This is a genomic window from Plantactinospora sonchi (assembly GCF_036422035.1).
In the GTDB taxonomy this organism is placed as follows: Bacteria; Actinomycetota; Actinomycetes; order Mycobacteriales; family Micromonosporaceae; genus Plantactinospora; species Plantactinospora sonchi.
Genome location: NZ_JAZGQK010000002.1, coordinates 113,955 through 169,429 on the forward strand (window position 1 = coordinate 113,955; position 55,475 = coordinate 169,429).

A 55,475-nucleotide genomic window follows, 5' to 3' on the forward strand; every position below is an offset into this window, starting at 1 on the left:
CACCACGGCGAACCCGACAGTGGAGACGGTGACCGCGAGCCACATCACCGGAGGTTGCCGCCACCGGTCGGCGAACCGGCCGAACAGCGGTTGACCGACCGCCATCCCGGCCGTGTAGGCCCCGACCAGCAGCCCGGCCAGGGTCAGGCTCATCGTCTCCCGGGCGAAGACCAGCAGGGCGAGAGGTGCCGCGCCGAGCGGTACCCGCCCGAGCAGGCTGGCCGCCAGCACGCGGGCGGTCTGTGGGGTTCTCAGGACGGTACGGGCAGAGGTGTCGAGGGTGGCAGACATGACGGAACGCTCCCGAGGCGTACGGAGGGACGGGCCGGGTGGTGGGGTGGCACCGGGCCGGTCAGGGAGCGAAGTCGGCGCGCTCGTGGTCGTTGCCGTAGAGCGGCAGGTCGGGAGTGAGCCACTGGTGGTACGCGGCGGCGAGCGCGTCCAGTGGGGTCATTCGAGGAGGGTACTGCGTCGGACGCGGAAACCGTAGGGCCTCGGCCGGTCGATCAGGGGTCCGACCGGTCAGCGGGCCGAGACGAAACGCAGGTGCGCGCGTCGCCGCAGCCGGATCGTGGCGGCGAGCGCGACCAGTGCGGTGAGCGCGACGGCGGTCAGCACCCCGTGGGTCAGCCCCCGGGTCAGGTACCCGCCGTCGGTGTGGTCGATCGCGTACGTGCCGATCTCGCGGCTGAACCAGAACGGCAGCAGCCGGGCGGCGGAGTCGGCCGGGTCCATCACCATCTGCAGGCCGACGACGATCAGCAGCACCAGTGTGCCCTCCAGCTCGCGGGGCAGGACGGCGCTCAGCACCAGCCCGAACGGGGCGGCGGTGACCACGGTCAACACCATGATCAGGGCGATCGCGTCGTACCGGACGTCGTGCTGGTCGAACCGGATGAGCAGGAAGTACGGCGCCGAGAGCCCGATGCCCACCAGCCAGAGCGCGAGCAGTCGGCCGAGATGCAGATGGTGGGGCTGGTAGCCGGAGAGCCGCAGTCGCGGTTCGATGCCCCGGGCCGCGCTGCCGGCGAAGAGCGCGGCGGTGCTCAGCGCCCAGCCGATGCCGAGACAGACGAACCGGATCGACTGGCCGAGGTAGTCGCCACGGCGGCTGAGGTAGAAGGCGAGCGGGAGGAGCAGCATGATCAGCAGCACCCCGCGTCGGCGCAGCATCTCGCGCAGGGCGAGTTCGGCGACCGTCCAGATCTTGATCATGCTGTCGTCTCCCGTGCCGGGGTCAGCTCGAGTACGGTGTCGACCCGGTCGAGTTGGTTGAGCAGATGGGTGACCACCACGATCGCCTTGCCCGCCGCGCGCCACCGCCAGAGCTGTTGCCAGAAGTCGAGGTACGTGCCCCGGTCGAAACCCTGGTACGGCTCGTCCAGCAGCACCACGTCCGGCTCGCCGAGCCCCGCCATCACCAGGTTCAGTTTCTGCCGGGTGCCACCCGAGAGGTGCCGGGCCTGGGTACGTCCGCTCGGGTCCCAGTCCAGCGCGGCGGCCTGACCCCGGCCGGCCGCCCGGGCCTGCGCCCGGGACATCCCCCGGCCCGCGCCGACGAGCACGAAGTGCTCCTCCGGGTGGAGGAAGTCGTTGGTGCCCCCGGCCTGCGGGCAGTAGCCCAGCGCACCGTGGACCCGGACCTTGCCGGCGTCCGGGCTGAGCAGGCCGGCGCAGATCCGCAGGAAGGTGCTCTTGCCGGAGCCGTTGGCGCCGACCACCGCGGCGATCTCGCCGGCCCGTACCGTCAGGTCGACACCGGTCAGTACCGGACGCCGGCGGTAGCGCTTGCTGATCCCGCGTACCTCGAGCCGGACCGGCCCGGGCGGGCTGTGCCGTGGTTCCGCGGCCCGCCGTACCCGCTCGGGGGCGGCCGGGTTCGCACCCAGGCTGTCCGCGACGGCCGTCGCGTACGACCCCGGCGGGCCGAAGACCGCCAGCGGCGGTTCGCCGCTGTCCCGCAGGTGGGAGGCGGCCTCGGAGACGACGTGCGCGGTGAGTTCCGGGTCGATGCCGCGCCGGCGCAACTCCGCGGCGAGCGTGTCGAGCCAGCCGTGCTGGTTCATCGGGTCTGTACCTCCCGCAGGATCACGCCCACCCCACTGGTGAAAGCGTCCCAGTCGACGGCGGTCCGCTGGAGCGTCTCGATCCCGACCGGGGTGATTCGGTAGTACTTGCGGGCCGGTCCCGCCGCACCCTCCCGCCACCGGGCGGTCACCAGACCGGTGCGTTGCAGACGGAGCAGTACCGGATAGAGCGTCCCGCCCTGGATCGGGCCGACACCGGCCCCGTCCAGCGACTGGGCGAGTTCGTACCCGTACGACTCGCGGTGCCGCAGCAGGGCGAGGACACACAGGTCCAGCACTCCGCGCAGCCACTGGGCCCGGCGCTCCTGATCCACGGCGGAGACGGTAGCACAGCCATCTAGCTTGCGCCGCTATCTAGGTCGGTCACCGGCATGGTGACCTCGGCGGGCAGAATGAACGGATGATCCTGCGGACCGACGGACTGGACGTCGGCTATCGCGACCACGTGCTGGTACGCGGGCTGCGCCTCACCGCGAACGCCGGCGAGGTGCTCGCGGTCACCGGACCGAACGGCACCGGCAAGTCAAGCCTGCTGCGCTGTCTCGCCGGGCTGCTCCGACCACTGGCCGGTCAGGTGCTGGTCGACGGGGCGCCGGCCGACGAACGGTCCCCGGCGTTCCGACGTACCGTGGCCGGTCTGCTGGAGACCGCCGCCTGGTATCCGAACCTCACCGCCGCCGAACACCTGGAGTTCGTCCGGTACGCCAACCGTCCGGTCGCCACCGACTGGTTCGACGGCACCGCACTCGCCGACCGGCTGGAGGTCACCGGGTTCGCGTCGACGCTGCCCGGGCGGCTCTCCAGCGGTCAGCGGCAACGGTTGGCGCTGGCGCTCGTCCTGGCCCGTCCGAGCCGTCTGCTCCTGCTCGACGAGCCCGAGCGGCACCTCGACGCGGACGGCCGTACCGCCGTCGGCGCGGTGCTGCGCGACTACGCCCGCCGGGGCGGCGCCGTCGTGATGGCCAGCCACGATCCCGCCCTGGTCGACGCGGCACAGGCCCGGACCCTCGACGTGTCGGACTGGCGGGGGTGACCGTGACCGCCGAAGTCAACTCCGCCGGGGCGGCCCGGGCCTGGTTGCGGGCCCGGAACCGGACCGGTGCCGCCGGCCGCCTCGAAGGGGCGTATCTGGCGCTGCTCACGGTGCTGATCGGCGGCGGGGTGGCGGCCAGCGTCCTGCCGAAGCTCGCGGCCAGGTTCGCCGCCGGCCCGCCGACCGTCCCCGGACCCACGACGTTGCTCGCGCTCGGCCTGCTCTGGTACGCCGCCGTGCTGGCCGTCGCCGCCCGGTTCGGGCCGCTGGCCGCCACACCGGCCCGGATCAGCTGGCTGCTGTCCAGCCCGACCGGTCGACGCGGACTGCTCTGGCCCACGGCGCTCACCGTGCTGGGTCTGGTCACCATCGCCGGCCTGCTGCACGGCACACTGGTGGCCTGGGCCCTCACCGCGCCGCTCGGCACGGTCGTCCTGGCCGGCGGGGTCGCAGGCCTGCTGGTCGGCAGCGTCGCCACGCTGGTGCCGACCCTCGTCGACGAGCCGGCGACCATGTTGGACCGGAGCGCACTGCTGCTCGGCGCCGGCGCGGCGGTACTGGCCGTCGTCGACCTGCCGACCCGCGCCGCCACGGCGCTCGGCTGGCTCGGACCGTGGGGCTGGCCGCAGGTCGCGGCCGGGGAACTGCCCGGCCGGGTGGTCGACCCACCGCTGGTCGCCGGCCCGCCGGTGTGGCTGGCCGTCGCCGGTGTCGTCGCCGCGCTGGTCGCCGGCCTGGCACTGGTCCGGCTCGACCGGGTCCGGCTCACCACCCTGTCCGCCGGTGGTGTACAGGTGGAGACGCTGGCCAGCGGCGTGGCCAGCCTCGACCTCGGCATCGTGGCCCGGCTCGGCGAGGAGCGCCGGTGGGCGGGCCGCCGACCACGTCGTACCGGCCTGCCCCGGTTTCCCGGACGGTTCGTGGCGCTGGCCCACGACCTGGTGACGTTACGGCGTTCTCCGGACCGGCTGACCCTGGTCGGCGCGGCACTGCTGCCGCCGGTCCTCGCCGCCGGTTTCCTCGGGCCCGGGCCGCTGCTCGCCGGGATGTGGCTGCTCTGTGGTCTGGTCGCGGCCGGGGTGCTGACCGAGAACGCCCGGCGGGACCGGGACCTGCCGGCGTTGGGTCGGCTGCTCGGTCTGCCCGAGCGGGAACTGCTGGCCGTGCGGTCGATCCTGCCGGTGGTCGTCGCGACGTGCTGGAGCGCCGGGTCACTGACCCTGGTCGCCCGGGCGTTCGCCGAGCCCGTCACGCCCTGGCTGCTGCTCGGGGTCGCGGCCGGCCCGGCACTCGCGACCGGCGCGCTCCGGGCCGCCCGCCGGGGCGCCGTCCGGCACGACCTGCCGCCGATCGTCACCCCGATGGGTTGGGTGCCGACCGCGCCGTTGCACCGGCTGGTCACCGCGGTGGACCTGGGACTGCTCTGCGGCCTGCCGACCCTGGCGGCGGTCGCCACCGGTGACCCGGCCGGCTGGCTGCCCGCACAGCTCGCCGGATCGCTGCTCGGCCTGGCCGGCTTCGTCATCGTGGCCGGGTCCCGCGTCCGTCTGGTCCCCGACTGAGCGGGTCGGTCCCGCGTCCCTCCGGCCCCTTGCCCGCCCGGACCGATCTCTGACTGCGCGGGCTGGCCTCTGACTGCGAAGGGCTTCCGGTCCGGTGGGTCGCGTGGCCGGGTCGAATGTGACAAGCCTGGCACCTGTCGGCGTCACCGAGCGGTTTGGCCCACACCGGGGTACGTTTTTCTCCGTGGTATCCGTCGCGCTGTTCCGCCCCGTGTGGTGGATGGCGTGCCGGTCGGTGCGGTTCGTGACCGCCCTGGTGCTGATGGCCCTGCTGCTGGGCGCCGGTGGTGCCCGGCCGGTCCCGGTCACCGGGGCCGGTACGACCGGTGGCGCGTCCACCGTTGTCGCCGAGGGTCCGTCCGGTGTGTCCGGTGGAACGGCCGAGTCGGGCCGGGCGCCGACCACCGCCACGGCGGACCGGGGCGCCGCGAACGCCAGCGACCCGACCCCGGCCGACGCCGGCCGCCTGGTGTCCGGCGAGAGCCCGGACCCGGCCGAGGTGGAGGCTGCGACGCCCGGCGTCGCGCCGGTCGCCCCGGCGGAACGGCCGGTGATGTCGGGCGGGCTGCCCGGCACCGGGTCGAGGACGTCGCCGACCGGTGGCGCGTACCCACGGACGAGCGGATCGCGCGCACCCCCGCTCGGGTAGTACCGGACATGCCGCGAGAAGGCGTGCCCGGCTCCGGAGCAGTCGCCCCGAACGCATCGTCCACCCCGTGAGGTGCCGTAATGGAGAAGATCTTCTACTACTTTCTGATCGACGTCCCCCGAGCCATGACGATCTGGGCCGTACTGATGGTTCTGGCCGCGGCCGCGACCGTCGGGCTGATCATGCGCCCGCGTCACTCCGGCACCGGTACGGCTGATCTGGCGGCCGAACCCGGCGGCCCCGGACCTGACGGCGCCACCCCGGTCGGTGCCGAGCCGGCGCTGCGGGCCGAGGAGCAGCGCCGGCGTGCGCTGGCGTCCCGGGCCCTGGAGCTGCACCGTTACGCCGAGGAGGTGACCGTCGCCGCCGAGCGTTCGGCGGTCACCGCGCAGCGGCGCCGCGACGAATGGCTCACCGCGCAGGAGGAGGCCGAGTCGGCCTGGCAGGCGTACGAGGCGGCCGATGTCGCCGCCCGGCGGGTCGCGGCGGCCGCCGTACTGCCCGAACCGCGTACCCCGCGCACCCCGGCCGAGTACGCCGACCGGGAGCGTTACCTGCACCGGGCGGCCATGGCGGCCTGCACCCGCAAGGAACTGTCGGTGCTGCAGTTGAGTGACGCGCTGGCCCACCGCAACGGCTGGGATCCCCGGCGGCACCCGGTCGAGCAGGAGATCGTGCTGCGCAGGACCGTCCGGGACAGCCTGTTCGCCGCGCACCGGGCGGCCACCGAGCGGGAACGGGCCGCGTGGCGGGACGCGGAGGTCGCCGCCGAGGCGGCCCGCAGCCTCCGCGAGGAGGCGTTCGCCGCCACCGCCAAGGCCGAGGAGTTCCGGCGCTGGCTGCCGTCGTCACCGTCGGCCGGGTCGACGGACGGCACGGCCGGCGGCGCGAACGGGCGGGTCCGCCCCGCGGTCCGCTGGCGGGCGGCCCGAGCCGGCTGAGCCGCCTTCCCCGAACCCGGGCCGGCTTTCCGAACCTGGGCCGGCTTCCCGACCCTGGGCTGGCTTCCCGACCCTGGGCGCTCGCCGGGTGCCGGCTCGCGGGGGCGTTGGCTCGGGCTACGACTCGGGGTCCCGGCCGAGGGCCGACCGTCCGCCGTCCACCGGTACGACAGTTCCGGTGACGAAACCCGCGTCGGGGGAGAGCAGGTACGCGACCGTGGCGGCCACCTCGGCCGGCTGACCGATCCGGCCGACCGGATGCAGTTCGCGTAACTCCTGCTCGACACGGCGGGCCACGGCCGGCTCCTGCCGACTGAGGTAACCGGTGTGACGCTCGGTTTCGATCGAGCCGAGGGCGACCGCGTTGACCCGGATGCCGTACCGGCCGTAGTCCACGGCGAGGGCGCGGGTCAGGCCCTCCACCGCGGCCTTCGCCGTCGCGTACGGCAGGCAGCCGGGGACCGGACGTTGGGCCTGGTGCGAGGAGACGTTCACGATCGCCCCCGGGGTGCCGGCGGCGAGCAGGTGGCGGACGGCCGTACCGCAGCCCACGACGGTGGCGTCGAGGTTCAGCGCGATCAGGTCGAGGATCTCCCGGGCCGGGGTGTCGTGGATGGCGGCGTCCCGGAACACGGCCGCGTTGTTGACCCATCCGGTGAAGGTTCCGGCGGCGTCGGCGGCCTCGGCCGCCCGTTCGGCGACGGTCTCGTCGGCGGCGTCGCCGGTCACCGCGACCAGGCGACGCGCCGCCGGGTGCGCGGCGAGCCAGGCCAGCGCGGCGGGGTCGCTTTCGATCACCACGACGTGGTCGTCGCGGCCGAGGAGCCGTTCGACCACCGCCCGCCCGATTCCCCGGCCACCGCCGGTGACCACATAGGACCGTCCTGCTCGGAGCGCGCTGCCGGACTCGACGACGCCGGCCGGGTCAGGGAGGCCGGCCGGGTTGGGGGAGTCGGCCGGATCAGGGGTGGCGACCGGGTCGGCCGCTTCGGGGGAGTTCGGCACCGGCTCACGGTACCGGCCGGCCACGCCAGCCGGCCCTGGTGGCCGGCGGCCGCTGACCGGGTCGGGACCCCGTCGGGCGGTCAGGTCGCGCCGCCGCCCGTCCCTTCCGGCGGAACCGGGTGTCCGACGGCCTCCGCTCGGGACGGTGGCGGTCAGCGACGGGTACGGCGGCGCCAGCCCGGACCGGGATGCCACGACTCGATCACCAGGTGGTCGGCGGGGGTGCCGACGTAGGTGAGCACCACCTCGGTGATGTCGATGCGGAAGAACCCGGCGTCCGGGTACGGGTTGTCGGCGGGCGGCTCGATCGCGACCGCGGTACCGGCGAGCTTCGCGTCCCCGGGCCAGCTCTCCGGGCTCTCCGTGGGTGGTTCGAGGGTCGGGCTGTGGATGGCGATCCGGGGGTCGCGGCGCACGTCCCGCAGTTTCATCGAGCCGCCCATCATGCCGATGGTGACCTCGCCGTCGCCGAACTCCAGTTCCGATGCGCTGATCCGGGGCGAGCCGTCCCGACGCAGCGTGGCGATGGTCTTGTTGGTTCCCGCCGTGAACCGGTCGCGGACCCGGGCGGCGAAGTCGGGCGCGTCCCGTTCGATCTCGTGCCAGCTGGCCACGGTTCTCCTTCCGGTCGGGCCGCTCGGGCCGTGCGCCGGTCCGGTGCGGTCAGTCCTCGACACAGGCGGGATCGTTGACCGAGGTACGGACGCGGTTGAGCAGGCTGTGCAGTTGACCGAGCTGCTCGGCGTCGAGATCGGCGAAGAGGTCGCGTTCGACGTGGTCGACGGCGGTCTCCACCTGCTTTAGTACGGCGGAGCCGGCCGGGGTGATCTCGACGATGTGCCGCCGCCGGTCCGCCGGATCACGGCGCCGCTGCACCAGCCCCTCGTTCTCCAGCTCGTTCAACAGCGTGACGAGGACGCTGGGGTCGACGCGCAGCACGTCGAGCAGGCGCTGCTGGGTCATCGAACCGGTCCCGGCCAGGTGGGTCAGCGTGATCCCGTGTCGTGGGCTGAGCGCGATCGACGAGAGGGCCTGGCGGAGCCGGGAGTTGGCGATCGCGCCGTGCCGGGCGAGGAGGAGGCCGAGCCGCTCGGTCTCGGGCCTGGCACCTCGGGTCATGGCGGTACGGTATCAGGCGGTCATACGATCGGCACCTCTTAATCATTTAGTTTTTTCAACTATCTGCTACCGTCGCGGAGTTCCCCGTCACCGAACCGCCTCCTCGAACGGAGCCCCCATGTTTGTCGGGTACGTCGTCCTGGCCCTGTTGCTCGCGGTCGTCCTCGCCATGTCCGGCTTCGGCAAACTCACCCGGGACCCCAAGATCACCGCCAGCCTGCAGAAGGCAGGTGTGCCGCTGCACTGGTTCCCGCCGTTGGCCGGCTGCGAGATCGCCGGCGCGGTCGGGCTGGTCGTCGGAATCTGGCTGGCCCCGCTGGGCGTCGCGGCCGCGACCGGGGTCACCCTCTACTTCGTCGGCGCCGTCGTCGCCCACCTCCGGGCCCGCGACCTGGCGGGACTGGGCGCTCCGGTTGTCGTACTGGCGGTCGCCGTCGCCACCCTCGTCCTGCGCCTCGCCGCCTGACCACGTACCGGACAATCCGTCCCCAGGAAGATCACCGAAGGTAGGTCATGACCACCGAGAACAGCTGGTTGACCCGGCGGACCGGCATCACGCCGACCGTCGCGCCGACCGAGAAGCTGAGTCCGAAGAGCGTGCTGGACGAGGCGACCCGGCCCACCGCCCCCGAACCGCCGGACGAGGTCGTCTTCACCGCCCGCGGCCGGTACGCCGGTCGGCACCTGGTCGACGTACACGACCACTACCGGGCCGAGTTGCGTCAGGTGCGGGACATCCTGCAGCAGGTCAAGGACGGCACGGCGCAACTCGGCGACGCCCGCGGCCAGCTCAACATGATGACCATCCGGGCCAACGACTGGACGCTCGGCGGGGTCTGTCAGGCCCAGTGCCGTTCGGTGACGACCCACCACACGATGGAGAGCGACGGCATCTTCCCGTACCTGCGGCACCGCCAGCCGGACCTGGCCGCGGTGCTGAACCGGCTGCACGAGGAGCACCTGGCGATCCACCACGTGCTGGAGGGGATCGACGCCGCCCTGGTCCACCTGGCCGCCAACCCCACCGACTACGGACCGATCACCGAGGCGATCGACCTGCTCACCGACACCCTGCTCTCGCACTTCGCCTACGAGGAGCGGGAACTCATCGGTCCGCTGGCCCGGCACGGCTTCTTCGACGGCCAGCTCTGACCGCCGCCCAGCTGTTAGGAAGGGCCCCCTGTACAACCGAAAACGATAGTAGGGGGCCCCTCCTTTCACAGCAGGGTGTGGGCGGTGTGCTCGGCCTGGGAGAGCGCCTCGACCATCCGGTCGGACCGCCGGCCACCCGCGCTGGCCAGCCGGCCGTTCCCGCCCGCACCGCCGCCGATCGTCCGGGCCGCGTCGCGCAGCACCTCCCGGGCCTGTAGTCCCCGGTCCAGCAGGGGCCGGCTCAGGCCGGCGACGAGCTGGGCCTTGCCGTCGTGCCGGGTGGCCAGGACCGCGACCACCGGCTGCGTGTCCGCGACGCGGTCCAGCAGCGACGTCGCCACGGTACGCAGTTCGGCGGCGGTGAGGTCGTCCCGGATCGCGCTGACCAGCCAGCCGTCGCCGCTCGTCCGGCGACCGACGAGCAGTGTCTCGGCGACCGTGTCGAGTTCCCGGTCCCGGTGGCGGCGCAGCGTCTGCTCGGCCTCGGTGAGCGCGCCGAGGCGCTTCGCCAGGGTCGACACCAGCTCCTCCGGCGGCGTACCGACCAGCCGGGTCACCTCGGCGAGCAGTCGCCGCTCGGAGTCCGCGTACCGGAGCGCGTCCCGGCCGGTCAGCGCCTCGATCCGGCGCAGCCCGGCGCCGACCGACGACTCGGTGACGATCCGGACCGGACCGGCCTGGGTGCCGTGCCCCACGTGGGTACCGCCGCACAGCTCCCGGGAGGCGTCGCCGATGTCGATGATCCGGACCTGCTCGCCGTACCGGTCGCCGAAGAACGCGGTGGCGCCGGCCGCCTCCGCCTCGGCCCGGCTCGCGTGCCAGACCCGTACCTCCGGATCGTCCAGCAGGTAGTCGTTGACCAGGGCGCCGATCGTCGACAACTGGGTCTCGTCGACCGGGGAGAAGTGGGCGAAGTCGAACCGCAGCCGGCCGGGCGCGACCAGGGAGCCCTGCTGCCGGGCGTGCTCGCCGAGGGTGCGCCGGAGCATCGCGTGCAGCACGTGGGTCGCCGAGTGGGAACGGGCGGTCGCCGCCCGCCGTTCGCCGTCCAGGACCGCCTCGACGGTCCGACCGGGCCGGAGTTCCCCGCGCCGGACCAGCCCGTCGTGGACGTGCAGGCCGGTGACGCCGTACCGGGTGTCGGTGATCTCCACGAGCGTGCCGTCGGGCAGGCGTACGGTGCCGCTGTCGCCGACCTGGCCGCCGGACTCGGCGTAGAACGGACTGTGCCGCAGCACCAGTTCGACCCGGTCGCCCTCGGCCGCGACCTGGACCGGCCGTCCGTCGACGAGTACGGCGAGCAGTTCGGTCCCGGTGGACATGGTGGACTCGGTGAACAGCTCCGGATAGCCGACGAAGACCGTGGGACCGTGCCGCCCCAGCAGTTCCCGGTACGTCTCCCGGCGCCGCAGCGTCTCCGCGTTCCGGTTCCGGCCGCCGCCCCGGCCACGGCGACGCTGCTCGTCGAGCAGGGTCGCGTACCGCTCCTCGTCGACGGTCAGTCCGGCCGCCTGCGCGACCTCGACGGTGAGTTCGACCGGGAACCCGTACGTGTCGTGGAGTTCGAACGCGGTCTCGCCGTCCAGCCGGGGGAGGCCGCTCCGGCGGGCCCGCCCGATCGCCGCGTCCAGCAGGCGTCCGCCCTGGCGGAGCGTACCGGTGAAGGTCTCCTCCTCGCGGGTGGTGACCGCCGCGATGAGGTCCCGCTGGCTGTCGAGTTCCGGCCATACGCCGCCGAGGTTGTCGACCACGTTGCCGGTCGCCGCGGCCAGCACCGGTTCGGTGATGCCGAGGGTACGGGCGTGCCGGACCGCCCGGCGCATCAGCCGGCGCAGCACGTAGCCCCGACCCTCGTTGCCGGGCAGCACCCCGTCGGCGATCAGGAACGCCACGGTCCGGGCGTGTTCGGTGACCACCTGGAACGAGACGGAACCGGGGCTGCCGTCGCGGCCCGGGAACGGCCGCCCGGCCAGTTCCTGCACCAGGCCGAGGGTGGGGGCGAGCAGGTCGGTCTCGCAGACCGTCCCGACGTCCTGCAGGATCGCGGCGAGGCGGTCCATCCCGAGTCCGGTGTCGATGTTGCGGGTGGGCAGTTCGCCGAGGATCGGGAAGTCCTCCTTGCCGTCGCCCTCGCCCCGCAGGTGCTGCATGAAGACCAGGTTCCAGAGTTCGATGTAGCGCTCGTCGTTCGCCGCCGGGCCACCCTCGGCACCGAAGGCGGGACCCCGGTCGTAGCAGAGTTCCGCGGACGGGCCGGACGGGCCGGGCACCCCCATCGACCAGTAGTTGTCGGCCATGCCGAGGCGCTGGATCCGGGACTCCGGTATGCCGATCCGCCGCCACAGCGCCGCGGACTCGTGGTCGTCGTGGTGGACGGTGGCCCAGAGCCGTCCGGGGTCCAGGCCGTAGTGCCGGGTGAACAACTCCCACGCGTACGCCATCGCCTCGGCTTTGAAGTAGTCGCCGAAGGAGAAGTTGCCGAGCATCTCGAAGAAGGTGGCGTGCCGGGCGGTCCGGCCGACGTTGTTGATGTCGTTGGTCCGTACGCACTTCTGCACGCTGGTCAGCCGGCTGTGCGGTGGCCGTTCCTCGCCGAGGAAGTACGGCTTGAACTGGTTCATCCCGGCGATGGTGAGCAGCAGCGTCGGATCGGTGGGGATCAGCGGACCCGACGGGACCCGCAGGTGGTCCCGGTCGGTGAAGTAGTCGAGGAAGGTCTGGCGGATGTCGGTGGATCGCATGGCACTGTCCTTGTCGGACGGTGGCGAGCGCGCACCGGAGCCCGTGGCGGCGGGTGGCCGGGGTCACGGGTCCTCGCGGTGCCCGTCCAGGGCGCGTTCGCACGGCTGACGGGGCCGGAAGCAGGTGCGCCGAGCCAGGCCGAGGGGCTCAGGCGAGGACGCTGTCCTCGTTCCCCAGCTCGGCGTGGCTAGCTCGCCGTCCTGCCGTGGGCATCCGTGTCTCTCCGGTCGACTCGGTGCGGGTCGGCTCCGCCGCCTGGCGGTCCGTCCCTCGGGGACGTCCTGGCGGGCCGACGACCTGCGCGGCGAGCTTATCTCGGGAGGCGGCGGAGCGCGACCCGTTACCAGCTGTCAAGAGTTCCTTGACGGTCCTGCCCTGTCAGGTCTAGCCTGACAACATGGAACAACTTGTGACGTCCGCGCTGCGCCTCGACGTGACCGGCGCGGCCGAGGCGTGCGTCAGCGCCGCGGTGAACGAGGCGAGCCGTCAGGCCGACCTGCTGATCGGCCCCCGCCCCCTGCCCGGCACCCCGGAGTGGTCGGCCGAGCAGGCCGGGGAGGTGGGCCGGCACCGGGAGGTGGCCGGCCAGCTGCTGCACTTCCGGATCGTCCTGGCCACCGGGGTCGACCCGCTCGGCAGTGTGGTCGGGCTGCGTCGGTGGGGGGTCACCTGGGAGCTGATCGCGCGCGCCGCCGGGGTGAGCCGACAGGCCGCGCACGAACGCTGGGGCCGCCGGGTCCGACAGGTCCTCGACCCGTACGGGACGGGGGAGCTGGGTGGACCGGTGGCGGATGATGAGGCCGATCTGATGTAGCGTCGACATCCTATAACCCTATGGGGGTTATAGTGTCCTCCCAGGGGCCGGTGGCCAGGAGGAGGGGCGATGCCGAAGATCAACGTTTATCTGCCCGACGAGTTGGCGGAGGCGGTCAGGGCTTCCGGCGTGCCGGTCTCGGCCGTCTGCCAGCGCGCCCTGGAACAGGCGGTGCGGCGGGTCACCGCCATCCGGGAGACCGCCCTGGTCGACCTCGACGACGCCGACCTGGCCGCGCGGCTGCCGCGTTTCACCGAGCGGGCCCGGGTGACGGTCAAACTCGCGGTCGAGCGGGCCCGCGCGGACGGCACGCCGGGTGTCGGCACGGGGCACCTGCTCGGCGGTCTGCTCGCCGAAGGGGGCAACCTCGCGTTGCACGTGCTGCGGGTCGAGGAGATTGAGCCCGAGCGGGTGGGACAGGCCCTCGCCGGGCGCACGACGGCGGAACCCGGCCTCGACCCGGGCACGTCGCCGCACTTCACCAGCCCGGCGGCCAACGCCCTGGAACTCGCGGTCACCGAGGCGACCGCGTTCGGTCACAACTACGTCGGCTGCGAACATCTGCTGCTGGGGCTGATCGGCGAGCCGGAGGGCACCGCCGGTCAGGTGCTCCGCTCGCTCGGCGCCGAGTTGCGACTGACCCGCCGGGCCGTCGCCGCGGCGCTGGCCGGATACGTACACCTGCGGGCCCAGACCGGACAGTCCACCGCTCCGGCCGGCGAGACGGCGACGGCCACCGCCGCGGCGAGCGCGGCCGGGGCGCCGACGGTTGCCGGTGCGGCGCCGTCGGCCGGACCGGGTGCCGGGGCCGCCGTCGGCCCGGCGCAGGTCGCCGGCATGCTCGCCGCCGCGATCCGGCAGGAACTCCAGCCTGTCGTCGCCCGCCTCGAACGCCTCGAGCGGCGGGCCGGCCTCACCGCCGACGAGTGACCGTGACGGCCCGACCCGACCGGTGGGCGTCGCGCCCGGCGCTCCGGGGCCGCGCGGCGGCGTTGCTGCTGTTCCTGCTGCTCGTCCTACCGCTGTTGACCGAGAGACCGTAGCTCCGGACCAGGTGCGGAGCGGACGAGAGGAGCCGGACGTGGACAGGCGGGTGCTGTTGCTGGCGACCGGGGACACCATCGCGTACTCGACCGGGGCGGGTCGGGAGGGGGTCGCGTCCGGTGCGCGACTGCTCGCCGACGTACCGGAGACGCGGCGTGCCGCACGGGTGGTCGTCGAGGACGTACCGGCCGAGCCGAGTTGGGACATGTCAACCGCGACGATGCTGGCCCTGGCCCGCCGGGCCCGGAGCGCGCTCGTCGACGACGGCTTCGACGGGGTGGTGGTCAGCCACGGCACCGACACGCTGGAGGAGACCGCGTACCTCACCGACCTGGTGGCCGGGGCGGCGGTGTCACGCGGGGCGATTGTCTTCACCGGTGCGGTACGCCAGCGTGACGCGCTCTCCGCGGACGGCCCGCGCAACCTGGCCTCGTCGACAGCCGCGGCCGCGGACCCGGCGCTGCGTGGGGCCGGTGTGCTGGCCTGCCTCGACGACGAACTGCACGCCGCGCGTTGGGTCGGCGCGGTCGACGCCAGCACGGTACGGGCGTTCTCCTCGGCGCCGTACCCGCCGCTCGGGCGGGTGGTCGACGCTCCCGGCGAGCGGGCCGGATTCCGGGTGGAACTGGTCGGCAGCCCACCACCCCGGCCCCCCGAAGCGTACGGCGAACCGGAGACCGGGGTCGCGTTGATCAAGACGTACCCGGGCATGGAGGCCGAGGTGCTCACTGCGGTCGTCGACGCGGGTGCGCGGGGTGTCGTACTGGAGGGGACCGGCTCGGGCAACATCCCGGTCAGTCTCTTCGCCGCCATCGGCGACCTGCTGGAGTGGGACATTCCGGTGGTGGTCGCCTCGCGGTGCCGTACCCGGGAGGTCGACCTGACGGAACTGCCGCCGCCGGCCGGACTCGCCGGCCGGCTGGGTGCGATCGGCGCCCGGGGTCTGCCCGCCGGCAAGGCCCGGTACGCCCTGATGGTCGCGCTCGGCGGGGCGACCCGGTTCGGCGGCGGGGTGGCGGCGGCCCGCGACTGGTTCCACCGGTTCGGATCGGCGACGGACGAGCGCCCGGCCTGACCATCGTCCGGGGTCGATGCGGTGACCCGGGATTCGCGTAGGCTGCTCCGGTGACGACCGGTACGGCACCACAGGCCCCACGGGAGGGGCGGGGTCGGGTGCTGACGGTGGCGAAGATCGCCCGGCTGGCCGGGGTTTCCGCGCCGACGGTGTCCCGGGTCCTCAACGGACAGACCGGGGTGGCACTGGAGACCCGGCAACGGGTCGAGGCGGTGCTCCGCGAGCACGGCTACCGGCGTCCGGGCGGGGCCAGCTCGATCGCGGTACTGGAGCTGGTCTTCCACGCGCTGGAGAGTCTCTGGGCGTTGGAGATCATCCGAGGGGTCGAGAAGGTCGCCCGCGAGCACGACCTGGCCGTCGTCCTGACCGAGATGCAGGGGCGGCTCACCCCGGGGCGGGCGTGGACCGAGCAGGTGCTGACCCGTCGTCCGACCGGCGTGATCGCGGTCTTCTCCGAGCTGACCGTCGCCCAGCAGTCGCAACTGGCCACCCGGTCGATTCCGCTGGTCGTACTCGATCCGACCGGTGAGCCGCTGCACCAGACGCCGTCGGTCGGGGCGACGAACTGGAACGGTGGCCTGGCCGCCACCCGGCACCTGCTCGACCTCGGGCACCGGCGGATCGCCATGCTCAGCGGGCCGACGGAGTGGCCCTGCTGCCGGGCCCGTCTGGACGGCTACCGGGCGGCGATGGACGCCGCCGACGTACCGCTCGATCCCGAACTGGTCAGGATCAGCACCCTGTACGTCGAGGGCGGGCTGGCCGACGGCCGGGCCCTGCTGCGGCTGCCGGATCCACCCACGGCGATCTTCACCGCGAACGACCTTCAGGCGCTGGGGGTGTACGAGGCGGCCCGGCTCGACGGCGTCCGGATCCCCGAGGAGCTGAGTGTGGTCGGTTTCGACGACCTCTCCTTCACCCGGTGGTCCGGGCCGCCGATGACCACGGTCCGCCAGCCGTTGGAACGGATGGGTGCGACCGCGGCCCGCATGATCATCGAACTCGCGGCCGGCCGACCGCTGGAGCAGCACCGGGTGGAACTCGCCACCGAGCTGGTGGTCCGGGAGAGCACCGCCGCGCCGTCGGAGTGCTGATCCGCTGAGTCGCCGGACGGGGGAGGCCCGTTCACCGGCCATTCTCATAGTCAGGTCCGTCTATCTATTGTGCGCCGAAACATTCCCATCCATACTTCGAAATGTTTCGGGATGATGGTCGGCCGATGACCGCCTCGTTGCCCGACGGTCGCCCGGTCCACCGGCGACCCTCGGCTCGACCCGGTGGCGGACCGTTGCCGGCGGCTCAGGCGTCAGGAAGGAACAGAACGGATGAGACGGCTCGTACAAGCGATCGGCGCCGCCGGGGTGGCGGTGGCCATGGCGGTCCTGGGCCTGGTGGTCGCCACCCCGGCATCGGCGGCCACGCTGACCGAGGTGACCAACTTCGGTACCAACCCCAGCAACCTGCGCATGCACCTCTACGTACCGGACCGGCTCGCGGCGCGTCCCGGAATCCTGGTCGCGATCCACTACTGCACCGGCACCGGCCAGGCGTTCTACTCCGGCACCCAGTACGCCTCGCTGGCGGACCGGTACGGCTACATCGTCATCTACCCCACGGCCACCCGCAGCAGCCAGTGCTTCGACGTCTACTCGCCCCAGGCGCTGCGCCGCGACGGGGGCAGCGACCCGGTCGGCATCCTCTCCATGGTCCGGTACGTCCAGCAGCGCTACAGCACCGACACCTCCCGGGTCTTCGCCACCGGTACCTCCTCCGGCGCGATGATGACCAACGTGCTGCTCGGCAACTACCCGGACGTCTTCGCCGCCGGAGCCGCCTTCGCCGGGGTGCCGCACAGCTGCTTCGCGACCAACGGCTCGGGAGAGTGGAACAGTCAGTGCGCCAACGGCCAGATCATCCGCAGCGCCCAGGAGTGGGGTAACGCGGTCCGGTCCGCGTACCCGGGCTACACCGGTCGCTACCCGCGGATGCAGCTCTGGCACGGCACCAACGACGAGACGTTGCGCTACCCCAACTTCGGCGAGGAGATCAAGCAGTGGACCAACGTCCACGGCCTGAGCCAGACGCCGACCTTCACCGACACGCCGCAGTCCGGCTACACCCGCACCCGGTACGGCGGCAGCGGGCCGCAGGCGCCGGTCGAGGCGATCAGCATGCAGGGCGTGTCGCACAACCTGCCGGTCAACGCGGCTGAGGCGATCCGGTTCTTCGGCCTGGACCAGGCGAACCCGACGAATCCGCCGACGAACCCGCCCACCAACCCTCCGACCAACCCGCCCACCAACCCGCCCACCAACCCGCCGACGAACCCTCCGACCAACCCGCCCACGAACCCGCCGTCCAGCTGCGCGGTCAGCTACGGCGTCAACGCCTGGAACAGCGGCCTGACCGCGTCGGTGACCATCGCGAACCGGGGAACCAGCGCGATCAACGGTTGGAGTCTCGCCTTCACCCTGCCCTCCGGGCAGACCATCACCTCGGGGTGGAACGCCTCGTACAGCCCGACGAGCGGCGCGGTGACCGCACGCAACGTCAACTACAACGGCACCATCGCGCCGAACGCCTCGGTGAGTATCGGGTTCCAGGCCACCCACACCGGTAACACCGGCCGACCCAGCTCCTTCACGCTCAACGGAGCCACCTGCACGGTGAGTTGATTCCGGCCCTGGCGGCGCCGGTCCGGCGCCGCCAGGCGAACCCACACAGACAACCGCGCGGGGCGGGGGAGGTGGTGCCGGCGGCGTGTCAGGCCCCGGGACAACCGGGGTGCTGGTTCCTGCTGAACAGAACCGGTCACCTCAGCGGCGGTACCGGACCGTCCGGGCATGTGCGGTGAAGCCGAGGGCGGCGTAGACCTGCTTCGGTATCGGATAGCCGTCGTCACCACGCGAACTGACCAGAGCGGTGCGGGCACCGGCCGCCCGGAACGCCCGCAGCACGGCGACGATCGTGGCCCGGGCCAGGCCCTGACCCCGGAACTCGGCGAGCGTACCGACCGGCTCCAGCGCGCCGACCCGGTTGACCTCGTCGTACCAGCCCAGGCAGTAGGCGACGAAGCGGCCGTCGGGCGCCTCGACCACCATGTCGAACTCCGACCGGTACGGCCACCCGGCACTGACGTTGCGGAAACGCTCGTCGGTGACCCGGGAGGGGTGCCAGACCTCCCGGTGCACGGTGACCCGACGGACCAGGTCGGCTTCGCCGCGTACCGGTCGTACCGTCAGGCCGGCCGGCAACCGCGGCGCCGGGGGCAGTTCGTCGAGGTCCCGGTGGTGGGCGAGCAGGAACGCCCCGGTGCGGTCGGCGGTGTGACCGCGCCGGAGCAGTGCCGCGACCAGGTGTCGTTCGGTGTCGAGCACGGTGGCGGTCAGCGGCCCGGTCGTGACCGTGCCGGCCCAGTCCAGCACCTCGTCGACGAGTTCCGGACGCGCCGGATCGACCAGCAGTGACAGCTCGTTGTCCGGCCGGATCACCCAGCCCCAGGCGAGCACCGAGCCGTCGACCTCCCACCGGGCCATCGGCCACTCCGGCCGGCCGCCGGGGACCTGCGCCAGGTTCCAGGCCAGGTCGCCGACGTGCCATCGGCTGTCCAGGGACCAGATGCGTTGGGCGAACCCGTACAGCGCCGGCAGGTCGTCCGCCCCGACATGGTCGCGTCGCATCTGCACAACCTCCGTCGGACCGGACCGTCCCGCAATCGGATTTCCACCTCCGTGTTTGTTGCCCACGGCTGGCGTCGTTCGGGACCGGATCGGCACCGCGTCGGCGGATGCGTCACTCGGGGCCAGGTCGTGCCGGTTCCACCGTCGCCTGGATCGCCCGCAGGGCGTCGGTGATGTCCCGCGCCGACGGGGCGCGCTCCGGGTCGAGCAGCCACTGCACGCTCAGCCCGGTGATCACGGCCATGACGAGTGCGCCGACCGCCGAGGTCGGTCCGGTCGCGGACGAGCCCGCCACCGTACCGTTCGACACGGCGGCGCCGGGCTGTGGCGTGTCGTCCGCGCCGCCGCCCGGTGGTGTGCCGTTCGCGACCCCGTCCGGTGGAGCGCCGTCCCCGCTTCCGGCCGTGCCGGGGCTGTCGCCCGTGGCCGGGCCGTCGAGGATCAGCGCCGAGAACCCGACCCGGCCGGCGTCGACTGCGGCGGCCAGGCGCTCCCGCAGCTCCGGCTGGTGATCGGTCTGGGTCAGGATGTCGACCGAGGCCGCCCAGAGTGGACGGTGCGCGGTGATCGATCTGATCACACCGGCCCAGATCGCTTCGAGACGGTCCAGCGGGTCTGCTTCCGGATCGAGCGTGACGGCCCGCTCCAGCTCGTCGCCCCACTCGTTCATCACCTCGATCATCGCGGCGGTGAGCAGGGCGTCCTTCGAGCCGAAGTGGTAGCCGATGGAGGCCAGGTTGGTGCCCGAGGCGTCGACGATGTCGCGGGCGGTGGTACGGGCGTAGCCGCGCTCCTGCAGGCAGCGCTTGGCGCCGGCGAGGAGCTGTTCTCGATGACCCACGGTCCGATCCTATCCGAGCAGCTGTACGAGCGTCTTATACAGACGTCCTAGACAAACGTATAAGACGGCCGTACAGTCGCTCTCATGAATCCCTCCCCCCAGATCTCCGGCACCCCCACCGGTGCGCCCGTGCGGTCGGCCGGTTCGACAGCTGTTCGGTCGGCCGGCCCGGCCGCCTCGGGCACGTCGTCGACCAGCCCGGCCCAGCGGCGGCTACGTGACGTCGACGCGCTGCGCAGCTTCGCGCTGTTCGGCATCCTGATCGTCAACATCGCCTTCTTCGCCACCGCGTACCCGTGGCACGGCATCGACGATCCGGCCTACTCCTCCGGCCTCGACGAGGGCGTACGGTGGACCGTCGCGCTGTTGTTCGAGCTGAAGTTCTACCTACTCTTCGCGTTCCTGTTCGGCTACAGCTTCACGCTGCAGATCGACTCCGCAGCCCGACACGGCGCGGCGTTCGTGCCCCGGTTCCTCCGCCGGCTGACCGGCCTGTTCGTGATCGGTGCCGCACACGCGGTACTGCTGTTCCACGGCGACATCCTGACCACGTACGCCGTGCTCGGCCTGGTCCTGCTAGCGGTGCGGAACATCCGGCCGCGTACCGCGCTGATCGTCGCCGGGGTGCTGCTCGGGGTCGTCACCCTGTTCATGACGATGTCCGCGCTGTCCGGCGCCGTCTTCGCCCCCGATCCGGCGGCGGCGGTCGTCGCCGGGCAGCAGTCGACCGAGGCGCTGCGCGGCAACCCCGGCACGGTGATCGTCGAACACCTGCGCTCCATGCCGCAGATGCTCGCCGGACTCGCCAGCCTGCAGGCGCCGGTCGCGATGGCCGCGTTCCTGGTCGGGTTCGCCGCCGGCAAGCGGCGCCTGCTCGCCGACGTGGACCGACACCGTCGGGCGCTGCGGAACCTCCAACTGGTCGGGTACCCGGTCGGCCTGGCCGGTGCGGTCGTGCTCGCCAACACCGGCGGCACCACCGGGCTCAACATGTACGCCGTTGCCCTCACCGTGCTGACCGCCCCGCTGCTGGCCGCCGCGTACGTCGCCAGCCTGCTCCAGTTCTTCCGCAGCCGGGCCGGGCAGCGGGTCGCCGGCGCACTCGCCCCGGCCGGGCGGATGGCGCTGAGCAACTACCTCGGCCAGTCGGTGCTCTGCGCGGTCCTCTTCACCGGTTGGGGCCTCGGGCTGATCGGGCACGTCGCACCGTTGACCGCCGTACTGATCGCTGTGGCGATTTTCCTGATCCAGCTGGTGGCCAGCGCCGGTTGGCTGGCCCGCTACCGGTACGGCCCGGCGGAGTTCTGCCTCCGCGCCCTGACCAACGCCGCCGTACCCGCCTGGCGTCGGAGCAGCTGACCCGGGAACAGCCCCCGCCGACGTGCCAGCACCGGGGGGCACCCCTCACTCGACCTGCCGACGATGTCGACAGGTCGAGCGGGCGTCCGGGCGGCCGGGCGTCTCTGGCAGGCTGGGGCGATGCGACCCCTGCTCGACACCGCGACGCTCGAGTCGTCGGCGGTGGTGGCGAACTCGGCGATGAACCGCGACCGGCAACTCGACGGGGTCAACAGCTACACCCGGGAACTCGGCTTCAACCCGCTCGACTGGCTGCTCACCCGCGCCGACGCCGGGGACAGCGTCCGCGTCGACGCAGCGGACACCGCGCGGCCTGACACCCGGGAGACCGCCGGGGTCGGCTGGCTCGACCTGTGCTGTGGCAGTGGGCGGGCGCTGAACCGGGCCGCGGACCGGCTGCACCGGCTCGGCCGGACCGGTGCGGTGACGCTGACCGGGGTGGATCTCGTCGACTACTTCGAGTCGCCGGTCACCGCCGCCACGGCACCCCGACTGGTCTGCGCCTCCGTCGCCGAGTGGACACCGACCCGGCGGTTCGATCTGATCACCTGCGTACACGGGCTGCACTACGTCGGGGACAAGCTCGGCGTACTGACCCGGGCCGCCGGTTGGCTCACCGACCAGGGGCGGCTCGTCGCCGACCTGGATCTCAGCGCGGTACGACTGGCCGACGGTCAGCCTGCCGGAGCCAGGCTGACCCGGCTGCTCCGTGCCGCCGGCTTCACCGTCGACCGGCGCCGCCACCGGATCAGCCGCAGCGGGCCGGCGACGATCTCGCTCCCGTACCGTTATCTCGGCGCCGACGACCGGGCCGGACCGAACTACACCGGTCAACCCGCGGTCAACTCCTACTACACCGAGACCTGACGCGCGCCGGTCAACCCGCCGCGTCGCGGCGGGCCCGGGCCCGCCTTCGACCCTCGTGCATCGCCTGCACCCGGGGGATCGGAATGGTGTGTCCCTCCGCGACCAGATCGGCGTCCAGCCGCTGCGGCCCGGGCATCCGCTCCGCCCACGGGTCGGTGCCGTCGAGCAGGGCGGGCACGGTACGCAGGGTGAAGTCGGCCGGTGTGACGGCGCCCAGATCCGGCCAGTCCACCGGGAACGACACCGGCACCCCGGGTCGGACCCGCGGGCTGTAGGCCGCCACCACGGTCGCCCCGCCGACCCGGGTCGGATCGAGGAAGACCCGGCCGCCCCGGTCGTCCCGGATGAAGGCGGTGGTCGCCAGCGCCGGGTCGAACCGCTCCGCCCGGGCCGCGAGCGCCCGGGTCGCCGCCGCCACGTCCTCCATCGGCGTGGCCGGATCCACCGGTACGAAGATGTGCAGCCCCTTCGCCCCGCTGGTCTTGACCACCCCGGTCAGCCTGACGTCAGCCAGCGCCCGGCGGACAAGTTCAGCCGCCTGCACGACCAGCGGGAACCGGCCGCCCTCCGGCGGGTCGAGGTCGAGCACCAGATGCGTGGGGCGGCTCTGCTCACCTGCCCTGACCAGGGTCGGGTGGTACTCCACCGCGCGCTGGTTGCCGAACCACAACAACGTACGCCGGTCGTTGCAGAGCGCGTACGACACCTCGCGCCGGGAGGTCTCGGCCCAGACCGACACCGTCGACACCCACTCCGGGGTGTACCGGGGGACGTTCTTCTGCATGAACGGCGCCTGGCCACGAAGGACCCGGACCACCGACAGCGGCCGGTCCCGCAGGTGCCCGACCAGTTGCTCGTGTACGGCGTCCAGGTAGTCGACGAGGTCACGCTTGCTCGCCTCGGCGCCGTCGAAGAGCGGCTGGTCGAGATTGGTCAGCGAGACCCCGTCACGTACCTCGTCCGCAGCCGCCATCAGGTCACCCTGCCGGGGTACGGCCGCCCGGTCAACCCGACCCGGCGGACCGGTCGCGGCTCCGCCTCGCCGGGTACGTCCGCCCGGCCGGGTGGCCGGGTGGCCCGTACCGCCGGTCACCACGTCGTCGGATCGTCGAGCGCCTCCGCCGGCCGGTATCCGGCGGTCACGGCCAGGCCCTCCGGCACGGGGTGACCGCGTCCCCACGCCCCACCGAGACGTCGTGGGATTCCCGGCGTGTGGACAGCCGTGGCCCGGTTTCCCCGCCCGTCGTCCGGGTTCAGAACCCGTGGTACATCACGTGCAGGCCGACCCGGCCCAGGGTGGGATGGGCGAAGGCGCCGGGCACCGTGCCGACGACCTGGAAACCGAGCCGCCGATAGACAGCGACCGCCGGATGGTTGGACTCGGCCACGGCGTTGAACTGCATGCCCGCGTACCCGTGCTCCCGGGCCCAGTCCAGGGCGAAACGGCAGAGCGCGGTCCCCACCCCACGGCCCCGGGCCTCGGCGCCGACCATGAAGCTGGCGGTCGAGACGTGCGCGCCGGGGCCGGGCCGGTTCGTCCCCATCTTGGCGGTACCGAGGACCCGGCCGTCCTCGACGGCGACAACCGTCAGCCCCGGCGGCTTCTCCACCCAGATCGGGTACGCCTGCTCGGCGGTCATCGTCGGGTCGTAGGTGAAGGTGTCAGCGGCACGTACGACGTCGCGGACGATCGGCCACACCTGGGACCAGTCGTCCTCGGCAAACTCGCGGATCTGCACGGCGCGACGATAGACCTCCCCCGGCTCCGCCGCGAGACAAATTCCCAGCGCCGGCGTGAGCTGGCTGAGCCGCGCCGGAAGGAGCCGTGACCGCTCTCGCGGGCGTACCCGCCTGCGGTAAACCTGGTGACGTCGGTGGTCATCTCCACGACAATGGCCGACGTGGAAGAGGTCGAGGTCGTCGTCGCCCACAGCGAGCGTGCGACCCTCCGCGTCGGTGACGTGTTCCTGAAGATCGATGCAGATCAGACGCGCATCGACGTCGAGGTCGAGGCGATGGCGATGGTGCCGATCCCGACTCCGAAGGTCCTGTGGCGGAAGCCGCCCGTACTCGCGCTCGCCGCCCTCCCCGGCACGGCACTCGGCCACCTCGGTGAGCCGTCGACCGCGTCGCCGGCCGCGTGGGCCGCGGCGGGTGCCGCCGTACGGATGGTGCACGACGCCCCGCTGCCGCCGTGGCACGGTAAGAGCCTCGACGAGATCGCATCGCGCCTCGACGGCGAATGCGAGTGGCTACTCGCCAACGACGTCCTTCCCGCTGACATGGTCACCCGCAACCGCCGGATGGCCGAGACCGCGCTCCGGCCGTGGACACCGGTGTTCACCCACGGCGACCTGCAGGTCGACCACGTGTTCGTCGACGGTGACGAGGTCACCGGCGTCGTCGACTGGTCCGAGGCGTCCTGCGGCGACGCCCTGTTCGACCTCGCGATCTTGACGCTCGGACACGAGGAGCACCTCGGCGACGTCATCGCCGGCGCCGGCACCGACGTTGACCGTGACCTCATCCACGCGTGGTGGTCGTTGCGATGCCTGACCAACATCCGCTGGCTGGCCGAGCACGGTTACGGCTCGCCGGACGAGTTCCCCGAGGTCGCCGTGCTGAAATCCCGGCGGTGAGGCGGCACGAGCGACGGCTACGAGTGCCGTTCTGCCGTATCGAGCGGGCCATTTCCGGGGTCGGGGACGGCCGAGAAGAGAGATTCCGCTGGAGCAGGTGAAGGCGCACGTCACCGCAGAGTTCCGCATGACCTCGTCACGCTCGGCCTGGACCGGTCGAGCGTTCCAGCGATTCGGGCACATCACGTGCAGTCTGGATGTTTATGGACTGGCGCGCCCGGCAGGATTCGAACCTGCGACCAACTGCTTAGAAGGCAGCTGCTCTATCCGCTGAGCTACGGGCGCGTGGGGGGTGGTGTGCCTCAGCAGGCTACCGTTGCCGAGGATCACCGGTAGGACGAGGGCGTGACGTTCTGGCCTGCACATACTAGGTTTCCATGCGTGCAGTTGACGAGCACAATGTTTCTGCCGCTGCTGGTGTCGGTCGAGGACCCCCGGCTCGGCACAGAACACCTGCTCGACGACTTCAGTCCGGAACTGGCCGTCGCCTACTCGTACGGGCCGCCGTACGGTGACCGGTTTGTCGTCTGGGCCGATCTGGAGCGCCTCGAGCTCGGCCGCCGGGTGCTGCGTCGGGTGGCGCTGGACAATCTCTACCGGCTGCTGCCCAGGCTGCGGATCGAGGGGCAGCCGCCCACCCCGATGCTCTCCTTCGGCGGGCTGGAGTCCAGCGTGCTGCTCGCCGACGAGGTCTGGGCCGACCTGAGCCAGTCGGTTCCGGGTGAGCTGGTGGTCGGCGTACCGGCCCGGGACGTCGTGATCTTCACCGGATCGGAGTCGCGTCCGGGGCTGGCCAAGGTACGGCGGGCGGTGGACCGGATCTTCTTCGCCGGTGACCAGCACCTGCTCGGTCGGGACCTGCTGGTGTGGCGGAACGGTTGGTCGACGTACCTGCCGGCGGAGTCCGACTCGGCGGCGTCGGAACCGGGCCCCTGGGGGCCACCGGACGCGCCGCCGGACCGCCGGGAGCCGCCCGCGCCCAATCCGGAGCGGTCGGTGGACCCGGAGGCGGGCCGGACTGAGGGGTCGGAGCCGTACCGGGTGCCTCGGCAGCGTTCGGGTGATCCGGGGCCGACGGACTGGCCGGAGCGTTCCCCGGCCCGCCGTTCGCTAAGACGTAGGCGCAGACCCAGCGGTCCGGCCCGGTGAGGACCACCGCCGTACCGCCGGCCCGGACAGGGTGAGGTTGTTCGTCCGCCGCTCTCACGGCGGCCCGAGCAGGTCCTGACGCCACTCCGCCATAGCAGGAGAAGGCTTGATCAGGTTGTTGTCCACAGGGGGGCCGGTTGTCCACAGGGCCGGCGACGGCGGTGGCGGGTGTGACGCCCGGGCGGCCAGGCTGTCGGTCGAGTCGGCTCGGACGGTAACAACCTGGACCCTGTGGAGGGGACGATGTTCGATACGAATGTCACCATCGTCGGCAATGTACTGACGGCGCCGGAATGGCGGCGGACCAGCCAGACCGGCACGTTGGTGGCCAATTTCAAGGTTGCCTCGACCGCCCGCCGCCTCGACCGGGAGAGCGGACGCTGGGTCGACGGCAACAGCCTTCGGGTACGCGTGAACTGCTGGCGCAAGCTCGCGGAAGGGGTCGCCTCCTCGGTCATGGTGGGTGACCCGATCATCGTTGTCGGTCGGATGTACACCCGCGACTGGATCGACGACGCCGGCAACCACCGCACCATGTACGAGCTGGAGGCGGTCGCGGTAGGTCATGACCTGTCACGCGGAAGGGGACGCTTCGCCCGCAACCGGCCGACCGTCGCGACGTCGACGCTGGAGGACGCCGAGGCGGAGTCCCGGGTGCACGGCGAGGCCACCGAGCCGGTGTCGACCGACGAGGCGCCGACGCTGCCCGACGACCGGTCCTTCGACGACGACCGCGACCACCCCGGTGAGGAGTTTCCCGACGGCACACATCGCGGCCGGCCCGTCGCGCCGGGTCGGGGCTTCGCGCCGGCGCCCGGTCAGGTTGTCGGCCCGGGACAGGGCTTCGAGACCGTCACGATCCCGTCCGAGGACTTCGACGACGAGCGGTACGGCCTCGGCGACCCGGATCGGGAGATGGCCGCGGGAGACGATCCGGCCGTCGACGGGTTCGACGGCGGCGGTCAGGGCGGCTACGGAACCGACGGTGGTCGGCTGGACGTCGACGGGCCCGACGGCGGTGCGCGGGAGGCGGACGGGTCCCACGGCGACGAGGAGACGTCCCACGGCGGTGTGCGGGACGTGGACGGGAACGACCCGAAGCCGCAGGGTGGTGGCGGTGCGGACGGTGGTGGCCGTGGACGGCGTGGCAGGGGTCGAGTGCCGGTACCCGCCTGAGACCCGCCAAGGCCGGGGCCGGATTGGACCGGTCGGCTGAGTCGTCAGCGGTGGATGCCTCCCCACCGCCGCTCAGACCGACCAAGGTGGGAGGCGGGTCAGCCGACGGCACCTGCCTCCCACCGATCCGGCCACCGCTTCACGACCAGGTCAGGAGCCGCGAACCGCGCAGACCGCCATCCGATCAGGCCGGTACCCGGTCAGGGTCGCTCGTCGATTCCGACCCTTCGGATCGCTGGCCGTCAACCGGGCGTGTGCCGGCCTGGTCGGGGCGACGCTGCTGGACGAGGGCCGGGGGCGTGCCTCCAGGGGCTGGCCGTCGCCGGGGACCGAGCACCCGCATCATCGGCGTCTCGACGAAGCGGAACAGCAGTCCTGCGGCAACCAGGCTGACCAGGAGCAGCAGGATCGCGACGACTGGTCCCCACCAGCCGGAGAAGCCCCCGGTGTGGCCTGCGAAACGGAGGATGGCCTTGATCAGGAAGACATGTACCAGGTAGAACGCGAACGAGACCTCGCCGAGCCAGCGCATCGGCCGGGACCGCAGCGGGGACCAACGGCCCTGGGTGTCGGCCGCCGCCGCGCTGGTGATCACCAGGATGTATCCGAGGGCGAGCACCGTCGTCCACAACTCGGCCCGGATCCATTCCATGCAGGCCACCCAGATCAGCACGAACAGGCCGGTGGAGAGCAGCAGGTTGGGCCCCCGCCACTTGCCGCGCAGCATCAGTTCGGCGGCGGCGACCCCGATCCAGAACTCGAAGGAGCGCACGATGGGGAAGATCTGGGTGAACCACCAGCGGGTCTGCTCCGGCAGCAGTTGCTGGCCCGGCCACATCGCCAGGATGAGCAGCGGCATGCCGACGACGATGCCGTAGAGCAGCCACGACGGGGTCCGGCGGAGCAGCGGCAGCACGAACGGCAGGCAGAGATAGAAGAACATCTCGCAGGAGATCGACCAGCTGACGTTGTTGATGCTGTAGAAGTAACCGTCGACGGGGAGCCAGGCCTGCACCAGGAACAGGTTGGCGAGGGCGGCCTTCAGGTTGACCGGATCCGCCCAGTAGAGCATGAGCGCGATCACCACAGCCCAGGTGACCACGTGGTTGGGGAAGATCTTCGCGACCCGGCGACGCCAGAACGCCCGCTTCGTGTCTCCGGGCCGGGTCGACCAGACAAGCACGAATCCGCTGAGGATGAAGAAGAACTGCACGCCGGAGAGGCCGAGGGTGAACACCCAGTCCACGATCCTGCGATAGTCCGGTTCGGCGACGATCTGCATGGTCCCGATGTGGAAGCCGAAGACCAGCATCGCGGCGATCCAGCGCAGGCCGGTCAACGAGGGCAGTCGGCTCAGCGGCCCGGTCGCTGTCGGGCTGGGTGCCGGAGCCGGGACCGATGTGGTGCTGGTCATCCGAGTCTCCCGGCGACCACCGCGATGACCAGCACTTACGCCTCCTGTTGGCCAGAGTGTGTCGATATGCGCACATGCGTCCCGTCGGTCCGGCACTGCCCAGCGACGTCCACAGGTCAGTTCGCGACCCTATCCGGTACGGCTCCCGAAGGTCGTGGCCCCGCTCACTGTTCCGTTCCACGGACCCGACCCGGGACCGTCACCCCCGGCCTCGCTCGGCGGGGCGCCGGATCGCGGCGACTAGGCTTCCGCCGGGAGGTGGTCACGTGCGGCCCGAGATCATCAGTACCCTGTCGGTGACGCGCCGTCCGGGCGCTCCGGCGCCGACCTGGTTGAGCGACGCGACGGCGAACGCCGCCGGGCTCGCCGTCGGCTACGCCCTGGACGCGCTGATCGGCGACCCGCGCCGAGGTCATCCGGTCGCCGGATTCGGTCAGTTCGCGGGCGCGCTGGAACGGCGGCTCTACCGACCCGACCGTACGGCCGGAGTCGGCTACGCGGCGCTGGCGGTCGGCGTACCGGTGCTTCTCGGCGGGGCCGCCGCGCTCGCGACCCGCAACCGCCCCCTGGCCAGGGCCGCCCTGGTCGCCGCCGGCACCTGGACCGTGCTCGGTGGCCGGACGTTGCGCCACGAGGCGGCGGCGATGAGCCGGGCGCTGGGTACGGCCGATCTGCCGGCCGCCCGCCGTCGGCTCAACCACCTCTGCGGGCGGGACCCCTCCGCGCTCGACGAGTCCGAGCTGGCCCGGGCCACAGTCGAGTCGGTCGCCGAGAACACCTCCGACGCGGTGGTCGCACCACTGCTCTGGGGTGCGGTGGCAGGGCTGCCGGGGCTGCTCGGCTACCGGGCGGCCAACACCCTGGACGCGATGGTGGGCCACCGCTCCGCCCGCTACGCCCGGTTCGGCACCGCCGCCGCCCGGCTGGACGACCTGCTCAACCTGCTGCCGTCCCGGCTGACCGGCCTGCTCACCGTCGCCGCCGCGCCGCTGGTCCGCGGTGACCGCTCCCAAGCCTGGCGGATCTGGCGCCGAGACCGGCGGGACCATCCCAGCCCCAACGCCGGGCAGTGCGAGGCGGCGATGGCCGGCGCCCTCGGCGTCCGGCTCGGCGGCCGCAACATCTACTTCGGACGCTCCGAGGTCCGGCCGTTCCTCGGCGACGGTCCCCGACCCGAGGCCCGGCACATCGACCGGGCGGCGAGGCTCTCCGGCGGAGTCGGGCTGGCCGCGCTCTGCCTCGCGGTGACGTACGCGGTGACCGGCCGCCCTCGTCGCGCCGTCGCCCGTCGGCTCGTCGGCCGACTGGGGACCGTACGCCGTCGCCCGTCGGCGCACCCGTCGGTTGTCGAGCGGACGTGAGCGGCGGTCTGCTGGTCGCGGGGACGACCTCCGACGCGGGTAAGAGCGTGCTGACCGCCGGCATCTGCCGTTGGCTGCACCGACGGGGTGTGACGGTCGCCCCGTTCAAGGCACAGAACATGTCCAACAACTCGGCGGTGGTGATCGGGCCCGACGGACGCGCCGGTGAGATCGGCCGGGCGCAGGCGATGCAGGCCGCCGCCTGCGGCGTCGCGGCGGACCTGCGGTTCAACCCGGTGCTGCTCAAGCCGGGCAGCGACCGGTCGAGCCAGGTGATCCTGCTCGGCGAGGCGGTCGACACGATCACCGCCGGCAACTTCCGGTCGCTGCGCCCACGGCTCGCCGAAGCGGCCTTCGCGGCGCTGGCCGAGCTACGCACCGAGTACGACGTGGTGGTCTGTGAGGGTGCCGGCAGCCCTGCCGAGATCAACCTGCGGGACGCCGACTACACCAACATGGGGCTGGCCCGGCAGGCACGACTGCCGACGATCGTGGTCGGTGACATCGACCGGGGCGGGGTCTTCGCCTCGATGTTCGGCACGCTCGCGCTGCTCGACGCCGCCGACCAGGCACTCGTCGCCGGATATGTGATCAACAAGTTCCGGGGTGACCTCGGCCTGCTCCGGCCGGGCGTGGAGATGCTGACCCAGCTCACCGGACGGCCGACGTACGGGGTGCTGCCGTGGCACGTCGACCTGTGGCTGGACGCCGAGGATTCGCTCGCCTACGGTCAGGTGCTCGGCCGGCCGGCCCCACCGAGAGGCAGCGACTGGCTGGACGTGGCGGTCGTCCGGCTGCCCCGCATCTCGAACGCCACCGACGTCGAGGCACTCGCCACCGAGCCGGGCGTCCGGGTCCGGCTGACCGTCGAGCCGGCCGAGATCGCCGCCGCCGATGTTGTCGTACTGCCGGGCAGCAAGTCGACGGTGGCGGACCTGGAGTGGCTGCGTCGTACCGGACTGGCCGAAGCCGTGCGGTCGCACGTCGCCGCCGGGCGGCCGCTGCTCGGGATCTGCGGCGGGTTCCAGATGCTGGCCCGCAGCATCACCGACGAGGTGGAGAGCGGGCGCGGCCAGGTTCCCGGCCTCGGACTGCTGCCCATCGAGATCACCTTCGGCCGGCACAAGACCGTGGCCCGGTCGGCGGGCACGGCGGGCACACCACTCGGTCCGGTGCCGGTGCGCGGCTACGAGATCCACCACGGGTACGTCTCCGCCGCCGACCCGGCACCGGCACCGCTGCTCCACCACCTGGACGGCCGGCCGGAAGGCGCGGTGGCCGGCAACGTCTTCGGCACCCACTGGCACGGCACGTTCTCCTCGGACGAGTTCCGTCGGCGGTTCCTCGTCGAGGCGGCCCGGCTCGCCGGCCGACACGGCTTCCAGGTCGCCCCCGAGACCTCCTTCGCCGCCGCCCGGGAGCGGACCCTCGACCTGCTCGGCGACCTCGTCGAGGAACACCTCGACACCACGGCACTGTGGCGGCTCATCGAGCGGGGCGCGCCGGCCGGACTCCCGTTCGTGCCGCCCGGGGCGCCGGTCGCGCACGCGTCCGTCATCGGCGCGACGTCGGCCAGATGAGCGGTGCGGTGCAGTCGTACGCCGAGTTGGCCGCGTTGATCCTCGGCCGGCCGGCGCGGCTCGGGCGTACCCGACTTGTCGCGGTCGACGGACCGAGCGGGGCGGGAAAGACGGTTTTCGCCGAGCGGCTGGCCGCCGCGCTCCGGCCGCTGGTCACCTCGGTGCCCGGGGACCGGCCGGCGGACCCGGTGCCGGTGCTGCACACCGACGACCTGCTCGACGGCTGGGCGGACCAGTTCACGTTCTGGCCCCGACTCGACGAATGGGTACTGGCGCCGCTGCGGGCCGGCCGTCCAGCCCGTTACCGACGGTACGACTGGACGGCCGAACGGTTCGAGCAGCACTGGATCCCCGTGCCACCCGTACCGGTGGTGGTCCTGGAGGGTGTCTCCAGCGCGCGTGCCGCGATCGCCGCCGAGCTGACCTTCGCGGTTTTTGTCACCGCCCCGGCCGGACTGCGCCGCGACCGCGCGCTGGCCCGCGACGGTGCGGACCTGCTCCCGCAGCTCTCCTGCTGGTGGGAGGGGGAGCGGAGCCACTTCGCCGCGGACCGGACCGCCGAGCGGGTCGACCTGGTGGTGGACGGCGCCGCCGCCCCGGCCCACGACGGGACCGGCCGGTTCGTCCGGCTGCGCTGACGGCTCGCGGCCCGGGTCGAGGTTCCCGGGCAGGCTGGCGGAGGTCCGGAACCCGGTCGACGTCGGATCGATCAACGTGCACCCATGGACGGATCCGGGAGCCTGCGGGACGATCGGCAGGACAGTCCCACCCACGGCGAGCGGGGGCCCCGATGACAACAGACGGTACGGGTGGCGCCCCGGCCCGACGGCGGGTCGCGCTCACCGGCATCAGCTCCCGGGCGTGGGAGCACCCGGCCGATCGCGGGGCGCTGACCGCGCTGCGCGAGCTGCGGGGCTTCGACGACGTGGTCAAGGCGTTCTTCGGGATGTGGAACGAGCGGGCGTTCCGCCTCTCCTACCTGGCCGCTGCCATCCGGGTCGACCATCGGCAGTATCCACGGATCCACCGGCTGTACGCGGAGGCCGGCGCGGCGCTGGACGTGCCCGCCCTGCCGGAACTCTTCGTCACGCAGTCGCCGTGGCTGACCGCCGAGGCGATCGGGCTGGACCGCCCGTTCATCGTCATCAGTTCGGCCTGCGCGCAGCAGTTCGACGACGACGAGCTGCGGTGCCTGCTCGGTCACGAACTCGGCCACGTGGGGAGCGGGCACGCCGTCTACAAGACGATCCTGAGCATCCTCACCCGGTGGGCGGCCAACCTGAGCTGGCTGCCGGTCGGTGCCCTGGCGCTCCGGGCCATCATCGCCGCGATGCTGGAGTGGTGGCGCAAGGCGGAGCTGTCCGGGGACCGGGCCGGGCTGCTCGCCGGGCAGGATCCGGGGGCGGCGCTACGGCTGCTGATGAAGCTGGCCGGCGGCGGTGACCTGTCACAGATCGACACCACCGCGTTCCTGGAACAGGCGACCGAGTACGACGGCGGCGGTGACCTGCGGGACAGCCTGCACAAGATCCGGATGACCGCGTGGAGCACCCATCCGGTCCCGGTGGCCCGAGCCGCGGACCTGCGGCGGTGGATCGACTCCGGCGAGTACGCCCGACTGCTCGACGGTGAGTACCCGCGACGTGAGGACGACGGCCTGACGTCGGTCTCCGCCGAGATCAAGGCGGCGGCCGAGTCGTACCGGGAGGCTTTCGGACGCTCGCAGGATCCACTGGTCGGACTGCTGCGTCGACTCGGCGACGGTGCGAGTGATCTCGGCGAGTGGGCCGGTGGGGGTGCCACCCGGGCCCGGTCCTGGATGAGCGCGGCGGGTGACGCGGCGACCCGGGCCGCCGGACGGACCCGCCGATCCGGCAGAGGCGACGCCAGCGCCGGCTCCGACGGTGCGGACGACGACGGAACCGATCCGCGGGGGCGTTGAGGAGATCAGCGCGGCGGACCCTCGCTGGCGGGCCGACGCGACCCCGATTCGGGTCCGGCTCCGGATCTGCCTGGTCGCGGCGCCTACGATCATGAACATGAGCGAAGCTACCCGTACCGAATCCGAACTTCGTGCCGCCATCGAACGCGAACTGCCCGGCGTACGGGCGGATCTGGAGCGTCTGGTCCGGATCCCCGGCATCGCCTTCGACGGCTTTGACCACTCACACGTGGAGCGCTCCGCCGAAGCGGTCGCCGAGCTGCTGCGCGGCTGTTCGCTGGACGTGCGGGTGGTGCGGTCCGGCAACGGACAGCCGGCGGTGATCGGCAGGCGGCCGGCGCCTCCCGGTGCGCCGACGGTGCTGCTGTACGCGCACCACGACGTGCAACCGGTCGGTGACCTGTCGCTGTGGCAGAGCGAGCCGTTCGAGCCGGTCGAACGCGACGGCCGGCTCTACGGCCGGGGCGCGGCGGACGACAAGGCCGGGGTGATGGCCCACGTCGCCGCCCTGCGGGCCTTCGGAGACGCGCTGCCGGTCGGCGTGGTGCTGTTCATCGAGGGCGAGGAGGAGTACGGCTCCGAGTCGCTGGAACGGCTGCTCGTCGAGTACCGGGACGAGATCGCCGCCGACGTGATCGTGATCGCCGACTCGGGTAACTGGGACATCGGCGTACCGGCGCTGACGACGTCGCTGCGCGGCATCGTGAACTGCTTCGTCGAGGTCCGCACCCTCGACCAGGCGGTGCACAGCGGGATGTTCGGCGGCGCGGTTCCGGACGCGCTCACCACGCTCTGCCGGCTGCTGGCGACCCTGCACGACTCCGCCGGGGACGTCGCGGTGCCGGGACTCGTCAGCGCGCCCGGCGCGACGGTCGACTACCCGGAGGACCGGCTGCGTGCCGAGGCCGGCATGCTCGACGGGGTCTCGTTCATCGGCACCGGTCGGCTCACCGACCGGTTCTGGAACAAGCCGGCGATCTCGGTGATCGGTCTGGACGCCCCGCCGACCGGGGAGGCGCCGAACGCGCTGGTGCCGGCGGCGAAGGCGAAGCTGAGCGTACGGTTGGCGCCGGGCGACAACGCCGCGAAGGCGTACGCCGCGTTGACCGAGCACCTCCGCCGGTCCGCCCCGTTCGGCGCCTCGGTCACCGTGACCCTGGAGCACGACGGCGAGCCGTGCGTGATCGACGCGTCCGGTCCGATGTTCGACGCGGCCCGGGACGCCTTCCGGACCGCCTGGGACGGTGTCGACCCGGTCGACATCGGCGTCGGCGGCTCGATCCCGTTCATCGCCACGTTCCAGGAGATGTTCCCGCAGGCCGCGATCCTGGTGACCGGGGTGGAGGACCCGCACGCCCGGGCTCACGGGCCGAACGAGAGCCTGCACCTGGGGGAGTTCGCCCGGGTCTGCCTGGCCGAGGCGCTGCTGCTGGCCAAGGTCGCGGAGGCGTCCGCGGCGCGTTGACCGCGCGGGCCGGGGGTCCGACAGCGCTTCGACACCCCACCGTCCGGTCCGGGACCCGGCCGGGCGTCGGGCGGGACCGGAACCATGGGTACGACGTTCGTGGTCGCGGCTGCCGTCGGGACCGGGTAGGGGTACTCACAGCAGGGGCGGGACCGGAGGTACCGGTCCCGCCCCTGCTGCCCGCGCTGTGGGTCGCTGCCCTGGCGCCGCGGAGCGCCCTTGTCGGTTACTCGTCCGCGGTGACCCGGCGGCGTCGGACCAACAGCAGGAGCAGCACTCCGAGCACCACCGCGCCGGCGCCGAGTGCACCGGTCGGGCCCGGGCGGGCACCGGTGATCGGCAGTTCCCCGCCGGCACCGCCGGGCTCGTTGATCACGATTCGTGCGGTGTTGTTCCCGGTGTTCGGCTCCGTCGAGAATCCGTTGGCACGTACCGTGATCGTCCCGTTGGTGCCGGGCGCCGACTTGATCTTCACGCGGACGGTCGCGGAGACCGTGCCGCTACCGGACGCCTCGGCCGGCCAGACGTCGGCGTTGGTGCTGCACTCCACCGCGGCCAGTTCGGTGGCCGGCCGGCCCTGGTCGTCCAGGAACTCGCACCACTTGCTCGGCAGCAGCACGGTGCCACTCGGTGCGACGATCCGCCACAGGGCCCTACCGTCGGACGGTCCACGGTTGGTGATCGTGTACGGGATCTCGACCGTGTCACCCACCGCACCGGTCACCGAGGTCGTCGCGCCGACGAAGTCGTAGGTGTTGGCCTTGGACCAGATGGTGAACTCGGCGACCGGCTTGAGGTCGTCGACGTTGTCCGGCCAGGGATCGTCCCGGGCGGCGCGTGAGGTCTCCGCGCGGGCCGGCAACACGGTGACCCGTTCGGCCAGGGGCGAGGGGTCTCCGGTGGCCTTCGCCCGCGCCTGGGGCAGTACCGCCGCGTCGTCCTCGCCGACCTCGAACGAGCCGGAGAACCGTGTCGGCCCGGGCAGGTTCTTTCCGAAGACGGCGTTGAACAGCGCCTGGTCGGTCTCCCGGTCGGCGAGCACCAGGCCCTCTCCGGGCTTGAGGGCCAGCGGCAGCACACAGGTCACGCTGGTCGCGTCGTAGACGTACCCGGCGGGTGGCGTGCCGGGACGGTCGCCCTCGTAGACGCACTCCTCGTACCGCTCGGCGAAGGTCGCGCCGGAGGGCACGGTGGCGGTCACCCGGACGTTCTGCGCCTCGGTGATGCCCCGGTTGACTACCACGGCGCGCAGCGGCCGGGTGTCCCCGGGGCCGATCCGTTCCTGCTCCGAGCCCACGTCCTCGGCCTCGACCACCAGATCCGGGTCGGGCAGGATCTCGATGTCGAGGGGCAGCATGATGCTCGCCGGAGTGCCGTCGGGGCCGGTGCCGGCGAGGGTGACGCTGATGGAGCCGCCCGTGCCCGGTCGCGCGTTGGGGCGACTGGTGAGGACGATCTGCTCGACCAGATCGCGCTGGCCGGGAGCGAGGTCGCCATGTTGGCAGACGGCGCGCTTTCCGGTGAGCTGACAGCCCTCCGCGGTCTCCGTGAGCGAGACGAGGACGTCGTCGGTGAGTTGGTCGCCGTTGTAGGTGACCGTGACACCGGTGGCGGCGGCATCGCCGTCGTTGGCGAGGTTGATGCCCATCGTGACGCCGGATTCGTGGATGTGGGGCGCGACGGCGCTGGTCAGCCACAGCGTGGGCTGGGCCGGTGCGGTGGGCTGAGCCGGTGCGGCGTACGCCGGGCTGGGAACGGCGGTGAGCGCGAGCGCTGTGAGGGCCGCCGCGGCGCCCGCGCCCACCCGGTTACGGATGTGGCGGGTGGCGGGATGCATGGTCTTCGCGTCCTTCTCTCTGCTGGCCGCGTCGTCCGGCTGGTCGCCTGTCGCCGACGGATCGTCCCGTCGCGGCGGAGCGCGTCGGTGCTGATCGGGTCGGTGTCGATCGCGTCGGTCGACGGCGGCCGAGGGGACCGGGGGATGGGATGGCGCTACCCGGAAGATAGCCGATGCCGCACAGCCTCCGAAGACCCGTGGGAGAAACCGGAGAAAGCGCCCGCGTTGCCCGCCCGGGCGGTAAGGTCTCGAACATGAGTACGAACGAGGCGATCGCGCGGCTCGACGCCGCGGTCAGTGCGCTGCGGGACGTCGACGTCTCCGCGTGGTCCGAGGAGACGCTCCGCGAGCGGCTCGGCGAACTGTCCACTGTTCTCTGCGCGCTCGACGCCGCGCTCTCCCGGGTCGCCGACGGCGTACGGGCCCGGGGCCTGCGGATCGAGGAGCCGGTCTCCGCCTAGCCGTCCGCCTAGCTGTCCGGCGAGCCAGCCACCGGCGGGCCGCTGTCCGGAGGCTGGCGATCGGTGGACTGCTCATCGGGAGCTGGCCACCGGCGGACGGTTGTCCGGAGGCCGGCGACCGGCGGGCTGCTGATCGGGGGACTGCTCTTCGCGCGGCTCGGCCGGTTGTGTCGGTGGTGGCTGCCAGGATGGAGCCGTGCGCTTTGTTGACCTGGCCGCCACCTCTGCCGCCGTCGCCGCGACCTCCGCCCGGCGTGCCAAGGTCGAGCTGCTCGCCGGGGCGCTGCGTGGCCTCGGGCCGGACGAGATCGCCGCCGGGTCGGCGTACCTCGCCGGCGAACTGCGGCAGCGGCAGACCGGGGTCGGCTACGCCAGCCTGCGCGAACTGCCGCCACCAGCCGAACAGCCGACCCTGACCGTGGCGGCCGTCGACGCCGCCGTCGGCGCGTTGGCCGAGGTGCGGGGCCCGGGTTCCCAGGCCCGGCGCCGCGAGCTGCTCGGGGGGCTGTTCGCCGCCGCCACCGTCGACGAGCGTCGGATGCTGCTCGGCCTGTTCAGCGGTGAGCTGCGGCAGGGCGCCCAGGCGGGGCTGCTGGTCGAGGCGATCGCCCGGGCCGCCGAGGTGCCGCTGCCGATGGTCCGGCGGGCGCTGCTGCTCGCCGGTGACCTCAAGACGGTGGCGGTGGCCGCGCTGACCGGCGGGCCGGGGGCGTTGACCGGGTTCGCGCTGCAGGTCGGCCGGCCGCTCTCCCCGATGCTCGCGCAGAGCGCCACGTCGGTCGAGGAGGCCCTGTCCACGATCGGGTTGCCTGCGGTCGTCGACGTCAAACTGGACGGCATCCGCATCCAGGTGCACCGCTCCGGCGACGACATCGCCGTCTTCACCCGCAGCCTCGACGAGATCACCTCACGGGTGCCGGAGGTGGTCGCGGCGGTGCGCACGCTGCCCGCCCGGGAGCTGGTGCTCGACGGTGAGGCGATCGCGCTCGACCCGTCAGGGCGGCCCCGGCCGTTCCAGGAGACCGCCAGCCGGGCCGCGACCCGGGGCGCCCGGCGTGGTGTCCGGGCCGAACTGTCCGGAGCCGACCGGCGCGACCCGGCCGGCGGTGGAGACGGCGAGCCCGGAGGCACCCGCAGCTTCGGCGCCGCGCCGGCCGAGGTGCCCGAGGCCGGTTCGGCACGCGGCGCGGCGACGCCGACCGACATCTCCGAGCTGCCCCGGATCGGCACCTCCGGGGCGTCACCAGCGGCCATTCCCGGGCCGGACCGACCGCCCGGCGCCGCGCCCTCGGTGCTCGCCGCCGCCAGCACCAGCGGTACGACGCTGCTCACGCCGTACTTCTTCGACCTGCTCCACCTCGACGGGACGGACCTGCTCGACGCGCCGACGCACCAGCGCTGGGAGGCGTTGGCCCGGACGGTCGCACCGGCACACCTGATCCCGCGCAGCGAGGTCGAATCCGTCGAGCAGGCGTCGGAGGCGTTCGCCGCCGCGCTCGACGCCGGCCACGAGGGCATCGTGGTCAAGGCGCCGAACGCACCGTACGACGCCGGTCGGCGGGGCTCGGCGTGGATCAAGGTCAAGCCGAGGCACACCCTCGACCTGGTCGTGCTCGCCGTCGAGTGGGGCAGCGGGCGGCGTACCGGCTGGTTGTCGAATCTGCACCTGGGCGCCCGCGACCCTGAGCACGGGGGTTTCGTGATGCTCGGCAAGACGTTCAAGGGGCTCACCGACGAGCTGCTGCGCTGGCAGACGGAACGCTTCCAGGAACTGGCCGTGGAGCGGGGCGACTGGGTCGTCCGGGTCCGCCCCGAGCAGGTGGTGGAGATCGCCTTCGACGGGGTGCAGACCAGTCCGCGCTATCCCGGCGGGGTGGCGCTGCGCTTCGCCCGGGTGGTGCGCTACCGCGACGACAAGACCGCCGCCGAGGCGGACACCATCGACACCGTACGGGCCATCCACGCCGGGCACCGGCCGTAGCGACCGGGCCGGCACCAGTCACCCGTCGAGGTCGCCGCCACCGGCCGGGTCGAACGGGCACTGCCCGAGCCCGTCGTCGGTGCCACAGCTGATCGGGGCACTCGCCCCGGACCAGCAGTACGCCGTCCCGTCGACCTTGTTCAACGGCTGGAAGTACGCGGCGTACCCGGTCACCCGCTGACCGGCCGCGGACAGCCCGGCGACGCCCTCCGGTCGGGTCACCGTCGCCAGACCGTCGGCGTCGGTGGTGGCGTGGAACAGTGCCTCGCCGGCCGCGTGGTCCGGGCCGACCACCGTGACGGCCAGCTTCACGGTGACCCCGGCGAGCGGCTCGCCGGCCGCGCCCAGCCGGGCGTTGACCGTGAGCGGCGCGTCGAGCCGGTGCACCTCGACCGGCCACACCTGCAGAGCCGTCTCGGTACAGCCGCGCGCGCACCCGACCACCGGACCGAGCAGCCCACCGACCAGTACGGCGACCAGCCCGACCCGGGCGCCCGCGCCGGTCACGCCGGACCGGCCGTTCCGTGCTGCCCGAGGTATCCGGCCAGCACCTCGGTGTGGGTGGAGAAGGCGAGTTCGGCCGGCTCGGTGAGGACCAGCCACTCGGTGGACTCGGCGGTCGGCGTCGAGACGGGCAGCGTGTCGGCGTCCTGTGCCGGCAGCACACCGAAGATCATGATCGTGCCGCCGGACGGGGCACTGTGCACGTCGAACAGCCGTACCGCCGACGCCTCGCCGACCAGACCGGTCTCCTCGCGGAGTTCCCGGACGAGGGCGTCACGCCAGTCCTCGCCGTACTCGATGAAACCGCCGGGAAGCGCGAGCAGTCCGCGGCCGGGCTCGATGTCCCGGCGCTGCACCACCACACCGGTCCGACCCGGGCCGACCCGGACCGGGAGGATCGCCACCGCGACCGGCGCGGGGTTGCGCCAACTGGTCTGACCACAGCTCGCGCAGGACCGGGGCCACCCGACCCCACTCGGGTACGTCGTGCCGCAGTACGAGCAGTGCGAGTGGAGGACGCCGGTCACGTCGCCCGACGATACCGGGACCGACCGGTGGGCGCGGCCCGCCCGGCTGCGGCCGACGGTCCGGAGTACGACGACGGCGGGGTGAGAGCCGAGCGGGCCGGAGGATGGTGCCGGATACTCTTCGGAACCCTGCCCGGGAGTTCCGGCCCGGGCGGCGGGATCGTGCACGGGTCGATCGCGGACGAACGGATCGCCGGTCGACCGTACGGATGGACAACGGACGGATCGGAGGAGTGAACGTGTCGAATGTCGACGCCATGCAGGACCACTGGTGGTGGCGGCCGGGCTGGCGGGTGGGCCGGCACTACTACGCCTGTCACTTCGACATGGGCCGGCATCCGGAGCTGGTTCGCCTGGTCGGGCGCTACCAGGAGGCGATCGCCGGCTTCGCCGGCCTCGATCTCATTCCGCACCGCTGGCTGCACCTGACGACCCAGGGCGTCGGCTTCATGGACGACCTGACCGCCGAGTCGGTCGACGGGCTCGTCCGGACCGTCGGCAAGCGGTTGGCGGAGGTACCCGCGCCGGTGGTCACCTTCCACCGGCCGACCGTGCGAGGCGAGGCGATCTACCTGCTGGCGACCCCGGCCGAGCCGGTGACCGAGGTACGGACCGCCGTCCGGGCCGCCATCGGGGAGGCGTTCGGCGAGGACCGGGTCGAACGGGCCGTGGAGGGCGCGTCAGGGTTCCGGCCACACGTGAGCATCGCGTACTCGAACCGTGAGCAGCCGGCGGCGCCGATCGCGGAGGCGCTGGACCGGGTGGTGACCGAGCCGGTGACGGTCACGCTCGACCAGATCGAACTACTCGAGTACCACCGGGACGAGCGGATGTACGAGTGGACCAGCGCCCGCCCGCTGACGATCGGCCGGTAGCGCCCCCCGGGGACCGCGTACCCGGCGCGCGTTCCGTCCGGCCGAGCGGGACAGGCGTCGTCGACGGGACAGGAACCGTCAACGGACAGGAATCGTCGACGGGACAAGGTGGCCCGTTTGACCAGCATTTTTCTGGTTTCGGCGTTCAGACCGTCGGGTAGCAGGTCCAGCATCGTCGACGACAGGCAGGCCGTCGACACGGTCAGGTCGTCCCGGTCGTCGGCACCGTCGGGTGCGTCGACCAGTACGTGGGGCGGCCGTCCCAGACGCCGAGGAGGCCCGAATGTCCACCGATGCCATCGTGCTGTTGAAAGAGGATCACAAGGAGATCCGCAAGCTGTTCAAGGCGTTCCAGGACGTCGGCGAGGGCGCCACCAAGCGCAAGGGTGAGCTCGTCGAGCAGATCCTGGAGGCGCTCACCGTGCACACGTACATCGAGAACGAGTGCATGTACCCGGCTACCCGGGAACTCCTGCCCGACCTGGAGGACGACGTCCTGGAGTCGTACGAGGAACACCACGTCGCCGACGTGCTCTGCGCCGAGCTGGCCGCGATGAGCCCGGACGACGAGCGTTTCGACGCGAAGGTGACCGTGCTGATCGAGAACGTCACCCACCACATCGAGGAGGAGGAGGACGAGTGGTTCCCGAAGGTCCGGGAGGGGCTGGGGCGTAAGAAGCTGCAGGAGATCGGTGAGCGGATGATCGAACTCCGGAAGAACGCACCGCGTAAGCCGAGCGAGCCGGGCGCACTGCGCAAGGCCGTGCACGCGATGACGGCCTGAGCCCGCGCGACGTCGACGGACCGCCGTCCGCCAGCCGGTGACCTGACGGGGCCGTGCCGGCCCGCCGGTGACCTGTCCGACAGGGTCGTGCCCCGCCGTAGCTCGGCGATCGCGACGGTCGCTGACTGTCGTCGCGGATGACGATCATCGGAGTTGGGCAGATGATGGTCCTGTGACGGTGAGGGGGGCGGTGGTCCGGATCGGTTGGCTCCGACTCGTCGCCGACCGGCTCCGCCAGAACTGGCTTCCGGCGGTCGAGGCCACGGTGGCGGCCACCCTCGCCTGGGCGGTCGCCACCACGGTGCTCGACCATCCCGAGCCGTTCTTCGCGCCGGCCGCCGCGCTGATCGTGCTGGGGCAGGCCCGGGGTCAGCGGATCCGCCGGGCGGTCGAGGTGATCCTCGGGGTCGCGGCCGGGGTGCTCGTCGCGGACCTCGTCGTCCAGGGCCTCGGCCGGACCAGTTGGACGGTTTTTGTTGTTGTGCTGCTCACCGTCGCTGTGGTCGCGGCGTTCGGGGCGAGCAGCGTCACCATGGTCCAGGCGACGGTCTCCGCGCTGTATCTGGTGGTGGTCCCGCCGCCGGGTGGCAGCCTCGTGCCGTTCCGGTTCGTCGACGCACTGATCGGCGGCGTGGTGGCGCTCGCGGTGAGCCAGCTGGTCGGCGCCCGGCGTCCGCTCGCCCCGCTGGTCGCCGAGTCGCGCCGGACCTTCGGCACGATCGCGGAGCTGTTGACCGAGATCACCGAGGCACTCCGGCGCGGGGACGAGACCGCCGCCCTGGCCGCGCTGGACCGGGCGCGACAGCTCGACGCCGTCGTCGACCAGCTGCGTACGGCGGTGCAGGCCGCTGGAGAGACGCTGCGCCTGCACGTACGGCGACGCCACCACCTCGGACGGGTGCACGCGCTGGACGCGTCGAGCCGCCAGATCGACTACGCGGTACGCAACGTCCGGGTGCTGGCCCGGGCCGGGGTGGCGCTGACCCGACAGCCGGCGCAGAGCCCGCCGGAGCTGGTCGCCGCCCTCCGTTCGCTGACCGAGGCGGTACGCGCCGCCGGTGCGGCGCTCGCCGCTGACCTGGGCGGGCAGGACGAGGCCGCCGACGGGTACGTCGCGCGGACCGAGGCAGCCGCGGTCGACGCGGTACGCACCGCCGGTCGGCTGCTGACCCGACAGCCGCAGCCGCCACTTCCGCTGATCATGATCGTGGGGCAGATCAGGGCGACCGCCATCGACCTGCTCCGTGGTGTGGGCGAGGAGGACATCACCGCACTGAACCGGGTCGACGAGGCGCTCGGGCTGCCCCCGCTGTAGCGGGGCCGGGCAGCCGTCCTGTCAACCCGGCTGGCGTTCCGGTCGGCGCTGATCGCCGGTCATCACCGGCCCTCGTCAGCGGCGCGCCGGGCCGTTGGCAGTGGCTGACGTCGGCTGTTCGACGTTGGAGTGGTGACGGAGGGCCAGCAGGGCCACGTCGTCGGCGGGCTGCTCGATGCCGAGCCTGGTCATGATCGTTGCGCAGACCGCCTCCGCGGTGCCCGGGCTGATCGCGGCGCGAAGCCGGTCGAACCCGACGTCGATCAACTCGTTGCGGCGTTCGATGAGACCGTCGGTGTAGCAGACCATGGTCGCGTCCTGCGGGAAGTTGACCACGGTGGTGCAGCGCGGTCTCGGGCGGCCGATGCCGAGCGGCAGGTCCACCGGCAGGTTCAGCGGGTGGACGGTGCCTCCCGGCTCGGCGAGCATCGGTGGCAGATGCCCGGCCAGCGAGATGTGGATCTCGTCTCGGGTCGGACTGACCATGGCGTACAGCACGGTGGCGAGGTTGCCGGCTTCGAAGTGCTGGATCTTCTGGTCGAGCCGGGTCAGGGCGTCGGCGGGGTCGTTGCATTCCAGGGCGTAGGCGCGGAGCGCGCTGCGTAGCCGTCCCATCACCACGGCGGCACGTAACCCGTGTCCGGAGACGTCGCCGATGACGATGCCGAGCCACTTCGAGGGCAGGAGGAAGACGTCGTACCAGTCGCCGCCGATGCCGGTGTGGTGGCCGGGAACGTACCGGGCGGCGATGTCCACGCCGGCTACCTCGGGCAGGCGGGTGGGGAGCAGGCTTCGCTGCAGGGCGAGCGCGGCGGTCCGGTCGATGTTGCCGACCCGGGCCTGGCTGGCCAGGCTCACGCGGTCGGCCACCAGACGGAGCAGGCTCACGTCGTCCGGGGTGAACCGGCGTGGGCTGAGCGTCCCGACGTGGAGCACGCCGACCAGGTCGCTCCCGGCGAGCATCGGCACCCCGAGCATGGACCGGACGCCCTTGTCCCGGAGGACCGGCGTCGGTACCTCGGCGGGGTCGACCTGCTCGGACATGACCGGTTGCCGCTGCTGGGCGACGCGGCCGGCCAGGCCGTGGTCGAGTGGAATCCGGTAGCCCTGCCGGACCTCCTCCTCGATGCCCTTGGTCGCACTGATCACGAGTTGCTGTGCGTGTTCGTCGAGCATCAGGATGGCGGCGGTGTCTGCCGACAGGAGTTGTCGGACCCGGCCGAGAAGCTCGTCGATGAGCCCGTCCACGTCGAGTCCTGACAGCGCCGAGTCGGTCACCGCCTCTATCCGTCGGAGCCGTTCGTCGGCTCCGGAGCCATCTGCCTCGATCACGCCGTGAAGCGTAGCCTGTGTGGTGGCGGGCCGGTGCTGATCAAGGCGTCGTTTCCTCTGTCTGACGCGTCCGCCTTGTCGGACTTGGAGGGATTGGCCTTGCGAACGGTGTGTCCGGGTCTTATTCTTCCCGGGCCGCTCGAACTCCCACGGCGGCGCCAACGTGTGACCGGGGTTTCGGCGCAGAGTCTCGGGTACCTTCCATCACAGCACTGGGCCGTTTCTCCGGAAGGGACTGCCGTGGCTGGGCATTCCTCCAACAATCCGTCGCCGTACGAGCTGGGGCGATTACTTGTTGTGGCGCACTTCGACGTCGACCGGTTCGCCGAGGTACGTCGTGAGGTGGATGCCGCCGCCCGGGAGTGCGGGCTGGACCCGGAGAAGGTGCTCGACTTCGTGGCCGCGGTCAACGAGGTGATGACCAACGCGATCCGGCACGGCGGCGGACGGGGCGAGTTGCGGCTCTGGGAGACCGACCAGCTGATGTGTGAGGTCCGGGACCACGGCACCGGCTTCCCGGCCGCCCGTTACCTGGAGCGCGTCGAGCCGCCGACACCGTCCCCGACCGGCGGCATGGGGCTGTGGATCGCCCAGCGGACCAGCGACGGGATGACTGTCGACAGCGGTCCGGGCGGCACCACGGTTCGGATCAGCGCGCAGCTTCGGCCCTTCGGCGGCTGACCACCGTCGCGAGCCGTGATCACCTGTCGCGGTGATTCCCGGCCCGGGTTTCCGGTCCGCCATTCCGGGCAGAGCGGTGGAATGGCGCATACCGACCGGGAGGAAGCTGCGGTGACCGTCACGCCGTACGAGGACGGGCCGCTGTTGATCCGTGGCGACTTCCTCCTGCGGACCCCGGACGGGGAGATCATCGAGGCGGGACGGGACACCGTGGCGCTGTGCCGCTGTGGCAGGTCCGGGATCAAGCCGTTCTGTGACGGAAGCCACCGGGTTGTCGGCTTCCGTGCGGGTGCCGCCCCGGACCCGACCCCGGCCGGGGAATGCCGACTCCGGCCGGCTACCGGGCCGCGTCGTACCGGCCCCGACGGGTGAGCTGCCGGGAGGTCGTCTGCCGCGCCGGGGCCGGCCGGAAGGCGGTCTGCCGCGCGGGGGTCCGGTGGGCGGCGGCCTGACGGCGGGCGGCCTGACGGCGGGTCAGCTCACGCTGGCTGTGGGCGGCGACCCGGAGTCGCCGGCCGCCGTAGCGCACCCCACCGGCAGCCAGGCGCAGGCCGACCGCCAGCCAACCGCACACCGCGCGTTCCAGCACCCAGACCGGAGCCAGCAGGGTCGCGCCGACCGGGAAGACCGCCGTACCGCCGGCCCGCCGACGACCACGCTCGGCGAGGGCCGTCACCGCCGCCGCCGCGCCGAGCGCGCCGACGGCGCCGATCCGCCGGCCGCTGGCGGCCAGCCCGGCCAGCGCCGGCCCGACGGCCAGGAAGAGCAGCAACCGGGCGGGCTGGGCCAGGTCGTCGTAGGCCTGCCGGACCCGCTGGGACCAGAACCGCCGGCTGGCCGGCGGCAGCCGGCGTACGTAGAGTCCGGCGGGCGCCAACTCCACACCGCCGTACCCCCGAACGGTCCGGATCAGTTCGAGATTCTCGAACAGTACGTCGCCGTCGTAACCGCCCATCGCGTCGAACGTCGACCGACGGATGCCGAGGGTGCCGGGGTAGTCGGCACCGAGAGCACGGTTGACCAGCGAACGACCGGTGTCCCAGCGGGCGTGCCAGGGCAGCGGGCGGAAGTAGTTCTGCGGGCGGACGAGATCGGCGCGGTCGAGGAGCCGGGCGACCGCGTCGAGGCTCCGGTTGTCGTACCGGACGTCGTCGTCGGCGATGATCACCTTCTCGTGCCGGGCCAGCCGCAGCCCGGTCAACACCCCGTTGACCTTGCCGTTGGCGTACCGGAACCGGGAATCGGGCGGTACGTGGCGGACGTGTCGACCCCAGCGGGCGGCGTGCCGGGCGAACAGGGCGGGTGCCGACCCGTCCACCACGGTCACCTCGACCCGCCGCGAGAGCCAGCGCAGATATCCGGTCAGCTCGGTCAACTCCGCCTCGGCGGCCGGACCGGCACCGTCGTACCGGCGTAGCGGCAGGACGTACTCGAGTGACCGGTTCACCGGACCGCCAGTGCTCCGGCCCGCAGCGCGCTGCGTCCACCGGCCCAACAGGTCAGCAGGTGCTCGGCGAAGATCCGGTCGAGGGCCAGGCAGCAGGCCGCACCGAACCAGATCTCCGGCACCGCCCAGGGGTGCTCGGCGGCGAACGCACCGCACAGGTCGTGTGCCGCGATCTGTTCGTGCACCGCGTCCGCCTCGACGTGCTCGTCGTAGAACCGTGTCGCTTCCGGGTCGCCGCCGAGCCGCCGCAGACCGTCGCCGTACCGGCGGTTCGGCAACGACGAGGTCATCTCGAACGCCGCGAGATGCCCGAGCAGGGCGCCCCGCCAGCGCCGGTGCAGGCCGAAGAGCGAGATCAGGTTGTTGATGGCCAGGGTCTGCGCCGGTACCGCGTCGAGGTAGCGGCCGTACCGGTCGTCCAGGCCGAGCCAGCGCATGGTTCCCCGGAACAGCGTCGCGTGCATCCGGTCCGCCCGGCCGCCGCCGTACTCGTCCATCTGGATCTCGACCAGCGCGGCCTTGGCCCGCCCGGTGAGCCGGGGAATGCCCCAGGTGTGCGGGTCCGCCTCCTTCAGGTGGTAGATCGAGCGGTGTACGACGAACTCGCGGAACCGCGCCAGGTCGGCCCGTCGGGCCAGTTCCACGGAGAGCGGCGGCCCGTCGTCCGCCGCCGCGACCAGGGCGGCGAGGGCGCCCGGCAGCCCGTCCGGGGTGAGTCGTGGTGGCGCGCCGACCAGGTGACGCAGTGCCCGCTCGAACCCCGCCTCGGCGGCCGAGCGGACCGCGATCAGGGACGGCTCCCACTCCCACCGGTCGTCGACGCCGTGCCAGCCCTGGTAGTGCAGTTCGTAACAGACGAACAGCAGCAGTTGCAGGTCCTCGTCGCGCAGCGGGTCGGTGCCGGTACCGGCCGTCCACGGCGGATATCCGGCGTCCCCCACGGCGGCCAGCGGCGACGGCGACGCTCCCGGGGTACGCCGGAGCGCCTCGATCACCAGCTCGGAGAGCGGGCCGCGTGGTTCGGGAAGGGGTGCCGCGGTGGCGGCGGAACGACGATCGACTGGGCGCATCGGGGACTCCTGCCGGATGACCTCGCGCCGGATGCCCCGCCCGGTGCGCGGTAAACATCGCGCCGGGCCCGGCCGGCTCCTACAGCAGGCCGGCGCTTCCGGCGATGGCGGCGGCCTCGGCCTTGGACGAGACCCGGAGCCGACGCAGCAGGGACGCGATCAGCCTTTTCGCCGTCCGCTCCGAGACGTGCAGCTTCTCGGAGATCTCCGTCGTGCTGTTACCCCGGGCAATAAGCTGCAGGAGCAGACGCTCCTGGTCGTCGAGCCCACCGGCGACCGGTGCGTGACCGGGCCCCGGGGCCACGAGCGCGCCGAGCAGGTCGGCGGGGAGAACCGCCCACCCGTTCAGGACGGCGAGCAGCGGCGGCAGCAGCTCCTCCGGCTCGCTGCTCTTCGGCAGGTAGCCCTCGGCGCCGGCCCGTAACGCCTCCACCGCCATGGTGGTGTCCGCGAGGCCGGACATCGCGACGATCCGCAGGCCGGGACTGGTCCGGCGGATGGCCGCGATGGCCCGGACCCCGCCGGGCTCGGGCATGTGCAGGTCGACCAGGGCCAGATCGGGCAGACAGCGACGGATCAGGCCGGCGGCCGACGCCGCGTCACCGGTCGACCCCACGACCCGGGCCCGCCCGTCGCTGCTGGCCGGAAGAAGCAGCTCCAGCCCACGTACGAACAGGGGGTGGTCGTCGATCAACGCGACGCGGATGGTGGCCGAGACGGTCACTCGGGCCGGTTTCCCCGGTACGGGCTGATCATGCCGGAAAAGGGCAGAAGTGCACCTCGGCGGTGGTTGGCGACAACAGGCGTACCGACGGTCGTCGGCGCGCTCGGTGTCACCGCGCTGCTGCTGGCCGGTCTGGTGGCAATGCTGACGGCGCTCCTCGACGTCATGACCACGCTGCTGCTGTGCCTGGCCGGACTGCTCGCCGCGGATCTGCTGCTCCGGCTCCGGTCGCTGCTCCGGCGACGCCGGGCGGCCGCCGCGCCGGAGTCCGCCACCGAATCCGTCCTGCTCCGGGTCCTCTGCCACGAACTGCGGTCACCGGTCGGCGCCCTGACCGCGCTGACCCGGACCCTCGCGGACGAGCGGAGGCCGGTACCGGCGTCGGACCGGCGGCTGATGCTGAGACTCGCCCGCGAGCAGGCCGCGCACCTCGACGGGTTGTGGCGGCAGGCGGTGGACTGGACGCGGGGCGTGACCACCGGCGGCGAGCCGCGCGTTCCGCTGGACCGGGTCCTGCCGGCGATGGTCGCGGCCTGGCCGGCCGACCGGGTCCGGTTGTCGGTGAGCCGGGCGGCGGGGCACCGGCCGGTGGACGCGCAACGGGTCCGTCAGGTGCTGGTGAACCTCGTCGGCAACGCCCTGCGCCACGGCCCCGCCCACGGCCAGGTACGGCTCACCGCCACCGTCCGGGCGGGTGACCTGGTCCTCGTGGTGAGCGACGAGGGTCGGCGGTATGCCGGCCTGCGTGCCGCGCTGCGTCGAACGGTGCCGCCGACCGGGATGTCCGGCCTCGGGCTCTGGATCGTCCGCCGACTGGTCGACACCGAGGGCGGCAGCATCCGGGCGTACCCGCTCCGGCCGTCCGGGGCGGCGGTCGAGGTCGTGTTCCCCGCCGATCGACGGCGCCGGGGCCGGGGGTGGTGGGCGGCTGCCCGGCGGCCTGGCCGAGGCTGGCCCGGCTGGGCCACCGGTTGGCCCGCACGGGTCGGCATCCGGGGTACCCGGGCGGTGTCCGCATTCCGCCTGACAGGGGGACATCGTGTTCAGTCACATCAAGGATCTGCAGTTCGAGGCGAAGCCCGACGGCCCTGACGCCGCCTTCGCCCGCCGCCTGCAAGAGGTGCTCGGCGGCAAGTGGGGAGAGATGACGGTCGCCAACCAGTACCTCTTCCAGGGCTGGAGCTGCCGGCTGCCGGGCAAGTACAAGGACCTTTTCCTCGATGTCGGCACGGAGGAGATGGGGCACGTCGAGATGATCTGCACGATGATCGCCCGGCTGTTGGACAGTGCCCCGCTCTCCCTTCAGGAGGCGGCCGCCGAGGACAACCCGATGCTGGCGGCGATCTACGCCGGGTCGAATCCGGCGCACTTCATCCACGCCGGTGGCGGACCCCTGCCGGCGGACAGCAACGGCGTGCCGTGGAACGGGTCGTTCATCACCGCGAGCGGTAACCTGCTCGCCGACTTCCACCTCAACGTCACCGCCGAGGCGCAGGGCCGGCTGCAGGTGGCCCGGTTGTTCAACATGACCGACGACCCGGGCGTCAAGCAGATGCTGCGCTTCCTGCTCGCCCGGGACACCATGCACCAGAACATGTGGCTCGCCGCGATCGAACAACTCAAAGAGGACGGTCTGGAGGAGATGCCGGTACCCGAGGCCTTCCCGGACGCCGAGCAGGAGAACCAGTTCGCGTACCAGTTCATCAACTTCTCCGCCGGCGAGGAGTCGGCCGAGGGCCGCTGGGCCTCCGGCCCGAGCCCGGACGGCAAGGGCGAGTTCAGCTACCAGGCGAAGGCGAAGGCGTACGCCGGGGCGCCGACGCTGCCGCCGGGCGACCCGCGACTGCAGAGCACTCCGCCACCCACGGTCGGTTCGTTGCTCGAGTCCGGCAAGAAGCGCCGCTGATCCGGTCGTTCCGCGTACCGCGGGGTCGGTTTCCACTCCTCGCACCGGGGCGTCCAGGAGAACGGGGCGCCCCGGTGTGGTCCACCTTGGGAGGACTCCATCATGGTTGAACTGCTCGCCCGTCCGCTGGCGGACGCCTTCATGCAGGTCGGGGTCTTTGTCGCGGTGCTGGTCGCGCTCTTCGGCTGGCTCCGTTGGCGGTACGGCGACCGGGTGACCGACGGATTGACCCGCCGGCCCCGACTCGGCCCGCTGGTCGGCGCCCTGCTCGGGGTGAGCCCCGGCTGCGGCGGCGCCATCATCCTCATGCCGCTCTACGCCCGGGGCAAGGTCTCCTTCGGTACGGTGGTGGCCGCGCTCGCCGCGACCATGGGCGACTCGTCCTGGCTGGTGATCGCCGCCGATCCGGCGTTCGCGCTCCGGATCCACCTCCTGCTCTTCGTGGTCGGCCTGGTCACCGGGTACGCCGTCGACCTGCTCGGCATCGATCCGGCCCGGGCGCTGCCCGCCTGGTGGCGGCGGGTCCGGCGGCAGTCGTCCGGCGGGTCCGGTCGACCGGCCGACCCGGCCCCGGTCGACGGGGGTGTCCGGCCCGTCCCGGCGCCGGTGTCGGCGTCCCGGGTCCCGGCGCCCGCCGCCGGACCGGACGGTGTCGGCTCGTTCCGCCCGAACGCTGTCGGGTCACCCGGGCGGAGCGCTGTCGTCGTCCCGGTCGGCTCGGGTGGTGGTGGCGTACCGGTCCGGTCCGCCGGTGTGGCGCCGGCCGGGGTGGCCGCCCTGGCCACGCTCCCGGTCGTCGACCGGCGGCCGGTCGAACGGAAGCGCACGATGTCGGTCGCCTTCTGGGGGCTGACCACACCCGCCTTCCTGATCTCCGTTCCGATCGCCTTCCACCTGGTCGATCCCACCCTGCTGCGCGTCCCGTTCGGCGGCATCGACCCGTACCTGGCCCTCGGCTGTGCGGGCACGCTTGTCGCGCTGCTCATCTTCGCCGTCGGGCGGGGCCGGTTCGCCGACGACACCGTGGAGACGGCACACCCGACGAGCCTCCGGGAAACCCTGCGGCACAGTGCCCACGAGGCGTCGTTCGTCACCGTGTGGGTCGCCGTCGCCTACCTCGGCTGGCAGATCCTCAGTACGGCCACCGGCTTCGACGGCTCACAGCTCGGCTTCGCCGGCGTGCTCGGTGTCCTGGTCGGCGCGCTCGTCGGACTGATTCCCGGCTGCGCCATCCAGATCGTCTTCACCGGCATCTACATCAGCGGTGGGCTGCCCCTGCCGACGTTGGTGGCGAACGCGATCAGCCAGGACGGCGACGCGCTCATCCCACTGGCGGCGCTGCGGCGTCGGGCCGCCGGGCTGGCGACCCTGATCACCACCGTGCCGGCGATCCTCGTCGGTCTCGGAGTACTGCTCTTCCTCACCCTCTGAGCGGGGCTGCCGACCGGTGTCCGGATCTTCCTCACCCGCTGAGCGGGGCTGCCGACCGGTGGTCGGGTCTTTCTCACCCGCTGAGCGGTGCCGACCGGCGTCCGATCGGACGGCCCGTCCGCCGGCCAACTCGCGCGATCCGCCACCGCGCAGCCGAGCCTGGTGTCCGTACTGACGGTTCTGACGCCGTTCGCCGTGCCGGTGGTGCCCGCCACCGGCACGGCGAACAGGGTCGTGGCGAAGGAACGGCGGCGCGGCGCCGACGCGTTGCCGCCCGGCCCGTGCGCGGTACCGGGAGGCGATCGCTACCGGTCTGCGGTCAGTCCCGGTCGGCGTGCGATTCACGCCAGTCGCGTACCGCGTCCCGCACCCGGTCGAACACGGCCAGCGGCGGGCCGGCGAGCAGGTTCGCCGACGCGGACTCGCCGCTGTGCGGGTGCGGCCGGGTCGGCGCGGTGGCCTCGGCGGCCCGTACCGCGCCGGCCATCCGGGCCAACTGTGCCTCGGACATGCTGCGTCGCAGCGAGGGGAACTCCTCGTTCTCCTCGTGGCTGGCGTGCTGCATGACCGCGTCGGCGAACTTTGCCATCCGGGCGTCGAAGTTCGGGTGGTCGACGCCCATGTCGTACAACTCGGCCAGCTCGCGCTTGGCCTGGTCCTCCTCCTGGAGGCGCTGGTCCACCACCTGCTGGCCACGGTCGATCTTCTTACGCGCGCTCGGGTGCACGACGATCTCCTCGGCGCTCTCGTGCACCGCCAGCAGGCGGACCAGGGATTCGAACAGTTCCCGCTTCTCGGCACCCTGCGCCCTGCCCAACTGGCCGAACAGCGTCTTGATCTGATTGTGCTGGTCGACCAGGAGGTCCACCACGTCCCGTTGTTTCGTCGCCGTCATCGCCGGCCACCTCGCTTCCGTCGTGGTTGATAGCCCTACGGTTCCCCGAACAGGCGCCTTCATGTGGGGTCAGCGGGGCGGGGGTGGCGGATGTGGGTGCCGTGCCGGGTGAAGCGGCGGCGGCGACGTTCTCCTGTGCCTGACGGGCATCCGACGGCCCCGGGCAGGCGACCGCGGCGGCGTCAGGGGGACGAATGTGCCCAACGTGGGACAGCTGTCTGTTGCTCGTCCGGGTTGTCCCGGCGCCGCACGGAGCGGCGCCCTGTCCACCAGACCGGCGAAGAGCCGACGCTCGACGTGCCGGCAGCGGGCCGGCCCGGTGTTCAGGGTCGCCGTGGTTCGGGATCGCTGCGGTTCAGGGCCGCAGGCCGAGGACGTCCTCGACGTCGGCCAGGTGCAGGATGCGGCGGGTGATGCCGTGCACGTTCCGGACCGCGAGCCGGGTGCCGGTCTCGGTGGCCCGGTGCCGCGCGGCGAGCAACGCGTGCAGCCCGGCGGCGCTGAAGAAGGTGACCTTGTCGAGGTCGCAGCAGACCTGGTCGTTGCCCTCGACGGCACGGACCAGCGAACGTTGCAGCAGCGGCGCGGTGACCACGTCCACCTCGCCGACCGCGGAGATGACCGGCAGACGGTTTGCCCTGGTCGCCGGGCTGACGTCCGACCCGGTGCTCTCGAGATGGTGACGGACGGTCAGTGGTGTGCCGGTGAGGCGGAAGGCCCCGGACGATCCGGAGCGATTGGCGGACAGCCTGGAACGTTCCGGCGCCGGACGGATGCCGTTGGCGGCAGCCTTTCTGGGGAGCGGGTGTTCGGACACGAGGCACCAGCCTCTCTCGACTGAGCGAAGAGCAGGATGGGCACTTGGCTTGACCCGGAGTCAATTGTACGGAGGTGCCCGCCGGACTGACCAGGCCGGGCGTCCTCCACCGGGAATCGTGGCACGTTCCAGTCGGGAAACGTGTACGTGCCGACCGGCGGACGTGTGGCAATCCCGACCAGGTCAGGGCAGCTCCGGTCAGAGGTGGTGGCACCGTTTCGAAGCGGCTCGTCCGGCGCCGCGGAACGTGTCGGACGCGCTCTCGGCAATCTCGTCGTATCCTCGGAAGGGATGGCGCCGTCACACCTGGATCCCGTTGACGCGCTCGTCGAACTGGGTCAGATCAAGCTCGGCGAGACGGATCTGCATGGTGTCCAGGAGTCGATCGTCGGGTTGGCGAAGCGGGCCGTTCCGGCCGCCCGGGAGGTCTCGGTCACCCTGGTACGTGGTGCCGAGGCGCAGACCGTGGCCGCCACCAGCCCGGTCGCGGTGAGCCTGGAGGAGTGGCAGTACCAGCGCGGCACCGGGCCGTGCCTGGACGCCGCCGAGGCCGGTCGCACCCTCTCGGTGCCCGACACCTCGGTCGAGGTCCGCTGGCCGGACTGGGCGGCCCGGGCCCAGGCCGAGGGGATCCGCAGCCTGCTCTCGATCGGACTGCCGGTGCAGGACACTGTCGTCGGCGCCCTCAACATGTACGGCGCCAGGCCGGAGGCCTTCGACGAGGAGTCCATCGCGCTGGCCCGGGCGTTCGCCGAGTACGCCGCCGTGGCGCTGGCCAACGCCCACCTCTACGAGACCACCACGACCGTCGTACGCCAGTTGCAGACCGCAATGGAGAGCCGGGCCGTCATCGAGCAGGCCAAGGGCATCATCATGGGGGAGCGTCGCTGCACCGCCGACGAGGCGTTCGCGCTCCTGGTCAAGGTCTCCCAGAATTCGAACCGGAAGGTCCGGGAGGTCGCCGCCGCGCTCGTCACACAGGCCGGCCAGCCTCGATCCGGCTGACCCGCGCGGACGTCGGCCCGACGGATCAGTCGGCCCGACGGATCAGAGGTCTCGGGAAGGAGAGAGCGTGCGGGCCCCACCATCGCCACGGATAAGCCGGCCGGCCATGTACCACCGCTGGGACCGGATCACCTTCCTGCACTGGCGGTACCCGCCAGAGGTGATCGGGTCGATGCTCCCGGCGGGCCTGGAGGTGGAGACCTTCGACGGCTCGGCCTGGGTCGGCCTGACCCCGTTCCTCATGCGCGAGGTCCGGGCACCGCTGGTGCCGGCGCTGCCCTGGCTGTCGCGGTTTCCCGAGACCAACGTCCGGACGTATGTGCGGGACGGGCGAGGGCGTACCGGAATCTGGTTCCTGTCACTGGACGCGGCACGGTTGCCGGCGGTGCTGGCCGCCCGGGCGACGTACGCCCTGCCCTACTACTGGTCACGGATGTCGGTACGGGTGGACGGGGAGCGGGTCGGTTACCGCTGTCGCCGCCGGTGGCCGGGACCGGCGGGGGTGCGCTGCGATGTCGACGTACGGCTGGGGCCACCGTTGACGGAGGAGGAGCGGGACCCGCTGGCGCACTTCCTCACCGCCCGTTACCGGCTCTTCACCCGTATCGGCGGCCGGCTCGCCACCGCCGAGGTGGCGCACCCCGACTGGCCGTTGCAGCACGTGGAACCGCTCCGGGTCGACCAGGACCTGCTGGTCGGGGCGGGTCTGCCCGCGCCGGAGGGCAGCCCGCTGGCCCACGCCTCCCCGGGCGTGCCGGTCCGGGTCGGACTGTGGCACCGCTGACCCGCTGACAGGCCGACCCGCAGCCCAGGGGATCCGGTGCCGGGTGTCCGGTGCCGTGCCGTCTGCCGCCGGAGCCGAGCTGGCGACCCGGGCCGGCGGCGTGACGGCGTGCGCGCCGACGGTCAGCGCTGGTGCGGTGTCCGGCCATCCAGCGGCAGCCGGAACACGTGTCCGTGCGAGGGCACCGCGCAGCCCTCGTTGGACACCTCCTCGGTCCAGTACACGGATTCGTCCTCGACAATTCCCGAGACGCTGATCTCGACCGGTTGCCACACGCCCGCGCACCCGGCGCCCAGGGGTGGGATGGCGTCGATGTCACCCTTGACCGCCTCGATCTCGGCGCAGGCCTGCACCGGGTACGGGTGTTCGTTGCCGGGCCCGTCGCAGCGGAGCAGGACGACGA

56 protein-coding genes and 1 tRNA gene (2 of these 57 cut by a window edge) are annotated in these 55,475 nt (G+C 72.4%); 33 read left to right on the forward strand and 24 right to left on the reverse strand.

The window, feature by feature from the left end:
• The 4 genes from V1633_RS02695 to V1633_RS02710 all read right to left on the reverse strand — a co-directional run.
• Positions 1-291, reverse strand: the beginning of a protein-coding gene (locus V1633_RS02695) for an MFS transporter (RefSeq protein ID WP_331212510.1). It extends 888 nt beyond the left edge of the window; the window shows 291 of its 1,179 coding nt (coding positions 1-291); its start codon is at positions 289-291; its stop codon lies beyond the left edge, outside the window.
• A 231-nt stretch (positions 292-522) separates the two neighbouring features.
• Positions 523-1,215, reverse strand: coding sequence for a hypothetical protein (locus V1633_RS02700; protein ID WP_331212511.1), 693 nt, complete (start codon positions 1,213-1,215; stop codon positions 523-525).
• The gene (locus V1633_RS02705) at positions 1,212-2,066 is read right to left on the reverse strand and encodes an ATP-binding cassette domain-containing protein (RefSeq protein ID WP_331212512.1); all 855 of its coding nucleotides are present in this window, start codon (positions 2,064-2,066) and stop codon (positions 1,212-1,214) included. Before V1633_RS02705 ends, V1633_RS02700 begins: the two co-directional genes overlap by 4 nt.
• A complete protein-coding gene (locus tag V1633_RS02710) occupies positions 2,063-2,401 on the reverse strand; it encodes a PadR family transcriptional regulator (protein ID WP_331212513.1) in 339 nt (112 codons plus the stop codon). The genes V1633_RS02705 and V1633_RS02710 overlap by 4 nt, the downstream gene beginning before the upstream one ends.
• An 86-nt stretch (positions 2,402-2,487) precedes the next feature.
• On the opposite strand from V1633_RS02710, the gene ccmA reads away from it, so the two are divergent.
• From ccmA to V1633_RS02730, 4 genes are all read left to right on the forward strand, one after another.
• Positions 2,488-3,120, forward strand: coding sequence for a heme ABC exporter ATP-binding protein CcmA (ccmA, locus tag V1633_RS02715; RefSeq protein ID WP_331212514.1), 633 nt, complete (start codon positions 2,488-2,490; stop codon positions 3,118-3,120).
• A gap of 2 nt (positions 3,121-3,122) precedes the next feature.
• Positions 3,123-4,682, forward strand: a complete 1,560-nt coding sequence (locus V1633_RS02720) for a DUF6297 family protein (RefSeq protein ID WP_331212515.1) — start codon at positions 3,123-3,125, stop codon at positions 4,680-4,682.
• 184 nt (positions 4,683-4,866) lie between these two features.
• Positions 4,867-5,331 carry a hypothetical protein gene (locus tag V1633_RS02725; RefSeq protein WP_331212516.1) on the forward strand — a complete coding sequence of 155 codons (465 nt, stop codon included), beginning with the start codon at positions 4,867-4,869 and terminating at the stop codon, positions 5,329-5,331.
• A gap of 80 nt (positions 5,332-5,411) precedes the next feature.
• Positions 5,412-6,272 (forward strand): hypothetical protein, encoded by an 861-nt coding sequence (locus V1633_RS02730; RefSeq protein ID WP_331212517.1) that lies wholly within the window; start codon positions 5,412-5,414, stop codon positions 6,270-6,272.
• A gap of 117 nt (positions 6,273-6,389) precedes the next feature.
• Here V1633_RS02730 and V1633_RS02735 read toward each other — a convergent pair whose 3' ends face one another.
• The 3 genes from V1633_RS02735 to V1633_RS02745 form a co-directional block, all read right to left on the reverse strand.
• Complete coding sequence (locus V1633_RS02735; RefSeq protein WP_331212518.1) at positions 6,390-7,277, reverse strand: SDR family NAD(P)-dependent oxidoreductase; 888 nt, start codon at positions 7,275-7,277, stop codon at positions 6,390-6,392.
• A gap of 152 nt (positions 7,278-7,429) precedes the next feature.
• The gene (locus tag V1633_RS02740; protein ID WP_331212519.1) at positions 7,430-7,891 is read right to left on the reverse strand and encodes a pyridoxamine 5'-phosphate oxidase family protein; all 462 of its coding nucleotides are present in this window, start codon (positions 7,889-7,891) and stop codon (positions 7,430-7,432) included.
• A 49-nt stretch (positions 7,892-7,940) separates the two neighbouring features.
• Entirely contained in the window at positions 7,941-8,396 is a 456-nt protein-coding gene (locus tag V1633_RS02745; RefSeq protein WP_331212520.1) for a MarR family winged helix-turn-helix transcriptional regulator, read from the reverse strand.
• A gap of 118 nt (positions 8,397-8,514) precedes the next feature.
• Here V1633_RS02745 and V1633_RS02750 point away from each other — a divergent pair, with 118 nt between their 5' ends.
• Positions 8,515-8,862: a DoxX family protein gene (locus V1633_RS02750; protein WP_331212521.1), complete on the forward strand. Its 348-nt coding sequence runs from the start codon at positions 8,515-8,517 to the stop codon at positions 8,860-8,862.
• Positions 8,863-8,909: 47 nt separating this feature from the next.
• Positions 8,910-9,548: a hemerythrin domain-containing protein gene (locus V1633_RS02755; protein WP_331212522.1), complete on the forward strand. Its 639-nt coding sequence runs from the start codon at positions 8,910-8,912 to the stop codon at positions 9,546-9,548.
• 65 nt (positions 9,549-9,613) lie between these two features.
• On the opposite strand, the gene alaS is transcribed toward V1633_RS02755, so the two are convergent.
• Positions 9,614-12,289, reverse strand: coding sequence for an alanine--tRNA ligase (gene alaS / locus V1633_RS02760; protein ID WP_331212523.1), 2,676 nt, complete (start codon positions 12,287-12,289; stop codon positions 9,614-9,616).
• A 398-nt stretch (positions 12,290-12,687) separates the two neighbouring features.
• Between alaS and V1633_RS02765 the strand changes: the two genes are divergently transcribed.
• The 5 genes from V1633_RS02765 (at position 12,688) to V1633_RS37140 (ending at position 17,898) form a co-directional block, all read left to right on the forward strand.
• Positions 12,688-13,104 carry a hypothetical protein gene (locus tag V1633_RS02765; protein ID WP_331212524.1) on the forward strand — a complete coding sequence of 139 codons (417 nt, stop codon included), beginning with the start codon at positions 12,688-12,690 and terminating at the stop codon, positions 13,102-13,104.
• Between the two features lie 69 nt (positions 13,105-13,173).
• Positions 13,174-14,034, forward strand: a complete 861-nt coding sequence (locus V1633_RS02770) for a Clp protease N-terminal domain-containing protein (protein WP_331212525.1) — start codon at positions 13,174-13,176, stop codon at positions 14,032-14,034.
• Positions 14,035-14,185: 151 nt separating this feature from the next.
• Positions 14,186-15,223, forward strand: coding sequence for an asparaginase (locus V1633_RS02775; RefSeq protein WP_331212526.1), 1,038 nt, complete (start codon positions 14,186-14,188; stop codon positions 15,221-15,223).
• A gap of 50 nt (positions 15,224-15,273) precedes the next feature.
• Positions 15,274-16,317 carry a LacI family DNA-binding transcriptional regulator gene (locus V1633_RS02780; protein WP_331212527.1) on the forward strand — a complete coding sequence of 348 codons (1,044 nt, stop codon included), beginning with the start codon at positions 15,274-15,276 and terminating at the stop codon, positions 16,315-16,317.
• 231 nt (positions 16,318-16,548) lie between these two features.
• Positions 16,549-17,898 carry an extracellular catalytic domain type 1 short-chain-length polyhydroxyalkanoate depolymerase gene (locus tag V1633_RS37140; protein WP_331212528.1) on the forward strand — a complete coding sequence of 450 codons (1,350 nt, stop codon included), beginning with the start codon at positions 16,549-16,551 and terminating at the stop codon, positions 17,896-17,898.
• A 141-nt stretch (positions 17,899-18,039) separates the two neighbouring features.
• Here the strand turns inward: V1633_RS37140 and V1633_RS02790 are convergent, their stop codons facing one another.
• Both V1633_RS02790 and V1633_RS02795 read right to left on the reverse strand, forming a co-directional pair.
• Entirely contained in the window at positions 18,040-18,903 is an 864-nt protein-coding gene (locus tag V1633_RS02790) for a GNAT family N-acetyltransferase (RefSeq protein WP_331212529.1), read from the reverse strand.
• 112 nt (positions 18,904-19,015) lie between these two features.
• Positions 19,016-19,744, reverse strand: a complete 729-nt coding sequence (locus V1633_RS02795; RefSeq protein WP_331212530.1) for a TetR/AcrR family transcriptional regulator — start codon at positions 19,742-19,744, stop codon at positions 19,016-19,018.
• 84 nt (positions 19,745-19,828) lie between these two features.
• Here V1633_RS02795 and V1633_RS02800 point away from each other — a divergent pair, with 84 nt between their 5' ends.
• Positions 19,829-21,103 (forward strand): DUF418 domain-containing protein, encoded by a 1,275-nt coding sequence (locus tag V1633_RS02800; protein WP_331212531.1) that lies wholly within the window; start codon positions 19,829-19,831, stop codon positions 21,101-21,103.
• Between the two features lie 120 nt (positions 21,104-21,223).
• The gene (locus V1633_RS02805) at positions 21,224-21,970 is read left to right on the forward strand and encodes a class I SAM-dependent methyltransferase (protein ID WP_331212532.1); all 747 of its coding nucleotides are present in this window, start codon (positions 21,224-21,226) and stop codon (positions 21,968-21,970) included.
• Between the two features lie 10 nt (positions 21,971-21,980).
• On the opposite strand, the gene V1633_RS02810 is transcribed toward V1633_RS02805, so the two are convergent.
• Positions 21,981-22,943, reverse strand: coding sequence for a DNA polymerase domain-containing protein (locus V1633_RS02810; RefSeq protein WP_331212533.1), 963 nt, complete (start codon positions 22,941-22,943; stop codon positions 21,981-21,983).
• Positions 22,944-23,223: 280 nt separating this feature from the next.
• Positions 23,224-23,709 (reverse strand): GNAT family N-acetyltransferase, encoded by a 486-nt coding sequence (locus tag V1633_RS02815; protein ID WP_331212534.1) that lies wholly within the window; start codon positions 23,707-23,709, stop codon positions 23,224-23,226.
• A gap of 153 nt (positions 23,710-23,862) precedes the next feature.
• On the opposite strand from V1633_RS02815, the gene V1633_RS02820 reads away from it, so the two are divergent.
• Positions 23,863-24,609, forward strand: a complete 747-nt coding sequence (locus tag V1633_RS02820) for an aminoglycoside phosphotransferase family protein (RefSeq protein ID WP_331212659.1) — start codon at positions 23,863-23,865, stop codon at positions 24,607-24,609.
• Positions 24,610-24,818: 209 nt separating this feature from the next.
• Here the strand turns inward: V1633_RS02820 and V1633_RS02825 are convergent.
• A tRNA-Arg gene (locus V1633_RS02825) sits at positions 24,819-24,894 on the reverse strand.
• Positions 24,895-24,990: 96 nt separating this feature from the next.
• On the opposite strand from V1633_RS02825, the gene V1633_RS02830 reads away from it, so the two are divergent.
• Positions 24,991-25,758 (forward strand): hypothetical protein, encoded by a 768-nt coding sequence (locus tag V1633_RS02830; RefSeq protein WP_331212535.1) that lies wholly within the window; start codon positions 24,991-24,993, stop codon positions 25,756-25,758.
• Between the two features lie 243 nt (positions 25,759-26,001).
• Positions 26,002-26,934, forward strand: coding sequence for a single-stranded DNA-binding protein (locus V1633_RS02835; RefSeq protein WP_331212536.1), 933 nt, complete (start codon positions 26,002-26,004; stop codon positions 26,932-26,934).
• A gap of 184 nt (positions 26,935-27,118) precedes the next feature.
• Here the strand turns inward: V1633_RS02835 and V1633_RS02840 are convergent, their stop codons facing one another.
• Complete coding sequence (locus V1633_RS02840; RefSeq protein WP_331212537.1) at positions 27,119-28,348, reverse strand: acyltransferase family protein; 1,230 nt, start codon at positions 28,346-28,348, stop codon at positions 27,119-27,121.
• A gap of 332 nt (positions 28,349-28,680) precedes the next feature.
• On the opposite strand from V1633_RS02840, the gene V1633_RS02845 reads away from it, so the two are divergent.
• The 5 genes from V1633_RS02845 to V1633_RS02865 all read left to right on the forward strand — a co-directional run bounded on the left by V1633_RS02845 (position 28,681) and on the right by V1633_RS02865 (position 34,696).
• The gene (locus V1633_RS02845) at positions 28,681-29,709 is read left to right on the forward strand and encodes a cobalamin biosynthesis protein (protein WP_331212660.1); all 1,029 of its coding nucleotides are present in this window, start codon (positions 28,681-28,683) and stop codon (positions 29,707-29,709) included.
• Positions 29,706-31,289: a cobyric acid synthase gene (locus V1633_RS02850; protein WP_331212538.1), complete on the forward strand. Its 1,584-nt coding sequence runs from the start codon at positions 29,706-29,708 to the stop codon at positions 31,287-31,289. Before V1633_RS02845 ends, V1633_RS02850 begins: the two co-directional genes overlap by 4 nt.
• The gene (locus V1633_RS02855) at positions 31,286-31,927 is read left to right on the forward strand and encodes a uridine kinase family protein (RefSeq protein ID WP_407951949.1); all 642 of its coding nucleotides are present in this window, start codon (positions 31,286-31,288) and stop codon (positions 31,925-31,927) included. The genes V1633_RS02850 and V1633_RS02855 overlap by 4 nt, the downstream gene beginning before the upstream one ends.
• Positions 31,928-32,079: 152 nt before the next feature.
• Positions 32,080-33,231 (forward strand): M48 family metallopeptidase, encoded by a 1,152-nt coding sequence (locus V1633_RS02860; RefSeq protein WP_331212539.1) that lies wholly within the window; start codon positions 32,080-32,082, stop codon positions 33,229-33,231.
• A gap of 97 nt (positions 33,232-33,328) precedes the next feature.
• Positions 33,329-34,696, forward strand: coding sequence for a dipeptidase (locus V1633_RS02865; protein WP_331212540.1), 1,368 nt, complete (start codon positions 33,329-33,331; stop codon positions 34,694-34,696).
• A 226-nt stretch (positions 34,697-34,922) separates the two neighbouring features.
• On the opposite strand, the gene V1633_RS02870 is transcribed toward V1633_RS02865, so the two are convergent.
• Positions 34,923-36,533, reverse strand: coding sequence for a COG1361 family protein (locus V1633_RS02870; RefSeq protein ID WP_331212541.1), 1,611 nt, complete (start codon positions 36,531-36,533; stop codon positions 34,923-34,925).
• A gap of 254 nt (positions 36,534-36,787) precedes the next feature.
• Between V1633_RS02870 and V1633_RS02875 the strand changes: the two genes are divergently transcribed.
• Both V1633_RS02875 and V1633_RS02880 read left to right on the forward strand, forming a co-directional pair.
• A complete protein-coding gene (locus V1633_RS02875) occupies positions 36,788-36,994 on the forward strand; it encodes a hypothetical protein (RefSeq protein WP_331212542.1) in 207 nt (68 codons plus the stop codon).
• Positions 36,995-37,190: 196 nt separating this feature from the next.
• Positions 37,191-38,975, forward strand: coding sequence for an ATP-dependent DNA ligase (locus tag V1633_RS02880; protein ID WP_331212543.1), 1,785 nt, complete (start codon positions 37,191-37,193; stop codon positions 38,973-38,975).
• An 18-nt stretch (positions 38,976-38,993) separates the two neighbouring features.
• Here the strand turns inward: V1633_RS02880 and V1633_RS02885 are convergent, their stop codons facing one another.
• Together V1633_RS02885 and V1633_RS02890 are read right to left on the reverse strand one after the other, a co-directional pair.
• A complete protein-coding gene (locus V1633_RS02885) occupies positions 38,994-39,482 on the reverse strand; it encodes a hypothetical protein (RefSeq protein ID WP_331212544.1) in 489 nt (162 codons plus the stop codon).
• Positions 39,479-40,006 carry an NUDIX domain-containing protein gene (locus V1633_RS02890; RefSeq protein WP_331212545.1) on the reverse strand — a complete coding sequence of 176 codons (528 nt, stop codon included), beginning with the start codon at positions 40,004-40,006 and terminating at the stop codon, positions 39,479-39,481. The genes V1633_RS02885 and V1633_RS02890 overlap by 4 nt, the downstream gene beginning before the upstream one ends.
• Positions 40,007-40,245: 239 nt before the next feature.
• On the opposite strand from V1633_RS02890, the gene V1633_RS02895 reads away from it, so the two are divergent.
• From V1633_RS02895 to V1633_RS02905, 3 genes are all read left to right on the forward strand, one after another.
• On the forward strand, positions 40,246-40,881 hold the full coding sequence (locus V1633_RS02895) for a 2'-5' RNA ligase family protein (RefSeq protein ID WP_331212546.1): 636 nt from the start codon (positions 40,246-40,248) through the stop codon (positions 40,879-40,881).
• 283 nt (positions 40,882-41,164) lie between these two features.
• On the forward strand, positions 41,165-41,665 hold the full coding sequence (locus V1633_RS02900) for a hemerythrin domain-containing protein (RefSeq protein WP_331212547.1): 501 nt from the start codon (positions 41,165-41,167) through the stop codon (positions 41,663-41,665).
• Between the two features lie 172 nt (positions 41,666-41,837).
• The gene (locus V1633_RS02905; protein WP_331212548.1) at positions 41,838-42,980 is read left to right on the forward strand and encodes an FUSC family protein; all 1,143 of its coding nucleotides are present in this window, start codon (positions 41,838-41,840) and stop codon (positions 42,978-42,980) included.
• 75 nt (positions 42,981-43,055) lie between these two features.
• Here V1633_RS02905 and V1633_RS02910 read toward each other — a convergent pair whose 3' ends face one another.
• Positions 43,056-44,312, reverse strand: coding sequence for a PP2C family protein-serine/threonine phosphatase (locus V1633_RS02910; RefSeq protein WP_331212549.1), 1,257 nt, complete (start codon positions 44,310-44,312; stop codon positions 43,056-43,058).
• A gap of 297 nt (positions 44,313-44,609) precedes the next feature.
• On the opposite strand from V1633_RS02910, the gene V1633_RS02915 reads away from it, so the two are divergent.
• Both V1633_RS02915 and V1633_RS02920 read left to right on the forward strand, forming a co-directional pair.
• Positions 44,610-44,993: an ATP-binding protein gene (locus tag V1633_RS02915; protein ID WP_331212550.1), complete on the forward strand. Its 384-nt coding sequence runs from the start codon at positions 44,610-44,612 to the stop codon at positions 44,991-44,993.
• Positions 44,994-45,104: 111 nt separating this feature from the next.
• Positions 45,105-45,365: a CDGSH iron-sulfur domain-containing protein gene (locus V1633_RS02920; RefSeq protein ID WP_331212551.1), complete on the forward strand. Its 261-nt coding sequence runs from the start codon at positions 45,105-45,107 to the stop codon at positions 45,363-45,365.
• Here the strand turns inward: V1633_RS02920 and V1633_RS02925 are convergent.
• The 3 genes from V1633_RS02925 to V1633_RS02935 all read right to left on the reverse strand — a co-directional run bounded on the left by V1633_RS02925 (position 45,331) and on the right by V1633_RS02935 (position 48,234).
• Positions 45,331-46,440, reverse strand: a complete 1,110-nt coding sequence (locus V1633_RS02925; RefSeq protein WP_331212552.1) for a glycosyltransferase — start codon at positions 46,438-46,440, stop codon at positions 45,331-45,333. The two genes, V1633_RS02920 and V1633_RS02925, sit on opposite strands and share 35 nt — an antisense overlap.
• Positions 46,437-47,510 carry an iron-containing redox enzyme family protein gene (locus V1633_RS02930; protein ID WP_331212553.1) on the reverse strand — a complete coding sequence of 358 codons (1,074 nt, stop codon included), beginning with the start codon at positions 47,508-47,510 and terminating at the stop codon, positions 46,437-46,439. Before V1633_RS02930 ends, V1633_RS02925 begins: the two co-directional genes overlap by 4 nt.
• A gap of 79 nt (positions 47,511-47,589) precedes the next feature.
• Entirely contained in the window at positions 47,590-48,234 is a 645-nt protein-coding gene (locus tag V1633_RS02935; RefSeq protein WP_331212554.1) for a response regulator transcription factor, read from the reverse strand.
• 66 nt (positions 48,235-48,300) lie between these two features.
• Here V1633_RS02935 and V1633_RS02940 point away from each other — a divergent pair, with 66 nt between their 5' ends.
• The 3 genes from V1633_RS02940 to V1633_RS02950 all read left to right on the forward strand — a co-directional run bounded on the left by V1633_RS02940 (position 48,301) and on the right by V1633_RS02950 (position 51,571).
• Entirely contained in the window at positions 48,301-49,326 is a 1,026-nt protein-coding gene (locus tag V1633_RS02940) for a sensor histidine kinase (protein ID WP_331212555.1), read from the forward strand.
• A complete protein-coding gene (locus V1633_RS02945) occupies positions 49,274-50,140 on the forward strand; it encodes a manganese catalase family protein (protein ID WP_331212556.1) in 867 nt (288 codons plus the stop codon). Before V1633_RS02940 ends, V1633_RS02945 begins: the two co-directional genes overlap by 53 nt.
• A gap of 102 nt (positions 50,141-50,242) precedes the next feature.
• Positions 50,243-51,571 (forward strand): putative manganese transporter, encoded by a 1,329-nt coding sequence (locus V1633_RS02950; RefSeq protein ID WP_331212557.1) that lies wholly within the window; start codon positions 50,243-50,245, stop codon positions 51,569-51,571.
• Between the two features lie 319 nt (positions 51,572-51,890).
• On the opposite strand, the gene V1633_RS02955 is transcribed toward V1633_RS02950, so the two are convergent.
• Entirely contained in the window at positions 51,891-52,466 is a 576-nt protein-coding gene (locus tag V1633_RS02955; protein ID WP_331212558.1) for a hemerythrin domain-containing protein, read from the reverse strand.
• 355 nt (positions 52,467-52,821) lie between these two features.
• Entirely contained in the window at positions 52,822-53,283 is a 462-nt protein-coding gene (locus V1633_RS02960; RefSeq protein WP_331212559.1) for an STAS domain-containing protein, read from the reverse strand.
• A 291-nt stretch (positions 53,284-53,574) separates the two neighbouring features.
• On the opposite strand from V1633_RS02960, the gene V1633_RS02965 reads away from it, so the two are divergent.
• Positions 53,575-54,288 carry a GAF and ANTAR domain-containing protein gene (locus tag V1633_RS02965; RefSeq protein ID WP_331212560.1) on the forward strand — a complete coding sequence of 238 codons (714 nt, stop codon included), beginning with the start codon at positions 53,575-53,577 and terminating at the stop codon, positions 54,286-54,288.
• 67 nt (positions 54,289-54,355) lie between these two features.
• On the forward strand, positions 54,356-55,072 hold the full coding sequence (locus V1633_RS02970) for a YqjF family protein (RefSeq protein WP_331212561.1): 717 nt from the start codon (positions 54,356-54,358) through the stop codon (positions 55,070-55,072).
• Positions 55,073-55,194: 122 nt separating this feature from the next.
• Here the strand turns inward: V1633_RS02970 and V1633_RS02975 are convergent, their stop codons facing one another.
• Positions 55,195-55,475 carry the 3' portion of an SSI family serine proteinase inhibitor gene (locus V1633_RS02975; protein WP_331212562.1) on the reverse strand. 178 nt of this gene lie beyond the right edge of the window, so only the last 281 of its 459 coding nucleotides appear in the window; its start codon lies beyond the right edge, outside the window — the gene reads right to left on this strand; it ends in the stop codon at positions 55,195-55,197.

Coding starts and splice junctions, on each gene's coding strand:
- V1633_RS02745 (WP_331212520.1), bottom strand. CDS start 8,396: ATGACCCGAGGTGCCAGGCCCGAGACCGAGCGGCTCGGCCTCCTCCTC.
- V1633_RS02820 (WP_331212659.1), top strand. CDS start 23,863: ATGGCCGACGTGGAAGAGGTCGAGGTCGTCGTCGCCCACAGCGAGCGT.
- V1633_RS02860 (WP_331212539.1), top strand. CDS start 32,080: ATGACAACAGACGGTACGGGTGGCGCCCCGGCCCGACGGCGGGTCGCG.
- V1633_RS02800 (WP_331212531.1), top strand. CDS start 19,829: ATGAATCCCTCCCCCCAGATCTCCGGCACCCCCACCGGTGCGCCCGTG.
- V1633_RS02875 (WP_331212542.1), top strand. CDS start 36,788: ATGAGTACGAACGAGGCGATCGCGCGGCTCGACGCCGCGGTCAGTGCG.
- V1633_RS02900 (WP_331212547.1), top strand. CDS start 41,165: ATGTCCACCGATGCCATCGTGCTGTTGAAAGAGGATCACAAGGAGATC.
- V1633_RS02930 (WP_331212553.1), bottom strand. CDS start 47,510: ATGCGCCCAGTCGATCGTCGTTCCGCCGCCACCGCGGCACCCCTTCCC.
- V1633_RS02865 (WP_331212540.1), top strand. CDS start 33,329: ATGAGCGAAGCTACCCGTACCGAATCCGAACTTCGTGCCGCCATCGAA.
- V1633_RS02730 (WP_331212517.1), top strand. CDS start 5,412: ATGGAGAAGATCTTCTACTACTTTCTGATCGACGTCCCCCGAGCCATG.
- V1633_RS02870 (WP_331212541.1), bottom strand. CDS start 36,533: ATGCATCCCGCCACCCGCCACATCCGTAACCGGGTGGGCGCGGGCGCC.
- V1633_RS02765 (WP_331212524.1), top strand. CDS start 12,688: ATGGAACAACTTGTGACGTCCGCGCTGCGCCTCGACGTGACCGGCGCG.
- V1633_RS02835 (WP_331212536.1), top strand. CDS start 26,002: ATGTTCGATACGAATGTCACCATCGTCGGCAATGTACTGACGGCGCCG.
- alaS (WP_331212523.1), bottom strand. CDS start 12,289: ATGCGATCCACCGACATCCGCCAGACCTTCCTCGACTACTTCACCGAC.
- V1633_RS02700 (WP_331212511.1), bottom strand. CDS start 1,215: ATGATCAAGATCTGGACGGTCGCCGAACTCGCCCTGCGCGAGATGCTG.
- V1633_RS02965 (WP_331212560.1), top strand. CDS start 53,575: ATGGCGCCGTCACACCTGGATCCCGTTGACGCGCTCGTCGAACTGGGT.
- V1633_RS02790 (WP_331212529.1), bottom strand. CDS start 18,903: ATGCGACGCGACCATGTCGGGGCGGACGACCTGCCGGCGCTGTACGGG.
- V1633_RS02810 (WP_331212533.1), bottom strand. CDS start 22,943: ATGGCGGCTGCGGACGAGGTACGTGACGGGGTCTCGCTGACCAATCTC.
- V1633_RS02755 (WP_331212522.1), top strand. CDS start 8,910: ATGACCACCGAGAACAGCTGGTTGACCCGGCGGACCGGCATCACGCCG.
- V1633_RS02840 (WP_331212537.1), bottom strand. CDS start 28,348: ATGACCAGCACCACATCGGTCCCGGCTCCGGCACCCAGCCCGACAGCG.
- V1633_RS37140 (WP_331212528.1), top strand. CDS start 16,549: ATGAGACGGCTCGTACAAGCGATCGGCGCCGCCGGGGTGGCGGTGGCC.
- V1633_RS02770 (WP_331212525.1), top strand. CDS start 13,174: ATGCCGAAGATCAACGTTTATCTGCCCGACGAGTTGGCGGAGGCGGTC.
- V1633_RS02955 (WP_331212558.1), bottom strand. CDS start 52,466: ATGACGGCGACGAAACAACGGGACGTGGTGGACCTCCTGGTCGACCAG.
- V1633_RS02750 (WP_331212521.1), top strand. CDS start 8,515: ATGTTTGTCGGGTACGTCGTCCTGGCCCTGTTGCTCGCGGTCGTCCTC.
- V1633_RS02950 (WP_331212557.1), top strand. CDS start 50,243: ATGGTTGAACTGCTCGCCCGTCCGCTGGCGGACGCCTTCATGCAGGTC.
- V1633_RS02705 (WP_331212512.1), bottom strand. CDS start 2,066: ATGAACCAGCACGGCTGGCTCGACACGCTCGCCGCGGAGTTGCGCCGG.
- V1633_RS02805 (WP_331212532.1), top strand. CDS start 21,224: ATGCGACCCCTGCTCGACACCGCGACGCTCGAGTCGTCGGCGGTGGTG.
- V1633_RS02855 (WP_407951949.1), top strand. CDS start 31,286: ATGAGCGGTGCGGTGCAGTCGTACGCCGAGTTGGCCGCGTTGATCCTC.
- ccmA (WP_331212514.1), top strand. CDS start 2,488: ATGATCCTGCGGACCGACGGACTGGACGTCGGCTATCGCGACCACGTG.